This is a genomic window from Pseudonocardia sp. (assembly GCF_025965585.1).
Lineage (GTDB): Bacteria > Actinomycetota > Actinomycetes > Mycobacteriales > Pseudonocardiaceae > Pseudonocardia.
This window is the reverse complement of sequence record NZ_JAOPWR010000120.1, coordinates 1-56990: the sequence shown is the minus strand read 5'-3', so window position 1 is coordinate 56990 and position 56990 is coordinate 1. Positions and strand designations below refer to the sequence as shown.

At 72.8% G+C, this 56990-nt stretch carries 53 protein-coding genes and 1 pseudogene; 35 read left to right on the top strand and 19 right to left on the bottom strand.

Annotated features, from left to right (window positions below):
- Window positions 1–50: 50 nt before the first annotated feature.
- The 5 genes from JWR81_RS07685 to JWR81_RS07665 all read right to left on the bottom strand — a co-directional run bounded on the left by JWR81_RS07685 (window position 51) and on the right by JWR81_RS07665 (window position 3649).
- Window positions 51–827 carry an energy-coupling factor ABC transporter ATP-binding protein gene (locus JWR81_RS07685; RefSeq protein WP_297648675.1) on the bottom strand — a complete coding sequence of 259 codons (777 nt, stop codon included), beginning with the start codon at window positions 825–827 and terminating at the stop codon, window positions 51–53.
- Window positions 824–1588 (bottom strand): cobalt ECF transporter T component CbiQ, encoded by a 765-nt coding sequence (gene cbiQ / locus JWR81_RS07680; RefSeq protein ID WP_297648672.1) that lies wholly within the window; start codon window positions 1586–1588, stop codon window positions 824–826. Before cbiQ ends, JWR81_RS07685 begins: the two co-directional genes overlap by 4 nt.
- Complete coding sequence (locus tag JWR81_RS07675; RefSeq protein ID WP_297648669.1) at window positions 1589–1951, bottom strand: PDGLE domain-containing protein; 363 nt, start codon at window positions 1949–1951, stop codon at window positions 1589–1591.
- The gene (locus tag JWR81_RS07670) at window positions 1948–2679 is read right to left on the bottom strand and encodes an energy-coupling factor ABC transporter permease (protein WP_297648666.1); all 732 of its coding nucleotides are present in this window, start codon (window positions 2677–2679) and stop codon (window positions 1948–1950) included. Before JWR81_RS07670 ends, JWR81_RS07675 begins: the two co-directional genes overlap by 4 nt.
- A 130-nt stretch (window positions 2680–2809) precedes the next feature.
- Window positions 2810–3649, bottom strand: a complete 840-nt coding sequence (locus JWR81_RS07665; protein ID WP_297648663.1) for a glycosyltransferase — start codon at window positions 3647–3649, stop codon at window positions 2810–2812.
- Window positions 3650–3969: 320 nt separating this feature from the next.
- On the opposite strand from JWR81_RS07665, the gene JWR81_RS07660 reads away from it, so the two are divergent.
- From JWR81_RS07660 to JWR81_RS07640, 5 genes are all read left to right on the top strand, one after another.
- Window positions 3970–4905, top strand: coding sequence for a glycosyltransferase family 2 protein (locus JWR81_RS07660; RefSeq protein ID WP_297648660.1), 936 nt, complete (start codon window positions 3970–3972; stop codon window positions 4903–4905).
- 117 nt (window positions 4906–5022) lie between these two features.
- Complete coding sequence (locus tag JWR81_RS07655) at window positions 5023–5400, top strand: hypothetical protein (protein ID WP_297648657.1); 378 nt, start codon at window positions 5023–5025, stop codon at window positions 5398–5400.
- Window positions 5401–5560: 160 nt separating this feature from the next.
- Complete coding sequence (locus JWR81_RS07650) at window positions 5561–6883, top strand: hypothetical protein (RefSeq protein WP_297648654.1); 1323 nt, start codon at window positions 5561–5563, stop codon at window positions 6881–6883.
- Window positions 6880–8811, top strand: coding sequence for a hypothetical protein (locus JWR81_RS07645; protein ID WP_297648651.1), 1932 nt, complete (start codon window positions 6880–6882; stop codon window positions 8809–8811). Before JWR81_RS07650 ends, JWR81_RS07645 begins: the two co-directional genes overlap by 4 nt.
- Window positions 8808–9110, top strand: coding sequence for a hypothetical protein (locus tag JWR81_RS07640; RefSeq protein WP_297648648.1), 303 nt, complete (start codon window positions 8808–8810; stop codon window positions 9108–9110). The genes JWR81_RS07645 and JWR81_RS07640 overlap by 4 nt, the downstream gene beginning before the upstream one ends.
- A gap of 37 nt (window positions 9111–9147) precedes the next feature.
- Here the strand turns inward: JWR81_RS07640 and JWR81_RS07635 are convergent, their stop codons facing one another.
- Window positions 9148–10647, bottom strand: a complete 1500-nt coding sequence (locus tag JWR81_RS07635) for an NAD-dependent succinate-semialdehyde dehydrogenase (RefSeq protein ID WP_297648645.1) — start codon at window positions 10645–10647, stop codon at window positions 9148–9150.
- A gap of 197 nt (window positions 10648–10844) precedes the next feature.
- On the opposite strand from JWR81_RS07635, the gene JWR81_RS07630 reads away from it, so the two are divergent.
- The 4 genes from JWR81_RS07630 to JWR81_RS07615 all read left to right on the top strand — a co-directional run bounded on the left by JWR81_RS07630 (window position 10845) and on the right by JWR81_RS07615 (window position 16186).
- Complete coding sequence (locus JWR81_RS07630; protein ID WP_297648642.1) at window positions 10845–12323, top strand: DHA2 family efflux MFS transporter permease subunit; 1479 nt, start codon at window positions 10845–10847, stop codon at window positions 12321–12323.
- Window positions 12324–12410: 87 nt separating this feature from the next.
- Window positions 12411–13589 carry an acyl-CoA dehydrogenase family protein gene (locus JWR81_RS07625; protein ID WP_297648639.1) on the top strand — a complete coding sequence of 393 codons (1179 nt, stop codon included), beginning with the start codon at window positions 12411–12413 and terminating at the stop codon, window positions 13587–13589.
- The gene (locus JWR81_RS07620) at window positions 13589–14602 is read left to right on the top strand and encodes an acyl-CoA dehydrogenase family protein (protein WP_297648636.1); all 1014 of its coding nucleotides are present in this window, start codon (window positions 13589–13591) and stop codon (window positions 14600–14602) included. The genes JWR81_RS07625 and JWR81_RS07620 overlap by 1 nt, the downstream gene beginning before the upstream one ends.
- Before the next feature lie 12 nt (window positions 14603–14614).
- Window positions 14615–16186, top strand: a complete 1572-nt coding sequence (locus tag JWR81_RS07615) for a serine/threonine-protein kinase (protein ID WP_297648631.1) — start codon at window positions 14615–14617, stop codon at window positions 16184–16186.
- On the opposite strand, the gene JWR81_RS07610 is transcribed toward JWR81_RS07615, so the two are convergent.
- From JWR81_RS07610 to JWR81_RS07600, 3 genes are all read right to left on the bottom strand, one after another.
- Window positions 16171–16887 (bottom strand): bifunctional 2-polyprenyl-6-hydroxyphenol methylase/3-demethylubiquinol 3-O-methyltransferase UbiG, encoded by a 717-nt coding sequence (locus JWR81_RS07610; RefSeq protein WP_297648628.1) that lies wholly within the window; start codon window positions 16885–16887, stop codon window positions 16171–16173. The genes JWR81_RS07615 and JWR81_RS07610 overlap by 16 nt on opposite strands.
- 61 nt (window positions 16888–16948) lie before the next feature.
- Window positions 16949–17419 carry a pyridoxamine 5'-phosphate oxidase family protein gene (locus JWR81_RS07605; RefSeq protein ID WP_297648625.1) on the bottom strand — a complete coding sequence of 157 codons (471 nt, stop codon included), beginning with the start codon at window positions 17417–17419 and terminating at the stop codon, window positions 16949–16951.
- Between the two features lie 68 nt (window positions 17420–17487).
- Window positions 17488–18654 (bottom strand): cobalamin-independent methionine synthase II family protein, encoded by a 1167-nt coding sequence (locus JWR81_RS07600; RefSeq protein ID WP_297648622.1) that lies wholly within the window; start codon window positions 18652–18654, stop codon window positions 17488–17490.
- Window positions 18655–18789: 135 nt separating this feature from the next.
- Here JWR81_RS07600 and JWR81_RS07595 point away from each other — a divergent pair, with 135 nt between their 5' ends.
- A complete protein-coding gene (locus JWR81_RS07595) occupies window positions 18790–19686 on the top strand; it encodes an SGNH/GDSL hydrolase family protein (protein WP_297648619.1) in 897 nt (298 codons plus the stop codon).
- 68 nt (window positions 19687–19754) lie between these two features.
- Here JWR81_RS07595 and JWR81_RS07590 read toward each other — a convergent pair whose 3' ends face one another.
- Together JWR81_RS07590 and JWR81_RS07585 are read right to left on the bottom strand one after the other, a co-directional pair.
- The gene (locus JWR81_RS07590) at window positions 19755–21353 is read right to left on the bottom strand and encodes a bifunctional 3'-5' exonuclease/DNA polymerase (protein WP_297648616.1); all 1599 of its coding nucleotides are present in this window, start codon (window positions 21351–21353) and stop codon (window positions 19755–19757) included.
- A 117-nt stretch (window positions 21354–21470) separates the two neighbouring features.
- Window positions 21471–22913: pseudogene (locus tag JWR81_RS07585) on the bottom strand (FAD-dependent oxidoreductase); the annotation flags it as partial.
- Between the two features lie 187 nt (window positions 22914–23100).
- Between JWR81_RS07585 and JWR81_RS07580 the strand changes: the two are divergent.
- Window positions 23101–23952: an LLM class F420-dependent oxidoreductase gene (locus JWR81_RS07580; RefSeq protein WP_297648613.1), complete on the top strand. Its 852-nt coding sequence runs from the start codon at window positions 23101–23103 to the stop codon at window positions 23950–23952.
- 60 nt (window positions 23953–24012) lie between these two features.
- Here JWR81_RS07580 and JWR81_RS07575 read toward each other — a convergent pair whose 3' ends face one another.
- On the bottom strand, window positions 24013–25482 hold the full coding sequence (locus tag JWR81_RS07575; protein ID WP_297648610.1) for an MFS transporter: 1470 nt from the start codon (window positions 25480–25482) through the stop codon (window positions 24013–24015).
- 260 nt (window positions 25483–25742) lie between these two features.
- On the opposite strand from JWR81_RS07575, the gene JWR81_RS07570 reads away from it, so the two are divergent.
- From JWR81_RS07570 to JWR81_RS07520, 11 genes are all read left to right on the top strand, one after another.
- Window positions 25743–26459, top strand: a complete 717-nt coding sequence (locus tag JWR81_RS07570; RefSeq protein ID WP_297648708.1) for an enoyl-CoA hydratase — start codon at window positions 25743–25745, stop codon at window positions 26457–26459.
- A gap of 109 nt (window positions 26460–26568) precedes the next feature.
- Window positions 26569–27150 (top strand): L,D-transpeptidase, encoded by a 582-nt coding sequence (locus JWR81_RS07565; protein WP_297648607.1) that lies wholly within the window; start codon window positions 26569–26571, stop codon window positions 27148–27150.
- A 74-nt stretch (window positions 27151–27224) separates the two neighbouring features.
- Window positions 27225–27566, top strand: coding sequence for a BlaI/MecI/CopY family transcriptional regulator (locus JWR81_RS07560; RefSeq protein WP_297648605.1), 342 nt, complete (start codon window positions 27225–27227; stop codon window positions 27564–27566).
- Between the two features lie 14 nt (window positions 27567–27580).
- Window positions 27581–28486, top strand: a complete 906-nt coding sequence (locus JWR81_RS07555; RefSeq protein ID WP_297648602.1) for a M56 family metallopeptidase — start codon at window positions 27581–27583, stop codon at window positions 28484–28486.
- 146 nt (window positions 28487–28632) lie between these two features.
- Complete coding sequence (locus JWR81_RS07550; RefSeq protein WP_297648598.1) at window positions 28633–29445, top strand: FAD:protein FMN transferase; 813 nt, start codon at window positions 28633–28635, stop codon at window positions 29443–29445.
- Window positions 29446–29593: 148 nt separating this feature from the next.
- Window positions 29594–30994, top strand: coding sequence for a sigma 54-interacting transcriptional regulator (locus JWR81_RS07545; RefSeq protein ID WP_297648595.1), 1401 nt, complete (start codon window positions 29594–29596; stop codon window positions 30992–30994).
- Complete coding sequence (locus JWR81_RS07540; protein ID WP_297648592.1) at window positions 30987–32933, top strand: VWA domain-containing protein; 1947 nt, start codon at window positions 30987–30989, stop codon at window positions 32931–32933. Before JWR81_RS07545 ends, JWR81_RS07540 begins: the two co-directional genes overlap by 8 nt.
- A 321-nt stretch (window positions 32934–33254) precedes the next feature.
- On the top strand, window positions 33255–34382 hold the full coding sequence (locus tag JWR81_RS07535) for an NAD(P)/FAD-dependent oxidoreductase (protein ID WP_297648587.1): 1128 nt from the start codon (window positions 33255–33257) through the stop codon (window positions 34380–34382).
- 238 nt (window positions 34383–34620) lie between these two features.
- On the top strand, window positions 34621–35859 hold the full coding sequence (mshC, locus tag JWR81_RS07530; protein WP_297648584.1) for a cysteine--1-D-myo-inosityl 2-amino-2-deoxy-alpha-D-glucopyranoside ligase: 1239 nt from the start codon (window positions 34621–34623) through the stop codon (window positions 35857–35859).
- Between the two features lie 5 nt (window positions 35860–35864).
- Window positions 35865–36230 (top strand): DUF2237 domain-containing protein, encoded by a 366-nt coding sequence (locus tag JWR81_RS07525; RefSeq protein ID WP_297648581.1) that lies wholly within the window; start codon window positions 35865–35867, stop codon window positions 36228–36230.
- A gap of 13 nt (window positions 36231–36243) precedes the next feature.
- On the top strand, window positions 36244–36651 hold the full coding sequence (locus JWR81_RS07520; protein ID WP_297648578.1) for a hypothetical protein: 408 nt from the start codon (window positions 36244–36246) through the stop codon (window positions 36649–36651).
- Between the two features lie 221 nt (window positions 36652–36872).
- On the opposite strand, the gene JWR81_RS07515 is transcribed toward JWR81_RS07520, so the two are convergent.
- A complete protein-coding gene (locus tag JWR81_RS07515) occupies window positions 36873–37700 on the bottom strand; it encodes a PAC2 family protein (protein WP_297648705.1) in 828 nt (275 codons plus the stop codon).
- 205 nt (window positions 37701–37905) lie between these two features.
- Between JWR81_RS07515 and metH the strand changes: the two genes are divergently transcribed.
- From metH to hisG, 4 genes are all read left to right on the top strand, one after another.
- On the top strand, window positions 37906–41442 hold the full coding sequence (gene metH, locus JWR81_RS07510) for a methionine synthase (protein ID WP_297648577.1): 3537 nt from the start codon (window positions 37906–37908) through the stop codon (window positions 41440–41442).
- The gene (locus tag JWR81_RS07505) at window positions 41432–42154 is read left to right on the top strand and encodes an HAD family phosphatase (protein WP_297648574.1); all 723 of its coding nucleotides are present in this window, start codon (window positions 41432–41434) and stop codon (window positions 42152–42154) included. The genes metH and JWR81_RS07505 overlap by 11 nt, the downstream gene beginning before the upstream one ends.
- A gap of 241 nt (window positions 42155–42395) precedes the next feature.
- Window positions 42396–42659 (top strand): phosphoribosyl-ATP diphosphatase, encoded by a 264-nt coding sequence (locus JWR81_RS07500; protein ID WP_297648571.1) that lies wholly within the window; start codon window positions 42396–42398, stop codon window positions 42657–42659.
- Between the two features lie 58 nt (window positions 42660–42717).
- The gene (gene hisG / locus JWR81_RS07495; protein ID WP_297648568.1) at window positions 42718–43611 is read left to right on the top strand and encodes an ATP phosphoribosyltransferase; all 894 of its coding nucleotides are present in this window, start codon (window positions 42718–42720) and stop codon (window positions 43609–43611) included.
- Window positions 43612–43689: 78 nt separating this feature from the next.
- Here hisG and JWR81_RS07490 read toward each other — a convergent pair whose 3' ends face one another.
- Together JWR81_RS07490 and JWR81_RS07485 are read right to left on the bottom strand one after the other, a co-directional pair.
- A complete protein-coding gene (locus tag JWR81_RS07490) occupies window positions 43690–44496 on the bottom strand; it encodes a thioesterase family protein (RefSeq protein WP_297648565.1) in 807 nt (268 codons plus the stop codon).
- A 22-nt stretch (window positions 44497–44518) separates the two neighbouring features.
- Window positions 44519–45406 carry a RecB family exonuclease gene (locus tag JWR81_RS07485; protein WP_297648555.1) on the bottom strand — a complete coding sequence of 296 codons (888 nt, stop codon included), beginning with the start codon at window positions 45404–45406 and terminating at the stop codon, window positions 44519–44521.
- Between the two features lie 178 nt (window positions 45407–45584).
- On the opposite strand from JWR81_RS07485, the gene JWR81_RS07480 reads away from it, so the two are divergent.
- The 3 genes from JWR81_RS07480 to JWR81_RS07470 all read left to right on the top strand — a co-directional run bounded on the left by JWR81_RS07480 (window position 45585) and on the right by JWR81_RS07470 (window position 49107).
- The gene (locus JWR81_RS07480; protein ID WP_297648552.1) at window positions 45585–46625 is read left to right on the top strand and encodes a tRNA (adenine-N1)-methyltransferase; all 1041 of its coding nucleotides are present in this window, start codon (window positions 45585–45587) and stop codon (window positions 46623–46625) included.
- Between the two features lie 212 nt (window positions 46626–46837).
- Complete coding sequence (gene arc, locus JWR81_RS07475; protein WP_297648703.1) at window positions 46838–48598, top strand: proteasome ATPase; 1761 nt, start codon at window positions 46838–46840, stop codon at window positions 48596–48598.
- Between the two features lie 107 nt (window positions 48599–48705).
- On the top strand, window positions 48706–49107 hold the full coding sequence (locus JWR81_RS07470) for a VOC family protein (protein WP_297648549.1): 402 nt from the start codon (window positions 48706–48708) through the stop codon (window positions 49105–49107).
- Here the strand turns inward: JWR81_RS07470 and JWR81_RS07465 are convergent.
- A complete protein-coding gene (locus JWR81_RS07465; RefSeq protein WP_297648546.1) occupies window positions 49044–49856 on the bottom strand; it encodes a helix-turn-helix domain-containing protein in 813 nt (270 codons plus the stop codon). The two genes, JWR81_RS07470 and JWR81_RS07465, sit on opposite strands and share 64 nt — an antisense overlap.
- Before the next feature lie 321 nt (window positions 49857–50177).
- Complete coding sequence (locus tag JWR81_RS07460) at window positions 50178–50735, bottom strand: YceI family protein (protein ID WP_297648542.1); 558 nt, start codon at window positions 50733–50735, stop codon at window positions 50178–50180.
- 91 nt (window positions 50736–50826) lie between these two features.
- Here JWR81_RS07460 and JWR81_RS07455 point away from each other — a divergent pair, with 91 nt between their 5' ends.
- On the top strand, window positions 50827–51342 hold the full coding sequence (locus JWR81_RS07455) for a MarR family transcriptional regulator (RefSeq protein WP_297648539.1): 516 nt from the start codon (window positions 50827–50829) through the stop codon (window positions 51340–51342).
- 6 nt (window positions 51343–51348) lie between these two features.
- Here the strand turns inward: JWR81_RS07455 and JWR81_RS07450 are convergent, their stop codons facing one another.
- Window positions 51349–51969, bottom strand: a complete 621-nt coding sequence (locus JWR81_RS07450; RefSeq protein ID WP_297648535.1) for a pyridoxamine 5'-phosphate oxidase family protein — start codon at window positions 51967–51969, stop codon at window positions 51349–51351.
- Between the two features lie 85 nt (window positions 51970–52054).
- On the opposite strand from JWR81_RS07450, the gene JWR81_RS07445 reads away from it, so the two are divergent.
- Window positions 52055–52543 (top strand): CGNR zinc finger domain-containing protein, encoded by a 489-nt coding sequence (locus JWR81_RS07445; protein ID WP_297648533.1) that lies wholly within the window; start codon window positions 52055–52057, stop codon window positions 52541–52543.
- On the opposite strand, the gene JWR81_RS07440 is transcribed toward JWR81_RS07445, so the two are convergent.
- On the bottom strand, window positions 52519–53079 hold the full coding sequence (locus JWR81_RS07440; protein ID WP_297648530.1) for an NUDIX domain-containing protein: 561 nt from the start codon (window positions 53077–53079) through the stop codon (window positions 52519–52521). The genes JWR81_RS07445 and JWR81_RS07440 overlap by 25 nt on opposite strands.
- A gap of 79 nt (window positions 53080–53158) precedes the next feature.
- On the opposite strand from JWR81_RS07440, the gene dop reads away from it, so the two are divergent.
- From dop to prcA, 4 genes are all read left to right on the top strand, one after another.
- Window positions 53159–54658: a depupylase/deamidase Dop gene (dop, locus tag JWR81_RS07435; protein WP_297648700.1), complete on the top strand. Its 1500-nt coding sequence runs from the start codon at window positions 53159–53161 to the stop codon at window positions 54656–54658.
- A 139-nt stretch (window positions 54659–54797) separates the two neighbouring features.
- Window positions 54798–54995: a ubiquitin-like protein Pup gene (locus JWR81_RS07430; protein ID WP_093077575.1), complete on the top strand. Its 198-nt coding sequence runs from the start codon at window positions 54798–54800 to the stop codon at window positions 54993–54995.
- 133 nt (window positions 54996–55128) lie between these two features.
- Entirely contained in the window at window positions 55129–55983 is an 855-nt protein-coding gene (prcB, locus tag JWR81_RS07425) for a proteasome subunit beta (RefSeq protein ID WP_297648699.1), read from the top strand.
- Window positions 55984–56026: 43 nt separating this feature from the next.
- Window positions 56027–56848, top strand: a complete 822-nt coding sequence (prcA, locus tag JWR81_RS07420) for a proteasome subunit alpha (protein WP_297648524.1) — start codon at window positions 56027–56029, stop codon at window positions 56846–56848.
- Window positions 56849–56990 lie beyond the last annotated feature (142 nt).

The window sequence follows — 56990 nt, the reverse complement described above, 5'->3', positions numbered from 1 at the left end:
TCCAGTAGTTCCCGACGAGGGAGGGTGCCGCACGTCCGTCGTGGTGAGCCTCAGGTGAGGGTGAAGCCGTAGGGGAGCTCCAGGCGGTGCCTCCGGAGCAGGTCCGCGTCGGACAGGAGCTCCCGGGTCGGGCCGTCGGCCACCACCCCGCCGTCGTCGATCACCACGCTGCGCGGGCACAGCTGCAGCGCGTAGGGCAGGTCGTGGGTGACCATGAGAATGGTCGTGCCCAGCCCGAGCAGCACGTCGGCCAGCTCGCGGCGGGCCACCGGGTCCAGGTGCGACGACGGCTCGTCGAGCACGAGGATCTCCGGCTCGCAGGCCAGCACGGTGGCCAGGGCCACGCGCCTGCGCTGGCCGCCCGAGAGGTGCAGCGGCGAGCGGTCGCGGTGCTCGGACATGCCGACGGTGGCGAGCGCGGCGTCCACGCGGGCCCGCAGCTCGTCGCCGCTCACGCCGAAGTTCGCCGGCCCGAACGCCACGTCCTCACCCACCGAGGGCATGAACAGCTGGTCGTCGGGGTCCTGGAACACGATCCCGACCCGGCGGCGGATCTCCTTCAGGTGGGCCTTCTCCACGGGCAGACCACCCACGGAGACGGTGCCGTGGCCCGCGGTGAGGATGCCGTTGAGGTGCAGGGACAGCGTGGTCTTGCCCGCACCGTTGGGGCCGAGCAGGGCCACGCGCTCGCCGCGCTCGATGCGCAGGTCGACGCCGAACAGCGCCTGGTGGCCGTCGGGGTAGGCGAACGCCAGGTCCTCCACGAGCAGCGACGGCGGCACCGCCGCGGCGGCGGTGGCGGTGGCGGGCCCGGGGGCGGCGGTCATGTGGTCATCCATCCGGTCACGGCCAGTGCGAGGGCCACCGCGGCGGGCGCGAGCCCGATCCGCCAGTGGCGGGCGGTGGTGACGTCGTCGGTGAGGCGGGGCATCTCGCCGGCCCAGCCGCGCGACAGCATCGCGAGGTGCACGCGCTCGCCGCGCTCGTAGGAGCGGACGAACAGCGCACCGACGCCGCGGGCGGTGGCCCCGATCTGCCAGAGGAACCGGGGGTCGTGCCCGCGCGAGATGCGCGCCAGCCGCATGCGCCGGGCCTCACCCGCGATGACGTCGATGTAGCGGAGCATGAGCGTGGCGATCGTGATCACCAGTGCGGGAACGCGCAGCCGCTGCATCCCGACGAGGACGTCGCGCAGGGGCGTGGTGGCCGCGAGCGTCAGTGACGTCAGCACGCCGAGCGTGCCCTTGACGAGGATGTTCCACGCCCCGAGCAGGCCCGGCTCCGACAGCGAGAGCCCCAGCCACTCGATCCGCGGCTCCCCGCCGGTGAACGGCAGCAGCACCGCGAGCACGACGAACGGGGCCTCGATGACCGAGCGCCGCAGGATCCAGCCCGGGGGGATCCCCGCCGCGGCCCGGACGGCGGCGAGCAGCACGAGGTAGCCCGCGAACACGCCGAACGCCTCGCGTGGGGTCGTCACCACGCAGACCACGCCGAGGAACGCGGCGATGATCTTGACCTCGGGTGGGAGCCGGTGGACGGCCGAGCGGCCGGGCAGGAACAACGGGTGGGAGTGCCCCGCGCCCACCTACTCCTCGCTCCGGCCGGCGGAGCCCCGGCGGCGCAGCACCCGGAACAGGCCACCGGCGACCACCACGCACACCACCACACCGAGGATCCCGGCGAGGCCGGTGGTGCCCTCGCCGCCGCCGACCGCGTAGTCGGCCAGCGGGCCGGCGGCGGTGGGGCTGTCCTGCGCGTTCTGCGCGATGCACGTGCCGCCCTCGGGCTCGCCACCGGCGTTCAGCACGCAGCCGTTGAGCGTGACGCTGTCCAGGCCGTCCGGGTCGGAGCTGGCGAAGTAGGAGAGGCCACCCGCGATGAGCAGGGCCACGGCGAGCAGTCCGGCGAGGAAGCCGAGGGCCCGCTTGTCGGCCGACGAGCGCGTCATCTCGCACCTCCGTCGGCGACGGCGCCCGGGCCACCGCGGCGCGGCACCAGCGGAACCCCGCTGCCGCGCAGCAGGTGGACGAGATCGGGCCGGGTCGCGGCGACCGCGCCGACGGTGGCGGCGGTGATGACGCCCTCGCCGATGCCGATGAGCGCGTGCAACCCGGCCATCAGCAGGAACACGGTGTCCAGCGACGCCCCGGCGGCGCCGCCGATCGCGTACTGGAGCACGAAGCCCAGCGAGGCGCTGACCGTCCCGAGCATCGCGGCGACGAACGCGGTGGCGAGGAGGCCGCCCCGCCTGCGCCGCGCGAACGAACGCAGGGCCATGGCCACGCCGTACCCGACGAAGACGCTGACCAGCGCCATGTTCGTGATGTTGGTGCCGAGCGCGGTGATGCCGCCGTCGGCGAAGAGCAGCGCCTGGACGACCAGGACGATCGCGATGCAGAGCGACCCGACCCAGGGCCCGACGAGGATCGCGACGAGCGCACCGCCCAGAAGGTGGCCGCTGGCCCCGGGCAGGATCGGGAAGTTGATCATCTGAACGGCGAACACGAACGCGGTGACGAGCCCGGCCATCGGTGCGGTGCGGTCGTCGAGGTCCCTGCGCGCCCGGTTGGCGGTCACGGCCAGGCCCACCACGGCGATCACGCCGAACAGGGCGGCGGTGGGGACGTTCACCAGCCCGTCACTCATGTGCATGGCGACCACGGTGCCCGTGTCCATGCCGACCTCCTCGCGCGCGAACCGGCCACCCGTGCGGATGACCGCGATCAGGCTAGACGCCGTTTCGGGGCATTCGCAAAGATTGTGCAGTAAGCGGCATCCGGGCGGTGCGTCCGAACCGTCCGAAGGGTCAGGCGGGCACCCGCTTGGCCCCCGACACCGCAGACAGCACCCGCCGGCGCGTGCGGTTCACCGGGGAGAGCAGCCTGCCCACGGTGCGGTCGATGCCGCGCACCTGGAACAGCGTGGAGTCGCCGAGCTCGTCCATGAGGGCCGCACGCTGGTCCGCGCGGCGCTCGGCGTCGTCACCGGACGCCGGTCGGCCGATGACGCGCACGGCGGCGAGGGGCTCGGGGAGGCCGAGGAACTCCCCGTACTGCAGCAGGCGCATCCACAGGTCCAGGTCGAGGATGTGGGAGCGGTCGGCCCGCCAGCCGCCCGCGGCGAAGAAGTCCTCGCGGCGGAACAGGACGTCCGCGGGCTCGCCGATGGGGTTGCCACCCTGGCGCACCACGCGCCGGGCGACCTCGACCCCCGTGCGCATGCCCGTGAGGCCGGAGAGCCCGCGCCGCGGGACGCGCACGCGGCTCTCCTCGTCGATGAGGTGCCTGCGGGAGGCGACGACCGCGAGGCCCGGGTCCGCGTCCATGGCGGCCACCTGGAACTCCAGGCAGCGGGGGTGCAGCAGGTCGTCGGCGCAGAGCAGCTTGACCAGCGGCGCCCGGCTCAGCTGCACCGCGCGGTTCCAGCACTCGGCCTCGGGGAGCACCGTGGCGGTGCGCTCCACGCGGATGCGCGGGTCGCCCGCGGCGCGCGCCACCATGCCGCTGCGGTCGGGGCTCGCGTTGTCGAGCACCACGATCTCGAAGTCGCGGTAGGTCTGGTCGAGGACGCTCCCGATGGTCTCCGCGAGCACGTCCTCACCGCGGTGGACGGGGATGCAGACGGAAACGTCGGCGAGCGGCAGCACGCGCCGACGGTACCGCGACCCGCATCCGCGCTCCGGGAACACCTGCGCCCGTCACTCACCCCGTGCACGCGTCCGGGACCGCGTGTCGGCCCAATCCGGGGTATCCGTAGAGTGCATGCGGCAGACGCAAGAATGTTACGACCGAATGTACTACTCCGACTGCTCCGAATGGGGCTCACTTGTCGCAAAGATGTTACGTAACGCGACGGGGTGCCGCGGAGATAAGTCCAGTGATGACGAGTGTCCTGGGCGATGACCACGGGCAGCGACCGATACTCGGGCGCGAGCAGACCGCAGGTGCGGCAGGGGGGAGAACGGTGATGCAGCGCAGCGGAAACCCACGCGTATCCGTGGTGGTGCCGACCCGCAACGAGGCGCGCAACCTGGAGGTCGTCCTACCGGCGATCGCCGCGGTGCGACCGGCGGTCCACGAGATCATCGTCGTCGACGGCCACTCGGTCGACGGCACGATCGAGACCGCCCAGCGCGTCCTTCCGTGGGTCAAGGTCATCACGCAGACGCGCAAGGGCAAAGGCAACGCGATGGCCTGTGGTTTCGCCGCGGCCACGGGCGACGTGATCGTCATGTTCGACGCCGACGGATCGGCCGATCCGGCCGAGATCCCGGCGTTCGTACGTGCGCTCGTCGCCGGCGCCGATTTCGCCAAGGGCAGCCGTTTCGTGCGCGGGGGAGGCAGCGACGACATCACGCTGCTGCGCAAGAGCGGCAACGCCGGGCTGAACGGCGTCGCGAACGCGCTCTTCGGCACGTCGTACACCGACCTCTGCTACGGCTACAACGCGTTCTGGGCCGACGTCCTGCCGACGCTCGAACTCCCGGCGATCGACCTGCCCGCGCCGGCCGAGGGCATGCTGTGGGGTGACGGTTTCGAGATCGAGACCGTGCTCAACTGCCGCGTCGCCGCGGCGGGCATGAAGATCACCGAGGTGCCCTCCATGGAGCGCGAGCGGATCTTCGGACAGACCAACCTCCGCACGTTCGCCGACGGCACCCGCGTGCTGCGGACCCTGGCGGCCGAGCGGCGTCGTGCCGTGCGCCGCCGGGCCGAGCGTGTGCAGGTCGAGGTGCAGTCCCGGGCGCTGACCCCGCCCGGTGGCATCCCCGTCGTGGCGCCCACGCCCGAGCCGGCCCCGGCGCGTCCGGCCGAGGTCACCCGGCGTCCGGCGCCCTCGCGCGTCACCGGCACCCGCGACGGCGCCCGGATCCGGCTCGCCCTGGAAGAGGAGGCCTCCTGATCGGGTGGCCCCCGATCGGAGACCGGCCGCCGGAGGCGGCCCACTACACTTCGACGGCATCCTGGTGCGCCGGAACGATCGGCGGATGACACCGACGGAGACGAACGGAGTACGAGCGTGAGCGTGACCTCCACGGCGGTGCTGACCCGTGCTCGGGTGGCCCGGCGGGTGGTGGCGCTGCTCCTCGTCGTGGCCGGAGTCCTCGCATGTGCCCTCAGCCTTCTCGGCGTCACCGGCGGGTTCCTCGGCGACTTCCGCTTCTACGTCACGCTGGCGTTCCTCATCCTGGGCCCGGGCTGGGCCGCTGCGGGCTTCCTGCGCCGCGCGCCCGCCGCGCACGTGTGGCTGCTCACGATCGGAGTCGGCGTCGCCACCACGTTGTTGGTCTCCCAGGTGATGGTCAGCGCCGGCATCTGGCGGCCCGCCGTCGCGCTGTACGCGATGACCGTGATCAGCATCCCGTTCCTGCTGCGGCACGCGGTGGTGGCCCAGTGAGGATCGGCCCAATGAGGATCGGCCCAATGAGGATCGGCTCATTCAGGATCGGCGCCGTGACCATCAATGCGGTGACCATCGATGCGGTGACCATCGACGTGGTGACCATCCCCGCTCGGGTGGTGGGCCCGGCCTCGTGACGTCACGCGCCCCGTCCTCAGTGGACCTCCCGGCGGCCGCCGCCCGTGCCGCCGTCCTCGACCCCGTCCCGTCGCGGGCGGGGATGAGCGACGGTCTCGCCCTCGCCCTGAGCTCGGTGCTCGGCTCGCTCGCCGGCTTCGTCAGCTGGCTGATCGCGGCCCGGCTCATGACGACGGCCGAGGTGGGTGACGCGCAGCTCGTCGTCTCCGCCCTGATCCTGGTGGGCGGCGCGGCCCAGCTGAACCTCGACGTCGGGATCATGCGCTGGATCCCGCAGGCCGGTGGCAGCACCGGCAGGCTCGTGTGGCGCAGCCTCCTCGTGATCATGCCGCTGTCCGCGCTGATCGGGCTGGTGTACGCGCTGGTGGCGCCGCGCATCGCCGATGTCACCGCCGGTCCGGGGGCGCCGTTCGCGCTGGGGCTGCTGCTGTTCGTGCTCGCCTGCGCCGGGTGGGGCGTCTTCGCCGTCCACGACTCGATCCTCGTGTCGCTGCACAGGCCATGGTGGGCCGTGTGGCGCAACGGGCTCTTCGCCGTCGCCCGGATCACGCTGCTCGTGGTGCTCGGCGGCGTCGCCGGGCTCGGTGCGTTCGGCATCGTCCTGTCGTGGGTCGGGCCCATCGTGGTGTGGGTCGGCGTCGGGTCGCTCGTGATCGCCGGGCTCACCCGCCGGGCCGCCGGCCACGCGGGGGTCCTGCCCCGGCGCGCCGAGGTGGTCGGGTTCCTCGGGCCCACCGCGGTCGGCCACCTGGGTGCGGCGCTGTTGTTCAACCAGGTCCCGTTGCTGGTCAACCTGCGCTTCGGCCCGGAGACCGGGGCCGTGTTCTTCATCGCCTGGCAGGCGGTGATGGTGGTGGACCTCGCCGCCACCTACTTCATGGCGCCGCTCGCCGTCGGTGTCGCGCGCGAGCCCCACCGCACCGCGGAGCTGGCCGCGGCGGCCCGTCGCAGGTTGCTGCTGCTGTTCCTGCCCGCCCTCGCGCTCGGTGCGGCGCTCGCGCATCCGCTGCTGCTGATCTTCGGCGGCGCCTACGCGCAAGCCGACGACGTGCTGCGGCTACTGCTGCTCGGGCTCGCGTTCAGGCTGGTCGTGGTGCACGAGCTCGGGGTGCGCCAGGCCGTCGGCAAGGCGATCGGCTTCGCCCGGCTGCAGCTCGTGAGCACGTTGCTCGTGCTCGTGGCGGCCGCCGTCACCCCGGTGGGCGGCGGGGGCGTGCCCGCGCTGCTGCCCGTGGCGATCGGCTACGTGGTCGTTCAGGTTCTGTGCGTGGCGGCGGTGGTCGTCCCGTCCCTGTTCTCCCCGGCGCGACGCCGGGCCGATGCGGAGGTGCTCGCGCCGTGACATCGACGCACACCCGGGGCGACGGTGATCGCCGCCAGGGCGGGGTCGACCCGGCGGCCTCGATGCGCCCCGGTGTCGACATCGACCCGCCCACCACGGCGCTGCCGATCCAGGTCGCGCCCGCCACGCCGCCGACCCCGCCCGCGCCGCCGGCGGCCCAGGCGTCGGTGGGCGTCTTCCGCTGGCTGTCGCCGCTTCTCGCGCTGCTGGCCGTGGCCATGCTGCCCATCGCCGCGGCCACCACCAACCTCGAGTCGCTCGACGGGTGGGGGCTGGCGAAGGTCCTCGGCCCGGCCGCCTGGGCGGCGCTGCTGCTCGCGGTCTCCGCATGCGTGGCCGAGCTGCGGTCGCCGCGCCCCCGGATCCCGATGCTCGGCACGGCCACGGGCGTGCTGATCCTCTGCTCCACCGGCATGCCGTCCGTGGTCGAGCCGGTGGCGCGGTTCTCCACCGCGTGGCTGCTCGCCGGCTTCACCGACTCCATCGCCCAGACCGGGGCGGCCCCCAGCGGCATCGACGCCCGGTTCTACTGGCCCGCGTTCTTCGCGCAATGGGCGTTCTTCCGCGACGCCGGCGGCGCCACCCAGCTCGACACGGTGCTGCGCTGGTTCCCGCCCGCGGTCGTCACCGTCTGGACCATCGGCATCTACGCGCTCGCCCGCTCCATGCTCGGTGGCAGCCGTGCCCCGTGGGCGGCGGCGTGGCTGTTCGTCGGGCTGAACTGGATCGAGCAGGACTACTTCTCGCCACAGGCCACGGGCATCGTGCTCATGGTCACGGTGCTGACGTTCGCGCTCGGCCCGCTGGCCACCCGCCGGACCGATCCCGCGGGTGTACCGGGCTGGCCACCACCGCACGAGGACGCCCCGCGGCTGGCGGTGTTCCGGCGCTGGATGGTGTCGGCGCTGACGCCGCCCAACCGGCCCACGCTGCCACCGCGCCAGCTGCTGCTCATCTACTTCTGTGCCTCGCTGTGCCTGCTGGCCGCCGCGCCGGAGCACCAGATCACGCCGTTCGCGATCGTGGGCCAGCTCGTGCTGCTCGCCGTCGTCGGCCGGTTCCGGGGCCGCGGCCTCATCCTGGTCGGCGTCGTGGCCATCACCGTGTTCATCCTCATCGAGGGTCGCGAGTTCTGGATCAACCAGCTGGGCCTGATCATCGGCAGCGGCGACCAGGGCGCGTTGCAGGCCGGCGTGGCCGACCGGCTGACCGGTGACACCGGGCAGGTCGTGGTGAAGTACCTGCGCGTGCTGGTGCCGGGCCTGACATGGCTGCTGGCCATCGTGGGCGCCTGGACCTACTGGAAGCGCCGTCGCGATCTCGTGCCGATCGGCCTCGCCGTCGTCCCCATGGTGTTCGCGGCCGTGCAGAGCTACGGCGGCGAGCTGATCCTGCGCATCGTGCTCTACGGCCTGCCCATCCTGTCCATCCTCGGCGCCGACGCGCTGCGCGCTCTCGTGCGCAACCGGGGCCGGTCCACGGAGATCGTGCTGGCCGTGGGCATGGCCGTGCTGTTCGGGGTGCTCGTCCTCATCCGCGGCGGCAACGACTCCTACCAGGTCGTGTTCCCGCAGGAGGTGGCGATGTACCGGCAGGTGTCGGCCGAGACCCCGAAGGGCGGCCAGATCGTGGCGCTCAGTGGCCTGGGCCCCACCGGCGTCGTCGGGCTGAACCTCCACGGCAGCGGCGTGCTGTTCGGTCAGTGCGTCAACCTCGCCGACGATCCGATCCGGTGCGCCCGCTCGACCAACGCGCCCGCGGCGATCGTGTCCTACACCTCGATCGAGAAGCAGGGCGTGTACCTCTACGGGAAGAACCCCGGCTGGTCGCTCGCGGTGCTGCAGCAGCTCGTGGCGTCGGGGCGGTACGTGATCACCTACCAGGACGGCTTCAACTGGGCCGTGAAGCAGGTCGGAACCCCGGCATGACCATCAACCCGGCCCACGACATCTGGGTGTGGGGCGCCGCGGCGCTCTTCCTGGTGCTGATGGGCTCGCGCGCCTGGGTGGTGGAGACGAGCCGCACGCGCCTGGGGCGGACCTCCGCCAAGGCCAAGGCGCTCTCGGGTGCCATCGTCGTCTCGCTCGCCGGGCTGGTGGTGCTGCTCGGGCTGCAGGGCGGCGACCTGCTGGTGACCTCGATCGTCAACGGCACCGACCCGTCGGCCGCCTACTACGGCACGGCGCACGCCGCCCCGGCCGCGCCGGCCCCGACCACCGGCGGCTGACCCCATGCTCGGGCAGGGGCCGCCGCCGGACGGTCGCTCAGCCGCCGAACGCGATGGCCACGTACTTCGTCTCGAGGAACTCCTCGATGCCGATGCGGCCGCCCTCGCGGCCCAGGCCCGACTCCTTGACCCCGCCGAACGGGGCCGCCGGGTTGGACACCAGGCCGGTGTTGAGCCCGATCATCCCGGACTCGAGCTGCTCCGACACGCGCAGGGCGCGGGTGATGTTCTCCGTGAACAGGTAGCTGACCAGCCCGAACTCGGTGTCGTTGGCCGCGGCGACCGCGTCGTCGTCGGCGTCGAAGACGGTGATCGCGGCGACCGGGCCGAAGATCTCCTCGCGCGACAGGCGCGCCTCCAGCGGCACGCCGGTGAGGACCGTGGGCCGGTAGAACCAGCCCGGCCCGGCCACCGCGTCGCCGCCGACGACCACCGTGGCGCCCTTCGCGACGGCGTCGCCGACGAGGTCGGTGACCTTCTCCCGGCCCTTCGCGTCGACCAGCGGACCGACCTGGACACCGTCGTCGGTGCCGCGGCCGACGGTGAGCGCCCCCATACGGACCGCGAGCCTCTCGGCGAAGGCGTCGGCGACGGAGCGGTGCACGAGGAACCGGTTGGCCGCGGTGCAGGCCTCGCCCATGTTGCGCATCTTGGCCTGCATCGCGCCCTCGACGGCCTTGTCCAGGTCGGCGTCGTCGAACACGAGGAACGGGGCGTTGCCGCCGAGCTCCATCGATGTGCGCAGCACCTTGTCGGCGCACTGCTCCAGCAGCTTCTTGCCCACCGGCGTCGAGCCCGTGAACGACAGCTTGCGCGCCCGCCCGTCGCGGATGAGGGGCTCCATCACGCCGCCGGCGTCGGAGGTGGTGACGATGTTGAGCACGCCGTCGGGCAGGCCGGCCTCGGCCAGGATCGCGGCCAGCGCGTGCATCGACAGCGGGGTGAGCTCGGAGGGCTTGAGCACCATCGCGCAGCCCGCGGCCACGGCCGGACCGATCTTGCGGGTACCCATGGCCATCGGGAAGTTCCACGGCGTGATGAGCAGGCAGACACCGACGGGCTGCTTGTGCACCAGGAAGCGGCTGTTGCCGGCCGGGGCCACGGCGTACCCGCCGTCGATGCGCACGGCCTCCTCCGCGAACCAGCGGAAGAACTCGGCGGCGTAGGTGATCTCGCCCTTCGCCTCGGCGAGCGGCTTCCCCATCTCCAGCGTCATCACCAGCGCGAGGTCCTCGATCCGCTCCATGATGATCTCGTACGCGCGCCGCAGGATCTCCCCGCGCTCGCGCGGCGCCATCGCGGCGAAGGACGCCTGGGCGGCGGAGGCGGCGGCGAGGGCGTCCATCCCGTCCTCGGGGGACGCGTCGGCCACCTCGCAGAGCGCCTTGCCGGTGGAGGGGTCCTCGACCGTCAGTGTGCGGCCTCCTGCGGCGGGGCGCCACGAGCCACCGATGAACAGACCGGTGGGCACGGCATCGACGACCCGGGCCTCGTCGCCGGGGCTGTGATCGGCTGAGTTCGTCGCGGAGTTCGTCATGGTCGCGATGGTGCCATCCGGCGCGCTTCGTGGCAGCAGCGGCGAGAAGCGTGTTCCGCGTCATCCCGTGTTTCGCGGACCGATTAACCATGACGGTTCCGTCGGTCTCATCCCATAGCCTGATTTCAGCCTGATTTCGTGCCTGTCCGTGCCCGATCGGCCGGCCGGCGCGCCACCAGCGACACAGAGGAACCACCGTGACCGACAGCACCGAAGTTCGTCTCGGGGAGACGGGCGCCGCGGACGTACCCGCCGCGATGAGCGCCCGTGACCGCACGGTCATCGGGGTGCTGCTCGTGTCCACGTTCGTCGTCATCCTCAACGAGACGATCATGAGCGTGGCGCTGCCGGTGCTGCTCACCGACCTGCGCATCGCCGCGAGCGTCGGACAGTGGCTCACGGCGGGCTTCCTGCTCACGATGTCGGTGGTCATCCCGATCACCGGCTACCTGATCCGCCGCATCTCCACGCGCGTCCTCTACGGCGCGGCGATGGGACTGTTCAGCCTCGGCACCCTGGTGGCGGCGCTGGCCCCGGGCTTCGGGGTGCTGCTCGTCGCCCGCGTGGTGCAGGCCTGCGGCACGGCGATCATGCTGCCGCTGCTCATGACCACCGTGATGACGCTCGTGCCCCCGGCCCGCCGCGGCGCGATCATGGGCAACATCTCGATCGTCATCTCGGTGGCCCCCGCGATCGGCCCCACCGTGTCCGGCGTCGTGCTCAGCCTGCTCGGCTGGCGCTTCATGTTCTGGCTGGTGCTCCCGATCGCCGTGGTCACCCTCGTGCTCGGGATGCGGCGCATCGTCGACGTCGGCGAGCCGGTCGACACCCCGATCGACATCCCGTCGGTGCTGCTGTCGGTGTTCGGCTTCGGCGGCCTCGTCTACGGGCTGAGCAGCATCGGCCAGGAGTCGGGCGCCACCTCCGCCGTCGTCACCTGGGCACCGTTCGTGGTCGGCGTCCTCGGGCTCGCGGCGTTCGTCGCGCGCCAGATCGTGCTGCAGCGCACCGACCGCGCCCTGCTCGACCTGCGCACGTTCCGGGCCCGCACGTTCACCACGGCCACCGTGCTCATGATGCTGATGATGGCCACCCTGCTGGGCACCATCGTGCTGCTGCCCATCTACATGCAGACGGTGCTGGGCCTCGGCCCGTTGGACACCGGCCTCCTTCTGCTCCCGGGAGGGCTGCTGATGGGCCTGCTGGGGCCGGTGGTCGGCCGGCTGTACGACCGGGTCGGGGCGCGGGCGCTGCTGGTGCCCGGTGCCATCGCCACGAGCCTGGCGCTGTGGTCCACCACGCTGTTCACCGCTACCAGCTCCGTCTGGCTCGTGCTGGGCTTCCACCTGCTGCTCAGCGCCGGGCTGGCGTTCGTGTTCACCCCGCTGTTCACCGCAGGCCTGGGTGCGGTGCCGCCGCACCTCTACTCGTACGGCAGTGCGATCTTCGGCACCACGCAGCAGCTCGCGGGTGCCGCCGGCGTGGCCTTGCTCGTCAGCGTGCTGAGCCTGCGGTCCGCCGCGCTGGCCGGCGCGGGCGCCTCGGTGGCGGAGCAGACCGCGGGTGGCGTTCACACCGCGTTCCTGGTGGCGGCCGTCCTGTCGCTGGTCGCGGTGGCCGGCGCGTTCCTGGTCCGGACGCCGGCGCAGGAGGGTGTTCCGGCGCCCGTCCACTGACCGGCGAGCGGCTCCCCGTCCGGCGGGAGCGCCGCTCGTCGTCGGGGCAGGGGTGCCCTCGCGCCCGGGATGTCGCAGGATGGGGTCGTGACGCAGACACTCTCGCGGTTGCCCGCCCTCGTCCCGCCCCCGGTCGACCTGCCGCCGCGCGCGGCGCAGCTGCGGGCCGAGGTGCGGGCGTTCCTCGACGAGGAGCGTGCCGCGGCAGCCTGGTCGCCCCGTGCTGACGTCTGGCTCTCCGGCTGGGACGAGCGGTTCACCAAGGAGCTGGGCCGCCGCGGCTGGCTGGGCATGACCATCCCCGTCGAGTACGGCGGCAAGGGCGCCACCCCGCTCGACCGGTACGTCGTCACCGAGGAGCTGCTCGCGGCCGGTGCGCCGGTGGCCGCGCACTGGGTGGCCGACCGCCAGATCGGCCCCACGCTGATGCGCTTCGGCACCGAGGTGCAGCGGCAGAAGTTCCTGCCGGGCATCGCCAGGGGCGAGGTCTACTTCGGAATCGGCATGAGCGAACCCGACTCGGGATCGGACCTCGCGAGCGTTCGGACGAAGGCCGAGAAGGTCGACGGCGGCTGGGAGCTCACCGGCACCAAGGTCTGGACGTCCGGCGCCCACCACGCCCACGCGTTCTTCGCCCTGGCCCGCTCGGCGCCGAGGGACGACCAGAACCGCCACGCCGGGCTGAGCCAGTTCATCGTCGACCTGCACGCCCCGGGTGTGCAGATCCGCCCGATCCCGCTGCTGACGGGCGCCCACCACTTCAACGAGGTGGTGTTCGACCACGTCTTCATCCCCGACGACATGGTGCTGGGCGAGATCGGGTCGGGATGGCACCAGGTCACCAGCGAGCTCGCGTTCGAGCGCAGCGGCCCGGAGCGCTTCCTCTCCACGTACCCGCTGCTCACGGCCCTGGTCGGCGAGCTGGCCGCCGGTCCCGTCGACGCCGGCACCCGTCGCGAGCTGGGTGCGCTCGTGAGCCGCGTGTGGGCGTTGCGCCGGATGTCGCTGGCCATCGCCGGGGCGCTGGAGTCGGGGGAGGCGCCCGAGCTGGCCGCGGCCGTCGTCAAGGACCTGGGCACGCGGTACGAGAACGAGGTGGTGGACGCCGCCCGGCTGCTCGTCGACACTCCACCGGATCCCGGCGCGCCGGACGGGTTCGCCCGGCTGCTCGCCGACGCGATCCAGCACGCCCCGGGGTTCACCCTGCGCGGCGGGACCAACGAGGTGCTGCGCGGCATCGTCGCGCGCGGGATGGGACTGCGCTGATGACCGCCGCACTGAACACCGAGCTCATCGAGCTGGCGGAGAGTGTCTTCGCCGACGCCGCGTCGTCCGACACCGGGTTCGACGGCAAGCTCTGGAAGACCCTCGAGGAGACCGGACTCGCCCGGCTCACGCTGCCCGCCGGCTCGGGCGGCAGCGAGGCCTCGTTCGCCGATGCCGCGATCGTGCTGTCCGCGGCGGGGGCGCACGCCGCGCGGGTGCCCCTCGTCGAGACCGACCTGCAGGCCGGCTGGCTGCTCACCAGCGCGGGCATCCCGATCCCCGACGGCCCGCTCACCGTGGCCACCGGGGACCTCGACATCGCCCGCACCCATGAGCGCGCCTCGGGCACGCTGCGACGGGTGCCGTGGGCGCGGTCGGCGAGCGTCGTGATGCTCGTGGGCGACAGCGTCCTGCTGTTCGACCGGGCCGGCCTCACCGTCACCGACGGCACGAACGTGGCCGAGGAGCCGCGGGACACCGTCACCGTCGACGGGGCGGTCACGGCGGCGTCGGTCGGCGACCACGCCGGTACCGAGCTGCGGCTGCGGGGCGCCCTGGGCCGAGCGTGCCTGCTCGCCGGGGCGGCGCGGGGCGCGCTGGCCGCGTCCGTGCGGTACGCGGGGGAGCGGGTGCAGTTCGGGCGTCCGATCGGGCGGTTCCAGGCGATCCAGCAGCAGCTCGCGCTGGCCGCGTCGGAGGTGGCGGCCGCGTCCGCAGCGGCTGATGCCGCCGCCCGGGCGGCCGACGCCGACGGCGTGGTGGCGGCGCAGTTCGCGATCGCCGCGGCCAAGGCCCGCACGTCGGAGGCCGCCGGTGCGGTGGCCCGGATCGCCCACCAGGTGCACGGCGCCATCGGCTTCACGCGCGAGCACGACCTGCGGCTCGTCACCACCCGGCTGTGGGCCTGGCGCGACGAGGACGGCTCCGAGGCCGAGTGGAACGACGTGGTCGGCGAGATGGCCCTGGCGGCCGGAACGGCAGGCCTCTGGCCCATGATCACCGGAACCCCGTAGCCTGCACGAACGATGGACCCTGCATCGGATGATCTCACGGATGATCAGGCCACCCTCGGTCGCTACCGCGTCGAGGGCCGGCTCGGTGCCGGGGGCATGGGCACGGTCTTCCGCGCCGTCGACGAGTCGGGGCGGCGCGTCGCGCTGAAGGTGGTGCACGCCGAGCTGGCGGCCGATCCCGGCTTCCGCGAGCGGTTCCGACGCGAGGTCCAGCTGGCGGCCATCGCGCCCGCGTGGTTCACCTCCCCGGTCCTCGACGCCGATCCCGACGCGGAGCAGCCCTGGCTGGCCTCGGCATTCGTCGAGGGGCCGTCGCTGCAGTCCTATGTCACCGAGCAGGGGCCCCTCGGCGAGCAGGGCGTCGCCGCGCTCGCCGTCCGGATGGCCGACGGGCTGGTCGCCCTGCACGAGGCGGGGCTCGTGCACCGCGACCTCAAGCCGTCCAACGTCATGCTGGCCGACGACGGGCCGCGGCTGATCGACTTCGGGATCTCCCGGGCAGCCGACACCACCGCGCTCACCCAGACCGGCCACGTCATGGGCACGCCCGAGTACATGTCGCCGGAGCAGGCCGGGGGCTCCCGGGACATCGGGCCGGCGAGCGACATGTTCTCGTTCGGGTCGCTGATCGTGTTCGCCGCCTCGGGACGCTCGCCGTTCGCGGCCGACTCCGCCGCGGGGTCGCTGTACCGCATCGTCTACTCCGAGCCCGACCTCGGACCGCTCACGGGGCGCGTGCGCGAGGCCGTGCACGCCTGCCTGACGAAGGACTCGGCCGGCCGCCCCACGGCGTCGCAGGTGCGCGGGTTGCTGCAGGCCGACGCCGCCCAGCCGCCCGATCCCGCGCAGCCCGATCCCACGGTGGTGCTGCCCGTGGCACCGCCCGGGGCGAACGGTGTGCCGACCGCCGCGGTCCCGGCCGCCTACCCGCAACCCCATCCGGCCTCCGCCTCACAGACGGTGATCGGGCCGCCTGCCGGCCCACCCCCGATGCCGTCGGTGCGACCCGGCCCCGCGCGGCGCCCGTGGCTCATCCCGGCCGCGGTCGTCGTGGCCCTCGTCCTGCTGGCCGGGGTCGCGCTGACCGCGGTACTGCTGTCGCGCGGGAGCGCCACCACCGTCGCCGACCCCCCGCCCGCACCGGCCGCCCCCACCGACCCCGGCACGGGCCCGAGCGCGTCGTCCGATCCCGCCGCGGGCGTCGACGTCGTCGACGCGCAGACCGACGGCCGCTTCGGCACCGGCGGTGCCCGTTTCGCCACGCCGAGCCGCAACATCGACTGCTCGATGACCGCCGACGTGGTGCGCTGCGACGTCATCACCCGCACCTGGCGGCTCCCGCCGAAGCCGGCCGGCTGTTCTGGGGCCTACGGCGACGGCGCGGTGCTGCGCGGCTCCGGGCAGGGCGAGCTGTCGTGCGTGAGCGACACCGTCGCCGATCCCGCGCTGACGGTGCTGGACTACGGCACGGGCGTCCGGTTCGGCGGCGTCGTGTGCGTCAGCCGCGAGAGCGGCCTGCGCTGCGAGAACACCTCCACCGGGCACGGGTTCCGGGTGGCGCGCGCGTCCTACGACCTGTTCTGACCGACGACCGCCGCGGTGCGGCGGGCCCTCAGCACGGCGTCGTGAATGGTGAGGCTACGGCCCTCGGGGTCGACCGCCGTCCGGGCGCGCTCCTCCTCCACGAGCACGGTCCACGCGCCCGGCTCCAGCACGGCGGCCACGTCGGAGGCGGTGAAGAGCCAGTCGGGCAGCCGCATCCGGTCCATGTCGGTGTCGAGGTCCGACGGGTGGTGCCCCACCACGAGCAGCGTGCCGCCGGGTGCCACCGCGGCCGCCAGCCGCTCGTGCAGCGGGATGCGCTGCACGCTGGGGAGGTGCATGAAGTGCGCCGTCACCAGGTCGAAGGCACCGGCCGGGGGGACCCACTCCGTGGCGTCGGCCAGCCGGAAGGTGATGCGGTCGGCGACGTCAGCGGCCTCGGCGTGGGCGGCGGCCCGGCCGAGCGCCACCTCGGACAGCTCGGTGGCCGTCACCTGCCAGCCGCGGTGCGCCAGCCAGATCGCGTCGGCGCCCTCCCCGCAGCCGATCTCCAGCGCCGTGCCCGGGGTGAGATCCGAGACCTCGTCGACGAGCTGCGGGTTGGGGTTGCCGCTCCAGATCGCGTCGGCCTCGCTGTAGCGGGCGTCCCAGAACGCCGCGTCGAAGACGGGCGGGTGGTTCTCCTCGAAGTCCGAGGCCCGCATCAGGCCGTGTCCGTGTCCGTGGTCGTGTGTCGAGGTCATGCCGACGAGAGTGCACGCTGCGGCGCCGGATCGACAACTCCCGTTGCCACTCCGGCAAACGTCAGCGCGGGAGCTTGCGGAAGTCCCAGCTCGTGACCTTCTCGGGCACCAACCTCATCCACGCGTGCCGGCCGTCGTTGACGACCTGGCCGCCCGTGTAGCGGTCGGCGAAGGCCTGCTGCGGGCCTTCCAGCTCCGGCACGTCCTCGCCGGTACGCGGCACCTCGCCGACCACCTCGACCTTCCCGCGCAGCTCCACGCCGCGCAGCTCCATGTAGTCCTCGCCCGCGTCGACGACGACGGCGATGCGCGGGTCCTTCTGCAGGTCGATCCAGCGCTGGCTGCGCGACAGCGAGGTGAGCCACAGCGCGCCGTCGTGCCACACGTACCAGAGCGGCGTGGCGTGCGGCCCGTTCGTGCCGACCGTCGCCACGCGGCAGATGCGCTCCTCGGCGAGGAAGGCGTCGACCTCGTCGGGCGTCATGGCGATGGCGCGCGACCGGCGCTGGGGTTTCCTCGACTGCTCCGTCATGCCTCGGACGCTAACCGTTCGTGCGCGGAAACCGTGGCCGGGGCGACGGTTTCCGCGCACGAGGTGCGTCACCGCCAGAGGCGCTCGCTGGCGATGCGCGCACCCTCGGACAGCGCGCGGAACTTCTCCCAGACGACCGTGGGATGCACCTCGGGGTGGAACGACGCGCGGGAGGAGAAACCGCAGTCGGCGCCCGCGATGACGTTCTCCTTGCCGACGATCCCCGCGTAGAGCTCGAGGGTGTCGGCGATCAGCTCGGGGTGTTCGACATAGTTGCTCGCGTGCCCGAGCAGCCCCGGGATGAGGATCTTGCCCTCGGGCAGCGCGATGTCGCGCCAGATCTTCCACTCGTGCTGGTGGCGCGGGTTGGCCACCTCGAACGAGTACGCACCCGCGTTGATCTTCAGCATGAGCGGGGCGATGTCGCGGAAGTCGAGGTCGTGGATGCGCGGGCCGTGGTTGAGCCCGTAGCAGGTGTGCAGCCGGATCTTCTCCGGCGGGATGCCGCGCAGGGCGTGGTTGAGGATCTCCACGTGCTGTTCGGCGTCGGCGCGGCGCTGCTCGGGGGTGGTGTCCGGGTTCTCCGAGAGGTACTCGATCAGCCACGGGTCGTCGACCTGCAGGAGGAACCCGGCGTCGACGATGGCGAGGTACTCCTCGCGCAGCGCCTCGGCCACCGCGGCGAGGTAGTCGTGGTAGTTCGCGTAGTACTCGTTGCGGCCGAACCCGCTGGGGCTCGTGGAGGGCAGGAAGGCCTCGGTGACGGCGCCGTCGGGCTGGCCGGCCAGCGCGGCGCGCAGGTTGTCGACGTCGATCTGCAGCTGCTCGTGGCCGTTGTAGCTGATCGGGCCCGTGCAGACCATGGTCATCATGGGGCTGACCTGGTCCTTGTACTTGCCCAGGTAGCCCTCGTAGTAGCCGGGGAAGGCGTCGATCTCGACCTGCCACGACGGCGGCATCAGGCGCTCGCCCTGGCTGGCGTCGAAACCGGCCAGGCGGTCCTTCACGTAGGTCAGGAAGCTGACCTTGCTCATCTCACCGTCGGTGACGACGTCGAGGCCGGCGTGCACCTGTTCGGTGACGACGTCCGACACCGCGGTGGTGACGCGCTTCGCGTAGCCGTCCGCGTCGTAGGGGCGGCCGTGCTCCTTCTCCCGCATGATCTCGAGCAGGTCGTGCGGCCTTCCGAGGCTGCCGACGTGGGTGGACAGGATCCGCTCCGTGCTCCGCTGCATGGTTCCGGGACGGTAGGAGCAGTGCGGCCACGAGGGATAGATCACTGTTCCTCCCCGGCGAACGCCACCGCATCCCGGCCTCACTGTCCCTCTACCGGTCAGTATCGGGTGCGCGGAGTGGTCGTTGAGCGGCATGTGACGCGCTCCCGCACGGCCCGGTGGGCCATCTCCCTGCTGACCCCGCTCGCAGCCATGGCGCTGGCCGCGACCCCGGCCGCCGCGGCCACCGACGACGAGCCCGCCTTCGGCAGCTACGTCGCGCTGGGCGACTCGTACGCGGCGGGGCCGCTCATCCCGTTGCAGATCGGGCTGCCGCCGGGCTGCCTGCGCTCGAACCAGAACTACCCGTCCAAGGTGGCCCGTGTGCTGGGCATCACCGACTTCCGGGACGTCAGCTGCAGCGGCGCCACCACCGACGACCTCGTGGGATCGCAGTCGGTGTCGCTCGGCGTCAACGCGCCGCAGCTGGACACGCTCGGCCCCGACACCGCGCTCGTCACGATGACGATGGGCGGCAACGACATCGGCTTCGCGTCGATCATCGAGGAGTGCGCGAAGCGGTCGCCGCTGCATCCCCTCGGCACGGCCTGCAAGGACTTCTACCCCTCCGGCGGCAGCGACCCGCTGTCCGCGCGCGTCGACGCCACCGCCCCGAAGATCGCCGCGGCCCTGGGCGCGATCGAGAAGCGCTCCCCCCACGCGAAGGTGGTGCTGGTGGGGTACCCGACGATCCTGCCCGACACCGGCCCCGGCTGCTTCCCCGTCGTCCCGTTCTCGGCGGGCGACGTCGCCTACCTGCGAGGGGTGGAGAAGGAGCTGAACGCGATGCTCGCCGAACAGGCGGACGAGGCCGGCGTGCAGTACGTCGACACCTACGCCCCGACGGTCGGCCACGACGTCTGCACGCTGCCGGGCACCAAGTGGATCGAGGGCCTGGTCCCGACCTCGCCCGCAGCTCCCGTGCACCCCAACGAGCTGGGCATGACGGCGATCGCGAAGGCCGTGACCACCGACCTGGCCTTATCGCGCTGAGCGGGGAACCTGCCCGTCACGCCGACCCCGGTGCCCGTCGGCGACGCCGCCCGGTTCGTGATCGGTGTTCAGTGCTCGTCGTAGCCGTCCACGACCCGGGCCTGCATCGGGAAGCGGACGGGCGTGGCGCCGAACAGCCGGCGCCCGGCCGTGGTCGCGGCGGCCTGCACGGCGTCGGCGGTGGCGGCGGCCGCCTCGGCGGGCACGTGCAGCACCACCTCGTCGTGCTGGAAGAACACGAGCCGGGCCGGACTGCCGGCGCCGCGCAGGTCCGACCGCAGGTCGGCGAGCAGCACCAGCGCCCACTCGGCGGCCGTGGCCTGCACGACGAAGTTGCGCGTGAACCGTCCGCGGGCACGGGCGGCGGCAGGCTCCTCGTGGCCGGGCCGGGCCGGCGGGCAGGTGCGGCCCAGGTGGGAGCGCACGAGCCGGCCCTCCTCGCCGGCGCGCGCCGCGTCGTCGACGAAGGCCATGGCCGCGGGGAAGCGCTTGCGGAGCCGGCCCATGAGCTGGGCGGCCGAGCCGGACCCCGCCCCGTACATCGCCGAGAGCAGGGCGAGCTTGGCCTTCGCGCGGTCGTCGCCGAACTCGCGGGCGGCGAGCGCGGCGTACAGGTCGTCCTCGTCCGGGGCGAGCGCGTGGTCGCCCGACAGAGCCGCGAGCACGCGCGGCTCCAGCTGGGACGCGTCGGCGACGACGAGCTTCCAGCCGGGATCGGCTCGCACCGCCGCCCGGACGGCCTTGGGGATTTGCAGCGCCCCGCCGCCGCGGGTGGCCCAGCGGCCCGACACGACGCCGCCCACCACGTACTCGGGATGGAAGCGGCCCCTTCCATGACCATCAGGGCGCACCCACGTGCGCAGCCAGGCCCAACCGTGCGCGGTGTGCAGCCGGGCCAGCTCCTTGTAGGCGAGCAGCGGGGCGACGGCCGGGTGGTCGACCCCCTTGAGCTCCCACGACCGCGTGGTCTCCAGCTCGACCCCGACGCGGCCGAAGGCGCGCAGCACCTCGGCGGGGGAGTCGACGTTGACGCGCCGCCCGAACGCCGCGTCGACCTCCGCGGCCAGCACCGCGAGCTTCGGTGGGCGCCCGCCGAGCACCGGCCGCGGACCGAGCGCCTCGGTGAGCAACGCGTCGTGGACGTCGGCGCGCCACGGCAGCCCGGTGGCGCGCATCTCCTCCGCGACGAGGCCCCCGGCCGACTCGGCGGCCACGAGCAGGCGCATCCGCGGGTCGGTCAGGCGTGCCTGCTGCGCGGCGTGCACCGCGACGACGTCGGCGAGCTCGTCACCGACCGGGCCGCTCTCGAACAGCGCGGGTGGCCCGTCGTCGTCGCGCAGGGGGTCCGCGGCGGGGGTGCGACCCTCCAGCCGGGCCACGGCCGCGGCGAGGCCGTGCGGCTGCCCGAAGTGCCCGTCGGCGGCGACGAGCAGGCCCTCGGTCAGCTCGACGTCGTGCGCCCGCGCCACCTCGACCCCCGCGTCGAGCAGGCGGCGGTAGGTGCGCGGCCGCGCGATCACCCACCGCGGCGCGTGCTCCTTCTCCAGCCGCGCGACGGCGAAGAGGTCCGGGAGCACCTCGACGTCCCCCAGCGGCACCCCGTGCTCGTCGAGCCTGCGGACCCGCGGCGGAGCATCCCGGGAACCGGGGTCGAGCGCGATCCTCACCGCTGGGACCCACCCCGACCGCGGGTCGCCGTGCACGTGCCCCACCCGACCCGGCGAACGGCACTCTCGTCGGGACCTGTGCGACGGACGTGCCGGTAGCCGGCCCAGGTGGGCACGTCAGCTCCGGCGGCGGGACGGGAGGAGCCCTGCCAGCAGGCCACGCTGCGGGATGCCCATGATCGGCTCCGGGCCCGCGCCCACCTCGGCGAGGACGTCGTTCGCGGCGAGGACACCGGTGGCCGAGGCGCGCTCCATGAGGCCGGTCAGGAACGGGGTGTCGACGTGGTCGCCCGCGATCCGGATGCCGCGCGCGTCGCCCGTGACCGTGGGGCGGGTGCCGGCGCTGCCCGGCGGGAACGTGGGCGCGGTGGCCTCCATCCGCTGCTGCAGGTGCACGACCTGCGCGCCGGCCGTCTCGGGCCACAGCGCCGCGAGCTCGACGCGCATCCGGGCCGTGGCCTCGTCGACTCCCGCGGCGGTGCAGGCGTAGGAGTGCAGCTCGACCACCGATCCGCCGGTGCGCGCCGCCCACTCCGCCGACGGGCGCTCCAGCCGCGAGTAGACGGTGACCGAGTCGAGCGTGGGTTCGCGGCTGACCGCGTTGAACGTGGCGCGCTCGGCGGCGACGTCGCGGTCGAGCCACAGCCGGGTGACGGCGAACGGGGGCGCCACGTGCACTGCGGCGGACCTGCGTGCCAGCCGGGGCGCGACGGCCTCGACCTCGGGGGAGAGGGCGACGAGGTCGCGCAGCGCGCCCGGGTCAGTGGCCAGCACCAGATGCCGGGTGACGAGCGACGGCCCGTCGTCGGGCTCGACGCGCCAGCCGTGCCCGTCGGGGGCGATCGAGAGCGCCCGGGTGGACGTGCGGACCTGCGCCCCGTGCTTCTCCAGGTATGCGGCGAACGGCGCCCAGATGCAGGTCAGGTAGTCGGTGTCGGGGCAGTCGAAGCCGATGCCCTCGGGGTTGCCGAGGAAGTAGTAGTGGAACATCGCCACCAGCTCGCCGGCCGAGAGCGCCCCCGGCTGCGCGAAGAACGACCGCGCGAACGCCTCGAACAGCATCGCCTGCGCACGGTCGGACATGCCCAGCGCGGCCAGGAAGTCGGCGGCGGGCATCGCGTCGAACGCGGCGGTGGTGGCGTCGCGGTCGTAGGCCAGCAGCTGCGCGGCGAGCGCCTGGTCGGAGCCCAGCACGTCACGGAGCCCCAGGCTGGGCGAGCGGGCGAACAGCGCCAGCAGGTTGAGCGGCGGCGCCCCGGGCAGGCCGGTGAGGTCCTCCGGCGGCCAGTCGCGGGAGATCACCGGGTAGCCGCCGACGGGCTTGAGGAACCCCAGCTGCGGATCGGCGCGCCGCAGGATCGCGCGCCACGTGTAGTAGTGCCGGAAGAACGCGTGGAACCCGTGCTCGACAACCTGCTCGGTGCCGTCGGGCAGCGTGTGGGGCCAGGCGCCCAGCCGCCCGCCGAGGGTGGGCGCGGCCTCCAGCAGCGTGACGTCGACGCCGCGTTCGGCCAGCACCACCGCCGCGCTGACCCCGGCGATGCCGCCGCCCACGACCACGGCCCCGGTGCCGGGAGGGGCCTCGCGGGGCAGCCGCGGGTCTGCGGGCACGAGCACACGGGGCCGCATCCGCAGGGGAGCGGCGCGCGAGGTCAGGTCACGGCTCACGACGCCGACCCTATGCGGGCCCACCGACAGCGGCGCGCGAGCCGGAATGCGCGGCGACGGCGCCCGCGTTGCTCGGTTCATGACGGTCGAACTCGGGAAGTACGGCATCTGGCGGCACGCGAGCGCGCTCACGCCCGACGTGGCACGCGAGATCGAGGCGCTGGGCTTCGGCGCCGTCTGGATCGGCGGCTCTCCCCCCGGAGACCTGCGGCTCGCCGAGTCGCTGCTCGACGCCACCGACCACATCGCCGTTGCCACGGGCATCGTCAACATGTGGACCACTCCCGCCGAGGAGGTGGCGCCCTCCTACCACCGCATCGAGAAGGCCCACCCCGGCCGGTTCCTGCTCGGTGTCGGCATCGGGCACCCGGAGGCGGTGAAGGAGTACCGCAGCCCCTTACAGACGATCGTGGCGTACCTCGACGCGCTCGACGCGGCGCGCGTGCCCAAGGACGGCCGGGTGCTGGCCGCGCTGGGCCCGAAGGTGCTGAAGATCGCCGCCGCGCGCACCGCGGGCGCGCACCCGTACCTGACGACGCCCGAGCACACCAGGTGGGCCCGTGAGCTCGTCGGGCCCGGCGTCCTGCTCGCCCCGGAGCAGAAGGTGGTGCTGGAGACCGACCCGGAGAAGGCCCGCGCGATCGGGCGCCCGCCCGTGGACCGGCCCTACCTGCACCTGCGCAACTACGTCGCCAACCTCGAGCGCCTCGGCTGGACCGACGAGGACTTCGCCGACGGCGGCAGCGACGCACTGATCGACGCCCTCGCCGTGCACGGCGACGCCGCGGCGCTGGCGGCCGGTCTGAACGCCCACCTCGAGGCGGGCGCCGACCACGTCTGCGCGCAGGTCCTGACCGCCGACAACGCGGACCCGCTGCCCGCGATGCGCGAGATCGCGAAGGCCCTGGGCCTCTCACCCGTGCGGCGATGATCCGTGCGGCGAGCGGCACCCCCGTCCGGCGAGGGTCTCGTTCGCCGGGTCGGGGCGCCCTCAGGCGTTCGGGTGGACCTGGGGGCTCGTCACGTCGCAGTGCAGGCACTCCTCGATCCTCATCCGCTCCGGGGCGGGGGTCCGCGGGCGGCGGATGAACACGAACGACACCAGCGACGCCAGCACCAGCAGCCCGGCGCTGATGAACATCGACGTGCGGAAGCCCGCGGCGAACGCGTCCGGCCGGGTGTAGTCCTCCCCGGCGATCCCCGCGACCCCCGGCACGACGGCCACCGACAGCAGCCCGGCCGCCCGCGCCACCGCGTTGTTGACGCCCGACGCCGACCCGGCGAACCGGTCGGGGGCGGCGTCGAGCACGGTGGCCGTCAGCGGCGAGACGGTGACGGTCAGGCCGGCGCCGAACACCAGCACCGCGGGCAGCACGTCGGTGACCCACGAGGCGCCCGGACCGATCCGCAGCATCAGCAGCAGCCCACACGCGCTGACCAGCGGGCCGATCGTCATCGGCAGCCGCGGGCCGATCCGCGCGGCCAGCGCCCCCGCGCGGGCGGAGAACAGCAGCATCAGCACCGTCACCGGCAACAGGGAGGTCCCCGCCTCGAGCGGGCTGAACCCCGCCACCGTCTGCAGTTGCAGCACGAGCAGGACGAACACGACGCCGAGCGCGCCGTAGATCAGCAGCGTGGCGGCGTTGGCGGCGCTGAACACCGGGTTGCGGAACAACGCGGGTGGCACCAGGGGGTGCGACGAGCGCCGTTCGACGAGGACGAACCCCGCCAGCGCCACCACGCCGACCGCCAGGGCCGCGAGCAGGTCGGGCGCGGGGCCGCGGGACCCCAGCCCGGTGAGCCCGTAGGTCAGGGCGCCGAGGCCCAGTGCGGCCAGCACGGTGCCCGCGACGTCCAGGCCGGGTGCCGACTCGACGTCGCGGCTCTCGGGCACGTGCTTGACCGCCACCGCCACGACCACCGCGGCGATCGGCAGGTTGATGAGGAACACCGCCCGCCACGTCCACTCCACGAGGAAGCCGCCGAGGAACGGGCCGATCGCCCCGGCGATGCCGCCCAGCCCGGACCACGCGCCGATCGCGGCGGAACGGTCGGGCCCGTGGAACGACGCGGAGATCAGCGCGAGGCTGCCCGGCGTCAGCAGTGCCCCGCCAACGCCCTGCAGCGCACGGGCGGCGATGAGGATCTCGATGTTCGGGGCGAGCCCGCACAGCAGCGACGCCAGCGCGAACCACACGACGCCGATGACGAAGACCCGGCGCCGGCCGAGGTGATCGGCCAGCGAACCGCCCAGCAGGATCAGCGAGGCGAGGGTGAGCGTGTAGCCGTTGACCGTCCACTGCAGGTCGGCGAACCCGGCGCCCAGGTCGTCGCCGATCCGTACCAGCGCCACGTTGACGACCGTGCCGTCGATCATCACCATCCCGGAGCCCAGCACGGTGGTGAGGAGCACCCACCGCCCCGCCGCCGTGCCCATCCGCAGCTCGCCGGCTTCGGCCACGTCAATACCCCCTCGCGTCCGCCACGGGTGAGCCCGCGACCGGGGCACTGTAGGCCCGCGCAATCGGCCGGTGAAGCATCCGAGCCCGACGGCTGCCCTCCTCCCGTCGGCCGCGCACCCGCGTCGCCGGCGGCAGCCACGCGACGTCCAACGACGCCTGCGCGGAGCGGTCCTCGTCGCCCCGGGGTTGACCCGTAACCTCGGCGATCATCACGCCGCCCGGGCCGGGCGGCCCGCGGAGGGAGCAGCAGTTGATCAACGTGTCGGTGACGGACGGCGTCGGGCTGATCGAGCTCGACCGCCCGGAGCGGCGCAACGCCCTCAACGTCGCGCTGTGCGGGGCGATCGTCGACGCCGTCGGATCGGTGCTGGCCGACGGGGCGCGCGCCGTCGTCATCACGGGGTCGGGCTCGAGCTTCTGCTCCGGCGCCGACTTCGGCGAGGTCTACACCGACGGCTTCCGCGATGCCCTCTACGCCGCGCTGCACGCCGTCACCGACGCGCCGGTGCCGGTGATCGCCGCCGTCAACGGGCCCGCGATCGGGGCCGGCACCCAGCTGGCCATCGCCTGCGACCTGCGGGTCGGGGCGCCGGAGGCCGTCTTCGGGGTGCCCACGGCCCGGATCGCGCTGGCCGTGGACCCGTGGACTGTGCACCGCCTCGCCCAGGTCGCCGGCGGCGGCACGGCGCGGTCGCTGCTGCTCGCGTGCGCCCAGGTGGACGTCGCGCTGGCCCACGCGCGCGGTCTCGTCGACCGGCTCGGCGACCGCGCCGTGGCACTCGAGCTGGCCGCCGAGATCGCGACGCTGGCACCCCTCACCCTCACGTACAACAAGCTGGCGCTGGACCGCACCGACCTCCCCGCCGACGATCCGGCGCTGGTCACGGCCTTTGAGGCGTGCTGGGAGAGCGCCGACCTGGTCGAGGGACAGCACGCCCGCGCCGAACGGCGCAGCCCGGTGTTCACCGGACGGTGACCGCGACCGGGCGGCGTGACCACAGCGGGTGAATGGGCAACGACGGCCCGTCACCTCTGGTTCACATCCTCGTTCTGGTCCGCGGGGGACGGAAAGAGGAGAGACGTTCGTGGGAGTACATGCCCGGGCTGCACGCCGTGCACCCCGTGCCGCGATGATCGCCGCGGCCGGTCTGACGCTGGCCGTGATCGCCGGAACGGTACTGGCAGGCGTCAGTGACGCCGCCGAGCCGTCCCCGGGAGCCTCGCCGGCCGCGGCCGCACCCGCCTCCCCGCCTCCTCCGCCGGGAGGGGAGGGCGGGACCAACCGGGCCGTCGATGTCCCGTCTGGCGCCCTCGTCACCGGCACGCCCTGCACCAGCTCGGCCCGGGCCTGCGTCGACCTCGACGCCCGGCTGGCCTGGCTGATCGACAAGGGGTCGGTGGTCCGCGGGCCCGTGTCGATCATGCCCGGCGACCCCCAGGACCCGACGCCGCGTGGCACGTTCCACGTCCAGTGGAAGGCCGAGCAGTACACGAGCCGCGAGTACCTCACGCAGATGCCGTACTCGGTGTTCTTCGCCGACGGGGGCATCGCCTTCCACGAGGGCCCGCAGGACACCTACTCCGGCGGGTGCGTGAAGCTCACCCACGACAACGCCGTCGCCTGGTTCAACTTCCTCCAGGTGGGCGACCAGGTGCAGGTTCGCTGAATGCAGGTTCGCTGAATGCAGGTTCATCATCGAAGTGGTGGCAGCAAGGGTTCTACTTCATGTAGAATCGCTTCGTGCCGACCCTGGGTGAGCTTGAACGCGCCGTGATGGAGACCCTGTGGTCGGCATCAGCACCCGTCACCGCCCGCGACGTGCAGGACGCGCTCGCCGGCCGGGACCTCGCCACCACCACGGTGCTCACCGTGCTGGGCAGGCTCGAGCGCAAGGGGCTCGTCAGCCGCGAGCGGGCGGGCCGGGCCCACCGGTACCGCCCCACCGCCAGCCGTGAGGACCACGTCGCCGAGCTGATGCGCGACGCGCTCGACGCCGCGCCCGACCGCGGGGCCGCGCTCGCCCGTTTCCTGGGGTCGATCCCCGCTGACGAGCGCGAATCCCTGCGGGACATGCTGGACTGAGACATCCTCATGTGATGGAGCTGTTCGCGCTGGGGCTGCTGGTGCTCGGCGTGGCACTCGCCGAGCCGGTCAGCCGTGTGCTCGCCCGTGCCGACTGGCCCGCCCGCGACCCCGTCGGCGGGCTGCTCGCGTGGCAGGCGGTCGGCCTCTCCGGCGGCTTGGCGCTGCTGGGTGCCGGCCTCGTCTACGGCGTCGCGCCGCTCGGGTCGTCCTTGGCCGAGGCCGTTCCCGCGCTCGTGCGCCCCCTGCTGGAGCTTCGGCTCCCGCGCGGGCTCGGGTTCTTCCACGTCGTCGCGCTCCTGCTGGCCGTCGCGCTGGCGTTGCGGCTGATCGGGGTGCTCGTCGTGGTCTGGTACCGCACCCTGCGGGTGCGTGCACGCCACCGTGACCTGCTCGACCTGCTCGGCACCCCCTGGCCGGCCGCGCCCGGAGCCCACGTGCTCGACCACCCCGTTCCGGTCGCGTACTGCCTGCCCGGCCTACGCTCGCGGCTCGTGCTCTCGGCCGGCGTGCTGGACGCGCTCGACGCCGAGGGGGTCCGGGCGGTGCTCGCCCACGAGCGGGCCCACCTGCGGGAACGCCACGACCTCGTCGTGCTGCCGTTCGTCGCGTGGGGGGCCACCGCGCCGTTCGTCCGCGGGATGGTGTGCGCCCAGGTCGCCGTGGCCGCGCTCATCGAGATGCGGGCCGACGACGTGGCCGCCTGCCGGGTGGCCCGCACGCAGCTGACGGGTGCGCTGCGGTCGATGGGCGGGACGGCCCCGGCCGCCGCGCTGAGCTCGTTCACCGCGGCGCTGGACCACCGGCTCAAGCGGATCACCGACCCGCCCGCGCCGCTGCCGTTCGCGCTGCAGCTGCTGGTGCGGCTGGCCGCGACCGGACTGGTGGCGCTGCCTACGGTGCTGCTTCTCCTGCCCTGACCGCGCGCCGGACAGGCGGCCGCGCCTCTTTGAGCGGGGCCACAGGTTGCTTTTCAGCGGGGCCACAGGTTGCTTCAGCGTCGTCACAGCATCGCCGTGTCATCCTCGCCGACGGACGACGGCACGCACGACCGGAGGCACCGACGATGACAGCTCCACCACTGCACACGGGACTCCGCACCGCCACGTTCGCCATCGACTGGTCGGCCTGGGACACGTGCGGCCGCCTCGTCGTCACCGATCCCGACGTGCACGCGCTCGCCCTCGAGGTGCTCAGCCGCGAGCTCGCCGTCGTCGGCCGGGCCTTCCGCACCCGCTTCGCTGCGCGACGGGCGTTCCGGGACGGAGGGTGGTCGCCCAGCATGCCCGACGGGCCTGCGCCGGCGCCGTTCCCGTACGGCCTGGCCTCGGCCTCCCCGGACGAGCCCGTCCACGTGGAGCTGCCGTCCGCCCGGTGCCGCGCCGCGGGCCCGCGCCGCCGCCGGCTGCGGATCGGGCTCGGACCGTCGCTGCGGGCCTGGACCGCGCAGCGCTGCGCCGAGGCGGTGGCCGAGGAGACACTGTGCGGCGTGCTCGTCGCGATCGGGGGCGACGTGGCCACCTCCGGTCTGGCCCCGGCCACCGGTTGGCGGGTGCGGCTGCCCGGCGGCGCCGACGCCGCACCGGCCGTGCTCGCGCTGGACGGTGGAGCCGTGTCGTGGGCCGACCTGTCCATGCCCGGCCGCACAGAGCCGCGCGAGCTCGTGGTGGCCCCGAACGGGCGGACCGTGCGGACGCACTGGCGCAGCGTCGCCGTGGTCGCGGCCACCGCGCCCGCCGCCAGCGCCGCGTGCACGGGCGCGCTGGTGTCCGGCCGGGCCGCGGTGCGGCGGCTGAACCGGCAGGGGCTGCCCGCTCGCCTCACCGACGGGGACGGCCGCGTGCGCGACGTGGGCTGGTGGCCGGGCTCGGAGCGCTAGCCCGGGCTCCGAGCCTCGTCGAGCTGCGCGAAGCAGGAGCGCACGCACCCACGACGACCGGACGGAACGGACAGCGCTGTTCCCGCGCCACGTTTCCGTGCCGTTTCCACGCGCGCCGGATGACCAGCGCGGGCGTAGCGTGGACGACGTGCCTCATGATCTTCCCGCTGATCTTCCCCGCACCCTGGGCGCGCTGCGCGCGTCCGGCCACGAGCTCCGCGGCGTCAAGGACGAGATCCGCCGCAACCTGATCACCGCGCTCCGCGAGGGACGCGACCCCTGGCCCGGCATCGTCGGGTTCGAGTCCACCGTGCTCCCGCAGTTCGAGCGGGCGCTCATCGCCGGCCACGACATCGTGCTGCTCGGCGAGCGCGGTCAGGGCAAGACCCGTCTGCTGCGTTCCATCACCGGCCTGCTCGACGAGTGGACGCCCGTCATCGAGGGCTCCGAGCTCGGCGAGCACCCCTACGACCCCATCACGCCGGCGTCGATCCGCCGAGCCGCCGAGCTCGGCGACGACCTGCCGGTCACCTGGAAGCACCGCGACGAGCGCTACACCGAGAAGCTCGCCACCCCCGACACGGCGGTGGCCGACCTCATCGGCGACATCGACCCCGTCAAGGTCTCCGAGGGCCGCTCGCTGGGCGACCCCGAGACCATCCACTACGGCCTCGTCCCGCGGTCGCACCGCGGTGTCGTCGCGATCAACGAGCTGCCCGACCTCGCCGAGCGCATCCAGGTCTCGCTGCTCAACGTCATGGAGGAGCGCGACATCCAGGTCCGCGGCTACACGCTGCGTCTGCCCCTGGACATCCTGCTCGTCGCGTCGGCGAACCCCGAGGACTACACCAACCGCGGCCGCATCATCACGCCGCTCAAGGACCGCTTCGGCGCCGAGGTCCGCACCCACTACCCGCTGGAGCTGCGCGACGAGATCGCGCTCGTCGAGCAGGAGGCGGACCTCGTGGCCGAGGTGCCGCGACACCTGCTGGAGGTCATCGCCCGGTTCACGCGCTCGCTGCGCGAGTCGTCGGCGGTCGACCAGGGCTCGGGCGTCTCGGCCCGGTTCGCCGTGGCCGCCGCCGAGACGGTGGCCGCCGCGGCCCTGCGCCGCGCTGTCATCACGGGAGAGGGCCGCGCGTACGCGCGGCCCGTCGACCTCGAGTCGGCGCCCGCCGTGCTGCGCGGCAAGCTGGAGTTCGCGTCCGGCGAGGAGGGCCGCGAGGCCGAGCACCTGGAGCACCTGCTGCGCCGGGCCACGGCCGACACCGCCCGCGCGCGGTTGCGCGGCATCGACCTCAACCCGCTGGCCGAGGCCGTCGCCGGCTCGCCGGTGCGCACGGGCGAGCGCGTCCCCGCCGTCGAGGTGGTGGCCGCGCTGCCCGCGATCGACGCGGTCACGCAGATCGCCAACAAGCTGGAGGCCGGCGGCACCGAGGACCCGGGCCCGATGGCGAGCGCGGCCGAGCTGGCGCTGGAGCTGCTGTTCCTGACCCGCCGCCTGGCCAAGGACGAGTCCGACGACGGAGACACGGTGTCGTATGGCTAGACGCAACAAGCGCTACGCCTACGGGCCCTACGCCGACGGGCCCGATCCGCTCGCGCCGCCGTTCGACCTGCGCGTCGCCATGGACGAGATCGGGCGCGACGTCATGGAGGGCGCCTCGCCGCGATCGGCGCTGCAGGAGCTGCTGCGCCGGGGCACGGAGAACCGGCGCGGCCTCGACGAGCTGACGCGCGAGGTGTGGCAGCGGCGCAGCCGGCTGCAGCGGGAGAACCGCCTCGACGGCACGCTGCAGGAGGTCCGCGAGCTGCTGGCGCGGGCGCTGGACGCCGAGCGTGACTCGCTGGGCCGCCAGGACACCGATGACGCCCGCTTCCGCGAGATGCAGCTCGACGCGCTGCCGTCCGACACGGGCGGCGCGGTCCGGGAGCTCAACGACTACGACTGGCAGTCCTCCGACGCCCGCGAGGCGTACGAGCAGATCCGCGACCTGCTCGGCCGGGAGATGCTGGACCAGCGCTTCGAGGGCATGAAGCAGGCGATGGAGAACGCCACGCCGGAGGACGTCGAGCGCATCCGCGAGATGCTCGACGACCTGAATCAGCTGCTGGCCGACCACGCCGCCGGGCAGGACACCGAGCAGCAGTTCTCCGAGTTCATGGACAAGCACGGGGAGTTCTTCCCGGAGAACCCCACGAGCACCGAGGAGCTCATCGACACGCTCGCGCAGCGGGCGGCGGCGGCCCAGCGGATGCTCAACTCGATGACGCCCGAGCAGCAGGCGCAGCTCATGGAGCTGTCCCAGCAGGCGTTCGGCGACCCGCGGCTGGCCCAGGCGATGGCGCAGCTCGACGCCCAGCTGCAGGGCCTGCGGCCCGGTGAGGACTGGGACGGGCAGGGCCGCTTCCGTGGCGAGAACCCGATGGGCATGGGCGAGGCCACGCGCGCGATGGAGGAGCTCGGGCAGCTCGACGCGCTGGCCGAGCAGCTGGCGCAGAGCTACCCGGGTGCCCGGATGGAGGACATCGACCTCGACGCGGTCGGCAAGCACCTGGGCGACCAGGCGCGTGTCGACGCGCGGGCGCTGGCCGAGCTGCAGCGCGAGCTGGAGCGCCAGGGCCTGTTCGACCGCGCCCCCGACGGTTCGTTGCAGCTCTCGCCGAAGGCGCTGCGGCGGCTGGGGGAGTCGGCGCTGCGCGACGTCGTCGACAAGATCGGGGCTCGCCGCGGCGAGCGCGACACCCACCGCTCCGGCGCGGCGGGGGAGGCCACCGGGGCCACTCGGCCGTGGGCGTTCGGCGACACCGAGGCGTGGAACGTGCCGCGCACCCTGCTCAACGCGCAGCTGCGGCAGGCGGGCGGCGACCCGCGGCGGCTCGACGTCACCGACGTGGAGATCGTCGAGACCGAGCAGAAGACCCGTGCGGTGGTGGCGCTGTGCGTCGACACGTCGTGGTCGATGGTGCAGGACGGGCGCTGGGTGCCGATGAAGCGCACGGCGCTGGCCCTGCACCAGCTGATCTCCACGCGGTTCCGCGGCGACGATCTCAAGCTCATCACGTTCGGCCGGCACGCCCGGTCGGTGGAGCTCGGCGAGCTGGTGGGGCTGGAGGGGGCGTGGGAGCAGGGCACCAACCTGCACCACGCGATGCTCCTGGCCGGCCAGCACCTGCGGCGCAGTCCGGACGCGCAGCCCGTGGTCCTCGTGGTCACCGACGGCGAGCCGACGGCCCACCTGGCGCCCGACGGCCACGCGATCTTCGACTACCCCACCAGCCCGGAGACCCTGCACGCCACGGTGGCGGAGATCGACCGGCTGATGGGTCTGAAGGCGGCGTTCACGTTCTTCGTGCTCGGCGACGACCCGCGGCTGGCGGTGTTCATGGACGGCCTCGCGAAGCGCTGCGGTGGCCGCGTGGTGGCCCCGACGCTGGACGGCCTGGGTGCCGAGGTCGTGGCGGACTACCTGAAAACCCGGCGCTGACACCGCTCACCGGCCGCTGGGTTCTCGCCGTGGACGGCGCGATCACCTGGCGGCCGGGTGACGGTCGCCGACGTCCCGTTGCTGCGCGTGGCTCGCCCAGCCGCAGGTGGCCCGGTGGTGGAACCACGAGACCACCACCGAGGCGGTCGAGCGCGACTTCGGCCCGACGGCGGAGCGCTGGGCTCGCGCGCGTGGGGGAGGGCGAGACGGAGCCCGAGAACCCGATCGACGCCCCCTGCACGTCGTCCATCGCGGGGACCGACCCGGGCTGAGACGTGACGAACATGTTCGCAACGAACATGTTCGTTGTAGGGTGCACCCATGGCCCACCACCCCATCGCGATCATCGGCGCCGGCCTCGGCGGCCTGACCCTGGCGCGCGTCCTGCACATGCACGGCATCGAGGCCGCGGTGTTCGACCTCGACGCCTCACCGACCGCCCGCGCGCAGGGCGGCATGCTCGACATCCACGAGGACTCCGGCCAGGTCGCACTGCGCGCTGCCGGCCTCCACGATGCGTTCGGCGCACTCGTCCTCCCCGGTGGACAGGCCATGCGGATCCTCGACCGGCACGCCGTGGTCCGCATGGACGAGGACGACGACGGCGACGGCACCCGCCCGGAGGTCGAGCGCGGCCGGCTCCGCGACCTGCTGCTCGATGCCCTGCCCCGGGGCGCCGTCCGCTGGGGCGCCAAGGTCACGGATACCCGGCCGCTCGGGGAGGGCCGACACGAGGTGACCCTGGCCGACGGCTCGACGTTCACCACCGATCTGCTCGTCGGCGCCGACGGGGCCTGGTCCCGGATCCGCGCCCTGGTCTCCGAGGCCCGCCCCGCCTACTCCGGCATGTCCTTCGTCGAGACGGACCTCCTCGACGCCGACGAGCTACACCCCGGCAGCGCCGCGGTCGTCGGCGGCGGGATGCTCGTCGCGCTCGGCGCGGGCAGGGGCTTCCTCGCCCACCGCGAGACCGACGGCAGCGTGCACGTCTACGTCGCGCTCCGGGTCACCGAGGACTGGAGCGCCGGCCTCGAGCCCGAGGCCGCCCGTACCGTGCTGCTCGACCACTTCACCGGCTGGGACGAGAGCCTGCGCGCCCTGATCGGCGACGCCGACACCCCGCTGGTCCCGCGGCCGATCCACGCCCTCCCGGTCGGCCACCGCTGGGACCGTGTCCCCGGCGTCACGCTGCTCGGCGACGCCGCGCACCTCATGTCACCGTTCGCCGGGGAGGGCGCCAACCTCGCCATGCTCGACGGGGCCGAGCTCGGGGAGGCCATCGCCGCCCACCCCGGCGACACCGAGGCCGCGCTCGCCGCGTACGAACAGGCGCTGTTCCCCCGCAGCGAGGCCTCGGCGGCCGAGTCGGCCGACAACCTCGTCCTCTCCTTCCGCGACGACGCGCCGCAAGGGCTGCTCGCCCAGTTCGCCTCCTACCGGGCCGGCTGACCGCGGTCAGGTATACGGGTGGGCGACGAAGAACGCCCAGAACGTGGCCGTCGCATGTGCGGCGCCGTGTCGGCCTGTCGGCGGGCCGGCCCCGCCCGTCCATGCCGTCGAGGAGCTGTCCGCCACCCGGAACGCGGGCGCGCACTGACGTCCCGCCCACGTTCCGCCGACCCCGGGCGGGTGGGAGTGACGACCTCGACACCCGGCCCGCCCGTCGTCACCGCGTAAGTTGTGAGTCATGCACACCTGGGCGCCCGTCGACGTTCCGAAGATCGCGGGCGAGGGTCCGCCACTGCGCCTCTACGACACCTCGACCGGCCGCGTCCGGCCGACGGCGCCCGGGCCCACGGCGCTCATGTACGTCTGTGGCATCACGCCCTACGACGCCACGCACCTCGGCCACGCCGCCACCTACCTGGCCTTCGACATCGTCAACCGGGTGTGGCGCGACCTCGGCCACGACGTGCACTACGTGCAGAACGTCACCGACATCGACGACCCCCTGCTCGAGCGCGCCGCCCGCGACCACGACGACTGGGTCGTGCTCGGCATGCGCGAGACCGCCCTGTTCCGCGAGGACATGGAGGCGCTGCGGGTGATCCCGCCGCAGCACTACGTCGGTGCCGTCGAGGCGATGGGGGAGATCTCCGAGCTCGTCGGCAAGCTGCTCGCGCAGGGAGCGGCGTACCGCGTCGACGACCCCGAGTACCCGGACGTCTACTTCGACACCTCGGTCACCGGCCACTTCGGGTACGAGTCGAACTACGACGAGGAGACGATGCTCAGGTTCTCCGCCGAGCGCGGCGGCGACCCGGAGCGTCCCGGCAAGCGGCACGCCCTCGACCCCCTGCTGTGGCGTATGGCCCGGCCCGACGAGCCGAGCTGGGAGTCCGACCTCGGCGCCGGCCGCCCGGGCTGGCACGTCGAGTGCGCCGCGATCGCGCTCAACCGCCTCGGCGCCCAGATCGACCTCAACGGCGGCGGCTCCGACCTGATCTTCCCGCACCACGAGGCCGGCGCCGCGCACGCCGAGGCGTTCACCGGTGTTCATCCGTTCGCCAAGCACTACGCCCACACCGGGATGATCGGGCTCGACGGCGAGAAGATGTCGAAGTCGCGCGGCAACCTGGTGTTCGTCTCCAAGCTCCGGGCGGAGGACGTGGACCCCAACGCGATCCGCGTCGCGCTGCTGTCGGACCACTACCGCAACGACCGCGCCTGGACCGACGCGCTGCTCACCGAGGCCCAGGCACGGCTCGCCCGCTGGCGGGAGGCCGTGTCGCTCACGGCCGCGCCGAACGCCGACGACCTCGTCGCGCGAGTGCGCACCCACCTCGCCGACGACCTCGACACGAAGGGCGCCATCGCCGCTGTCGACGCGTGGGCGGCCGAGGCCCTCGAGCGGCGTGGCACCGACCCCGGCGCTCCGCAGCTCGTCCGTGACGCGCTCGACGCGCTGCTCGGCGTGGCACTCTAGGCCGTATGGCCCGCAATGTGCTCGGCGGTGAGCTGCAGAGCTGCAGCACCGACCCGATGACCGGATTCACCCGCAACGGCTGCTGCGAGACCGACGCGCAGGACGTCGGCGTGCACACCGTCTGCACGCGGGTCACGGCGGAGTTCCTCGCGTTCAGCGCGGGAGCGGGCAACGACCTGTCGACGCCGCGGCCGGAGTACGGGTTCGCGGGGCTGCAGCCCGGCGACCAGTGGTGCCTGTGCGCGGACCGCTGGGTCGAGGCCCACGCCGCGGGCGCCGCGCCGCCGGTGGTGCTGGAGGCCACCCACGCCCGCACGCTGGAATGGGTGGACCTCGCCGACCTCCGCGAGCACGCGGTCGACCCACGGTGATCTCGGACCCACGGTGATCTCGGTCGAGCTCGCTCTCCGCCTGCGGGAGGCGGGCCTGCCGTGGACACCGGGTTCCGGCGACCGGTTCGTCGTCCCGCACCGCGACATGGACGCTGACGTGTTCGTCGTCAGCGAGCTGACCATCGAGATCCGCGAAGCCCCCACCGGCCGGCTGTTTGCGTTCAACGGCACCACCGAGTGGGCGCTCGACAGCATCGAGCAGGACGACGTCGTCTGGCTCCCGCACGAGGGGCAGCTGCGCGACGCGCTGGGGGAGCGTTTCCGGCGGCTGGAGCCCGTGGGTGACGGCTGGGCCGTGGAGATCGACACGACGGGCATCGCCACCCCGGAGGCCCGCCACGTCGACGTCGACGCCGAACGTGCCTACGCCCGCGCGGTGCTGGCGGTCCTGGCCGGCTGATGCGGGGTCCTCACCGCGGGGTGACGGCGGGGCGGGGGCATGAACAGCGCGAGCGGCAGCAGGTACGCCGTGACGGACAGCGACGCGGCACCGGCGGAGAGCCCGTACGTGTCACCGGGCTCCGGCAGCATCGCCACCGTGACGTCCCCGCCGAGCGGGCCCAGGAACGCGCCGGCGTGAAGACCAGCCCGAGCCGGAACCGGCGCGGGCGAGGGAGCCGCTCAGCCGGCCCCGCCGCCGCTGCCGCGACGGCGTAGGTAGCGCTCGAAGTCGGCGGCGATGGCGTCGCCGTCGGCCTCCTCCAACGGCGCGTCGGCCTCGTCGGCCTCGGCCTGCTCCTCGAGCTGGCGGACGTAGTCGCGCACCTCGTCGTCCGCCTCGGCCATCTCCGAGACGGTGCGCTCCCACTCCTCGGCGCGCTCGGGCAGCGCCCCGAGCGGCACCTCGACGTCGAGCACCTCCTCGACGCGGTGCAGCAGCGCGACGGCGGCCTTCGGCACGGGCGCCTGGGACACGTAGTGCGGCACCGACGCCCAGAACGACACGGCCGGGATGCCGGCCTCGATGCACGCGTTCTGGAAGACGCCGACGATGCCCGTGGGGCCCTGGTAGGTGGAGGGCTCGACGTCGAGCTCGCTGGCCGACGCCTTGTCGTACGAGGTGCCGCTGACGGGGGTGGGACGGGTGTGCGGTGTGTCGGTCAGCAGTGCGCCGAGGGTGATGACCTTGGTCACGCCGAGAGCCTCGACGTAGCCCAGCAGCTCCCGGCAGAACGTGCGCCAGCGCAGGTTCGGCTCGATCCCGTTGACGAGCACGACGTGCCGCTCGGTGCCCGGCAGCGTGGCCACCGACAGGCGCGTGGTCTGCCACTCGATGCGCCGCGTGACGCCTTCGGACTGCCGCACGTGTGGCCTCGTGACCTGGAAGTCGTAGTACTCCTCGGGATCGATCGAGAGGAGCGGCTCCGCGTCCCACATGAGCTCGAGATGCTCCAGAGCGGTGCTCGCCGCCTCGCCCGCGTCGTTCCAGCCCTCGAACGCGGCGATCATCACCGGGTCGACGAGGCGGGGGAGATCGGTCTCCGCCCCGGGTTCCCCATGAGCCGGTGGCGGAGTGCTATCGGTCATCGCTCCAGCCTACGGCCGTTGGCCTTCGCGCAACGGCTGCCACCCCCGCGACGACTACTCTGATGCCCGCAGTCGTTGGTCCACCCGAGAGGACACCGTGCAGCCGCACACGTTCGATACGACGTTCATGGACACTCTGGCCGACCGGGTGGTGATTGCCGACGGAGCCATGGGCACCATGCTCCAGGCCGCTGACCTGGTGCTGGACGACTTCGCGGGTCTCGAGGGGTGCAACGAGATCCTCAACGACACGCGCCCTGACGTGGTCCGTCAGATCCACCGCGCGTACTTCGAGGCCGGTGCCGACGCCGTCGAGACCAACACGTTCGGCGCGAACCTGCCCAACCTCGCCGACTACGACATCCCCGATCGGATCCGCGAGCTGGCGCTCAAGGGGGCGCAGCTCGCGCGCGAGGTCGCCGACGAGATGTCCACGCCGGGGCGCCCGCGCTACGTGCTGGGCTCGGTGGGCCCGGGCACGAAGCTGCCGACGCTGGGACACGCCACGTTCGTGAGCCTGCGCGACGCCTACACCGAGTGCGGCCGCGGCCTGCTCGCCGGCGGCGCCGACGCGATCGTCGTCGAGACGTGCCAGGACCTGTTGCAGGTCAAGGCGGCCGTGCTGGGCATGAAGCGGGCCATGGTCGACGAGGGCCGCCGCATCCCGATCATCACCCAGGTCGCCATGGAGACTACTGGCACGATGCTGCTGGGCTCGGAGATCGGCGCCGCGCTCACCGCGCTGGAGCCGCTGGGCGTCGACCTCATCGGGCTCAACTGCTCCACCGGCCCCGCCGAGATGAGCGAGCACCTGCGCACGCTCTCCAAGCACGCCCGCATCCCGCTCTCGGTGATGCCCAACGCCGGGCTGCCCGTGCTCGGCCCGAACGGCGCCGAGTACCCGCTCGACGCCGACGGGCTGGCCGAGGCGCTCGCCACCTTCGTCCGCGACTACGGCCTACGCCTGGTCGGCGGCTGCTGCGGCACCACCCCGGCCCACGTCAGCGCCGTCGCCGAGGCCGTGCGCTCGCTGACCCCGCCGGAGCGCCACCCGCGGCCCGAGGCCGGCCTGAGCTCGCTGTACGCGTCGGTGCCGTTCCGGCAGGACACCTCGGTGCTCATGATCGGGGAGCGCACCAACGCCAACGGCTCGAAGAAGTTCCGCGACGCCATGCTCGCCGAGGACTGGGAGGCGTGCGTCGGCATCGCCCGCGACCAGACCCGCGAGGGTGCCCACCTCATCGACCTCTGCATCGACTACGTGGGCCGCGACGGCGTGGCCGACATGGCCGAGCTGGCCGGTCGCCTGGCCACCGCGTCCACGCTGCCGGTGATGCTCGACTCCACCGAGCCCGAGGTCCTGAGGGCCGGCCTGGAGCGACTCGGCGGCCGCTCGATCATCAACTCGGTCAACTACGAGGACGGCGACGGCCCCGGCTCCCGCTTCCAGCGCGCGATGGAGCTGGCGCGAGAGCACGGCGCGGCCGTCGTGGCGCTGTGCATCGACGAGGAGGGCCAGGCCCGCACCGCCGAGTGGAAGGTCCGGGTGGCCGACCGGCTCATCCGCGACCTCACCACCGACCACGGCATGCACATCGAGGACATCGTCGTCGACACGCTGACCTTCCCGATCACCACCGGACAGGAGGAGGTGCGGCGCGACGCGCTGGAGACCATCGAGGCCATCCGCGAGCTCAAGCGCCGCTACCCCGACGTCCAGACCACGCTGGGCGTCTCCAATGTCTCCTTCGGCCTCAACGCGGCCGCCCGCCAGGTGCTGAACTCGGTGTTCCTGCACGAGTGCGTGAACGCCGGGCTGGACACCGCGATCGTGTCCGCGGCCAAGATCCTGCCGATGGCCAAGATCGACGATGAGCAGCGCTCGGTGGCGCTCGACCTCGTCTACGACCGGCGCCGTGAGGGCTACGACCCGCTCAACCGGTTCATGGAGCTGTTCGAGGGCGTCTCGGCGTCCTCGGCGCGCGCCACCCGGGCCGAGGAGCTGGCGGGGCTGCCGCTGTTCGAGCGGCTGGAGCGGCGCATCGTCGACGGCGAGCGTGAGGGCCTGGAGGCCGACCTCGACGAGGCGCTGGTCGTCCGGCCCGCCCTGGAGATCATCAACGACACGTTGCTGTCGGGCATGAAGACCGTCGGCGAGCTGTTCGGCTCCGGCCAGATGCAGCTGCCGTTCGTGCTGGCGTCGGCCGAGGTCATGAAGACCGCGGTGGCGTTCCTCGAGCCGCACATGGAGAAGGCCGAGGACGATCAGGGCAAGGGCACGATCGTGCTGGCCACGGTCAAGGGCGACGTGCACGACATCGGCAAGAACCTCGTGGACATCATCCTCACCAACAACGGCTACACCGTGGTCAACCTGGGCATCAAGCAGCCCATCTCCACGATCCTGTCGGCGGTCGAGGAGCACCGGGCTGACGCCGTCGGGATGTCCGGGCTGCTCGTGAAGTCCACGGTGGTGATGAAGGAGAACCTCCAGGAGATGAACGCCCGGGGGGTCGCCAAGAAGGTGCCGGTGCTGCTCGGCGGCGCGGCGTTGACGCGCTCCTACGTGGAGAACGATCTCCAGGAGGTCTACGAGGGCCGCGTCTCCTACGCCCGTGACGCCTTCGAGGGCCTGCGCGAGATGGACGCCACGATGGCGCGCCGCCGAGGCGAGGTCCCCGAGACGACGCCGGAGGAGGAGGCCGCGAAGGCCGAGCGCAAGGCGCGGCACGAGAAGTCGCAGCGCGTGGCGGCCAAGCGCAGGGCCGCCGAGGCCGCGGTGGCCGGGCCGATGCCCGAGCGCTCCGACGTCACCGTCGACAACCCGCTGCCCACGCCCCCGTTCTGGGGCACCCGCGTGGTCAAGGGCATCGCGCTGGCCGACTACTCGGGGATGATCGACGAGCGCGCGCTGTTCCTGGGCCAGTGGGGGCTGCGCGGTAGCAAGAAGGGCGACGGGCCCGGCTACGAGGAGCTGGTGGAGACCGAGGGCAGGCCGCGGCTGCGCTACTGGCTCGACCGGATGTCCACCGAGGGCGTGCTCGCCGGCGCGTCGCTCGTCTACGGGTACTTCCCGGCCGTGTCGGAGAAGGACGCGCTGGTGGTCCTCACCGAGCCCCGCCCGGACGCGCCGGAGCGGTTCCGCTTCGAGTTCCCGCGTCAGCGCCGCGACCGCAACCTCTGCCTGGCCGACTTCTGGCGCCCGCGTGAGCTGGCCGTCGAGCGCGGCGAGATCGACGTCCTGCCGCTGCACCTGGTGACGATGGGCCGGCCCATCGCCGACTACGCCAACGAGCTGTTCGCCAAGGACGCCTACCGCGACTACCTCGAGGTGCACGGCCTGGGCGTGCAGCTCACCGAGGCCCTGGCCGAGTACTGGCACCGCCGGGTGCGCGAGGAGCTGACGTTCGCCACCGGTGGTGCGGTGGCGGCGGAGGACCCCGAGAACGTCGAGGAGTTCTTCAAACTCGGCTACCGCGGCGCCCGCTACTCGCTGGGCTACGGCGCGTGCCCCAGCCTCGAGGACCGTAGGAAGATCGTCGAGCTGCTGGAGCCGGGCCGTATCGGCGTCGAGCTGTCGGAGGAGCTGCAGTTGCATCCCGAGCAGTCCACGGACGCGATGGTGGCCCACCACCCGGAGGCGAAGTACTTCAATGCCGGATGAGGCTCGCCGGCCGGGGCCGAGGACGAGCGCTGGTTCGCCGAAGGCAGTTCTGTGGGACATGGACGGCACGCTGCTCGACTCGGAGAAGATCTGGACCATCTCGCTCGCCGACACCGCACGGTGGCTCGGCGGCGAGCTGAGCACCCGGGCCCGCGAGGACATGGTCGGGTCGAACATGGCCCGCACCCTCGTGATCATGTTCGACGACCTCGGCCTCCCGCCGGACCCGGACCGGCACACCGCGACGGCGGAGTTCCTCACCGCCCGCACCGGCGAGCTGTTCCGCGAAGGGCTCGTCTGGCGTCCCGGCGCGCAGGAGGCCCTGCGCACCGTGCGGGAGGCGGGCTGGCCGATGGCGCTGGTCACCAACACCGAGCGCGCGCTGACCGAGATGGCGCTGGACGGCATCGGGCGCGAGCACTTCACCGCCACGGTGTGCGGCGACGAGGTGCCACGCGGCAAGCCCGACCCCGACCCGTACCTGCGGGCCGCCGAGCTGCTGGGCGTCGACGCCGCCGACTGCCTCGCGGTCGAGGACTCCCCGACGGGTGCGCTGGCCGCCGGCCGCGCTGGTGCGGCCGTGCTCGTGGTGCCCTGTGACGTTCCCGTCCCGCACGCTCCGGGGCGCTTCCATCGCGAGTCGCTGGTCGGCCTCACCCCGGCCGAGGTGCGTCTCGCCTACACCCGGGCACGGGCTGATCGCGCGGCCTAGCGTCCGAGTCTGCGAGGACGCCGTCAGCACAGCACCGGCGGTCGACCGGTGGCGAGCGCAGCGAGCCGCCGTGAGACCGTTTGTCCTGGACGGGGGCCCGCTGGCGGGATACGCAGCAGGGCGAGGACCGGTTCGGGGCGCCATTGGGCGCGTCGCCCGGACCGGACGGAGCACGACCACCGCCCGAATTGGCCTGGTCGCACACGACATATGACACTGAAGAAGTGATGGGAGACATACGGTGAAGACCTTCGACGGCCTGTTCGCCGAACTCACCGAGAAGGTGGCCACCCGGCCCGAGGGCTCGGGCACGGTCGCGGCGGTGGACGCCGGCGTGCACGCACAGGGCAAGAAGGTCCTCGAGGAGGCCGGCGAGGTGTGGCTCGCCGCCGAGCACGAGGCCGACGACGCCCTCGCCGAGGAGATCTCCCAGCTGCTCTACCGCGTCCAGGTCCTGATGCTGGGGCGCAACATCACACTCGAGGACGTCTACAAGTTCCTCTAGCGCCACCGCACGCCGCTGTACCGTCGACACGTTCGTCAGAGCACTACCGAGGAGAGAGATGCTCCGCATCGCACTGCCCAACAAGGGCACTCTGGCCGAGCCGGCCGCCACGATGATGCGGGAGGCGGGCTACCGCCAGCGCTCCGACTCGCGAGACCTCAGCATGTTCGACGAGGAGAACGAGATCGAGTTCTTCTACCTGCGGCCCAAGGACATCGCCACGTACGTCGGGTCCGGCGACCTGCACCTGGGCATCACCGGCGCCGATCTGATGGACGAGTCCGGCAGCCAGGTGAAGACGGTCATCCCGCTGGGCTTCGGGCAGTCGAAGTTCCGTTTCGCCGCACCGGTGCCGGTCGGCGCCGACGCGCGGGACTGGAAGCTCGAGGACCTCGAGGGCAAGAAGATCGCCACCTCCTACCCGCGCCTCGTCCGTGCCCACCTCGCCCGCAGCCGCGTCCGCGCCGACATCATCAAGCTGGACGGCGCCGTCGAGATCTCGGTGCAGCTCGGCCTCGCCGACGCCATCGCCGACGTCGTGTCGTCCGGTCGCACGCTGCGCCAGCACGGCCTCATCGCGTTCGGCGACCCCATCGCGGAGTCGGAGGCCACGCTCATCGAGCGCGAGCCGCGGCCCGACCGCGAGGAGACCGTCAAGACCAAGGCCGAGAAGGTCGTGTTCACCGAGCGGCTGCGCGGTGTCGTCTACGCCCGCCAGTACCTGATGGTCGACTACGACTGCCCCGAGCGCGTGCTCGAGCAGGCCAAGAAGATCGCGCCCGGCATGCAGTCACCCACGGTCTCGCGCCTCGACGAGGACGGCTGGTTCGGCGTCCGGACGATGGTGCGCAAGACGTGCGCCAACAAGATCATGGACGACCTGGCCACCCTAGGGGCCCGCGCGATCCTGACCTCGGAGATCCGCTCCTGCCGGGCGGTCGACGGCCGGTAGCGGCTCCGCGGCCCGTGCGCGGAGACCACGGGCCCGGCCACGGTTTCCGCGCACGACCCCGGTCACCGGGGACGGAGGTCAGCGCGGCCGGACGATCAGGCCCTGCGCACTGCGGCCGCAGTGCCCCCGTTCGTCGAACAGGTGGCCCGACACCGTGCCGAGGCCGGTGGGGCCCACGACGGTGTGGGCGTCCACGCCCATCCATTCGCCCGCCGGTGCGCGGTGCAGGTGCAGCGTCAGCTCGGTGTTGACGTAGAGCCACTCGCGGATGTCGAACGGTGCCGCCGCGCCGTTGCCGGAGTCGGCCACCACGGCGAGCCGTTGCAGCGGGCTGGGCTCCTCGCCCGCCACGAGCTGCACCTTCTGCCGGGCCCACGCCGTTCCCGGGCCGGGCTCGCCGAGCCAGCCGCGAACCCAACGCCACTCCAGTGTGTCCATGAACCCCGGGAGCCAGCCCGGCGGCCGCTCCGGCCGCTCCACGCCGTGCTCCGGCCCGGGGATCGGCGGCTCCTCGCCGCTCGCGACGGCCGCGGTGTCGCCCTGCGCGAGCCGCCACGCCCGCGCGCGCAGCACGGGGCGCCCGCCCGCGGACACCTCGGCGGCGAGCAGCTCGATGTTCTTCCCCGGCCGTTCCACGGCGGCCGTGACCGCGACCTCGCCCGCGGGCACCGGACCGAGGACCTCGACCGTGATGCGCGAGAGCTGCGTGCCGTCGCGGGGGTCGCAGCGCTCCAGCGCGCGGACGATCAGGGCCGTGGGCGGGCCGACGTGCTGCGCGTCGGCGAACCAGGGACCGGTGGTGGAGAACGTGGCGAAGAACCGGGATCCGTCCAGCCCGTCGAGGGGGAGGTAGTACGGCTCGAGCTCGGGTACGACGTCGGACACGCACCCGATCATGCACGAGGCCTCAGCCGGTGCGGTCGGCCACCGTCTCGGCGGCGGCGGAGTCCGGGTCGGCGGGCCATCCCGGGTACTCCGGGGGAGTGCCGTCCCACGCCGGGCACAGCGCCTTGTGGCTGCACCACTCGCACAGCTTCGTGCGGTTGGGCCGGAAGTCGCCGGTGCGGCCGGCCGTCAGGATCGCCTCCCAGATGGCCTCGAGGGTGCGCTCGAAGCGACGCAGCTCGTCCTCGGCGGGGGAGTAGGTGAGCGACTCGGCGTCGGCCAGGTAGAGCAACCGAAGCTGAGTGGGCGCCACGCCGCGCAGGTGCAGCAGGGCGAGCGCGTAGAACTTCATCTGGAACAGCGCCCGTGCCTCGGCCACCGGACGCGGCGACGCGCCGGTCTTGTAGTCGACCACCCGCAGCTGGCCGCCGGGCGCGACGTCCAGCCGGTCGATGTAGCCGCGCAGCAGCAGGCCCGACTCGAGCTCCGTCTCCACCAGCAGCTCGCGCGCCACCGGCTCCAGGAGCCGCGGATCCTCCAGCGCGAAGTAGGCCTCCAGCAGCTCACCCGCCGACTCCAGCCAGCCCGGCACCTCCGGGTCCTCCGGGCCGCTGAACAGCTCCGAGGCCAGCTCGGGCGCCTCGGCGCACAGGGCCTCCCAGGCGGGCGCGACGAGATCCCTGGCCGTGGTGGGCACGCGCTCGGCGGCGGGGAGCTCGTAGAGCCGCTCCAGCACCGCGTGCACGAGCGTGCCGCGGACCTGGGCGCGGGTGTGACGCTCGGGCAGCCGGTCGACGGCACGGAAGCGGTAGAGGAGCGGGCACTGCTTGAAATCCCCGGCCCGCGACGGCGACAGCGCAGGCCGGCGCCGCGGGCGCTCGGCCGGGGCGGCCTCGACGGTGTCGGTCACGCTGCGGAGCGTAGGCGAGGGGTCCGACACTCCCGGGCACGCTCCCGTCGGGGCACGCCGGAGGAGACAGCCCCCGCGGTCCGAGGGTTGTGGCCCCAGGCCCGGGCGATCGCGTCGACACGGTGCACCCGACGGCCGCGTGGAGCGACGGTCCAGCCTGCCGTTAGCGTTGCGCCCCGTGCCTGAACCGTCTGCCGCCGCCCTCGACGATGCCGAGCGCGGCATGCCCTCTCACGACGGGTCCGCGGACGACGCGCCGGCCGCGGTGGGCCCGGACGACGCCGGTCGAACGGCCCCGGCCACCCCGGATGACGAGCCCGCCGCCGCACCCACCGAGGAGGCGCCTGCCGACGAGGCGGTCCCCGAGCGTGCCGCGCCCGCCCTCCGCGCCCGCGGCGGGCCGTTCCGCGCGGGGGACCGCGTGCAGCTCACCGACCCCAAGGGCCGCCACTACACCGTGACGCTCGAGGCCGGCGCCGAGTACCACACCCACCGCGGTGGACTGCGCCACGACGACCTCATCGGCAAGCCCGAGGGCAGCCTCGTCGTCTCCCCGTCGGGCACGCCCTACCTGGCGCTGCGGCCGCGCCTGGCCGACTACGTGCTGTCGATGCCGCGCGGCGCGCAGGTGATCTATCCCAAGGACGCCGCCCAGATCCTCATGTGGGGCGACGTCTTCCCAGGCGCACGCGTGCTGGAGGCGGGCGCGGGGTCCGGGGCGCTGACGTGCTCGCTGCTGCAGGCCGTCGGCCCCACGGGGAGCGTGCTGTCCTACGAGATCCGGGATGACCACGCCGAACACGCCGAGCGCAACGTGCGGGGTTTCTTCGGTGACGCCCCACCCAACTGGACCTTGCGGGTGGCTGATCTTCATACTCACGACGGCGCCGCGGAACCGGTCGATCGGGTCGTACTGGACATGCTGGCCCCGTGGGAGCAGCTCGACGTCGTGGCGAAGGCGCTCATCCCCGGCGGCGTGCTCGTCGGGTACGTGGCCACCACCACGCAGCTCTCGCGGGTGGTCGAGGACCTCCGCACGCAGCAGTGCTGGACCGAGCCGCAGGCGTGGGAATGCCTGGTCAGGCCGTGGCACGTGGTTGGTCTCGCCGTGCGTCCCGACCACCGCATGCAGGGGCACACAGCGTTCCTGGTGACGGCGCGCAGGCTGGCCGACGGCGTCGTCCCACCACGCCCGCAGCGCAGACCGACCAGTCGCTAGGTCCGTCCCCGCGGAGCACGTGTCGAGCCACGGTCACAGTTCCGGACGATCGCTGCGAGTCAAGGTGCCGACCGGTTGAGGGGTGGATCACCGGATCGCCGCACCACTCTTCCGGCCGTTCGCAGGTACCGTATGGAATCGGATTACGGAGGGAGGATGCCGTGAACCCCTACGACGGTCCCGGTACACGTGATTCTGGTGGCCATGGCGAGATCGATCCCGCAGAGGCCGCCGCACAGATCCGCTTCCTCGAGGAGGAAGTGGCGCTTCTCCGGCGCAAGCTCACCGAGTCCCCGCGTCATGCGCGGGTTCTCGAGCAGCGCCTGGCGGAGTCCGCGAGCAGGCTCGCCCAGCTCTCGGCCCGCAACGAGAAGCTGACCGAGACGCTCAAGGAGGCACGGGGCCAGCTGGTGGCCCTGCGCGAGGAGGTCGACCGCCTGGCGCAGCCGCCGAGCGGTTACGGCGTCTTCCTGGCCCGCTTCCCCGACGAGACGGTGGACGTCTTCACCTCGGGGCGCCGCATGCGCGTCGCGGTGTCGCCCGCCGTCGAGACGGAGACGCTGCAGAGCGGCCAGACGGTGCGCCTCAACGAGGCACTGACGGTGGTCGAGGCGCTCGACTTCGAGCGCATCGGCGAGGTCTGCGGCCTGCGCGAGGTGCTCTCCGAGCCCACGGCGGACGGCCTGGCCGGCCGCGCTCTGGTGGTCGGGCACGCCGACGAGGAACGGGTGGTGTGGCTCGCCGCGCCGCTGTTCGACGGGTCGGACCCCGATCTCGTGTCGCTCAAGCCCGGCGACTCACTGCTCGTCGACACCAAGGCCGGCTACGCCTACGAGCGCGTGCCCAAGGCCGAGGTCGAGGACCTGGTGCTGGAGGAGGTGCCCGACGTCGACTACTCCGACATCGGTGGCCTGTTCCGGCAGATCGAGCAGATCCGCGACGCCGTGGAGCTGCCCTTCCTGCACGCCGAGCTGTTCAAGGAGTACGAGCTGCGGCCGCCGAAGGGTGTGCTGCTCTACGGTCCTCCCGGTTGCGGCAAGACGCTCATCGCCAAGGCGGTGGCCAACTCACTGGCCAAGAAGATCGCCGCCGTCCGTGGTGACGACCCGAGCGAAGGACGCGCGTTCTTCCTCAACATCAAGGGCCCCGAGCTGCTCAACAAGTTCGTCGGTGAGACCGAGCGGCACATCCGCCTGATCTTCCAGCGGGCTCGTGAGAAGGCCTCGGCCGGCACGCCGGTCATCGTGTTCTTCGACGAGATGGACTCGATCTTCCGCACCCGCGGGTCGGGCGTGTCCTCCGACGTCGAGACCACGATCGTGCCGCAGCTCCTGGCGGAGATCGACGGTGTCGAGGGCCTGGAGAACGTCATCGTCATCGGCGCCTCCAACCGCGAGGACATGATCGACCCCGCGATCCTGCGGCCGGGCCGGCTCGACGTGAAGATCAAGATCGAGCGTCCGGACGCCGAGGCGGCGCAGGACATCTTCTCGAAGTACCTCACCGACACCCTCCCCATCCACGTCGACGACATCGCCGAGTTCGGTGGCAACCGCAAGGCGTGCGTCGACGCGATGATCGAGCGGATCGTCGAGCGGATGTACGACGAGACGGAGGAGAACCGGTTCCTGGAGGTCACCTACGCCAACGGTGACAAGGAGACCTTGTACTTCAAGGACTTCAACTCCGGCGCCATGATCCAGAACATCGTCGACCGGTCGAAGAAGTCGGCGATCAAGGCGGTGCTCGAGTCGGGCCAGCCCGGCCTGCGCGTACAGCACCTCCTCGACGCCATCGTCGACGAGTTCGCCGAGAACGAGGACCTGCCGAACACCACCAACCCGGACGACTGGGCGCGCATCTCCGGCAAGAAGGGCGAGCGGATCGTCTACATCCGCACGCTCGTCACCGGGAAGAACGCCGAGGCCGGACGGGCGATCGACACGGCCTCCAACACGGGCCAGTACCTGTAGCACCCGCGTCGACGGGGCCGGCCGCGCACTGCGCGACCGGCCCCGTCGTCGTTCGCGTGTCCGATCCGTTCACGACCGCGGGGCGCCGGCCGCTCTAGCGTTCCCTCGTGGACATCGAGGCACGGCTGGACGTGGTCGGGATCGTGGTGGCGGACATGGGGAAGGCGCTGTCCTTCTACCGCAGACTCGGGCTGGACGCCCCCGCGTCGGCGGACGGAGAGCCGCACGTGGAGGTGGCGGTGGCCGGTGGGCTGCGCGTCGCGTTCGACACCGAGGACACCATCCGGTCGTTCCACCCCGGCTGGAGCCCGCCCGCGGGCGGCGGCCGGACGAACCTGGCGTTCGCCGTGGACACCGCGGCCGACGTCGACGCGATCTACGCCGAGCTGACGGGCGCGGGCCACCACGGGGAGCTGGCGCCGTTCGACGCGTTCTGGGGCCAGCGCTACGCGGTGGTGCTCGATCCCGACGGCAACGGCGTGGACGTGTTCGCCCCGCTCGCCAGCTGACGCGGCGCGACCCCGGCCAGCGCCCGGACCTCCCGCGACAGATGGGGCTGGTCGGCGTAGCCGGCGAGGGCCGCCACCTCGGCCGGGGCCATGCCGGCGTGCAGCAGCGCGGACGCCCGGCGGAAGCGCAGCACGCGGCGCAGCATCGCGGGCCCGTAGCCGAACGCCGCGAGGCACTGGCGGTGCAGCGTGCGGGTGGTGCAGCCGAGAGCGTCGGCGGTGGCGGCCGCCCCGGCCCCGCTGCCGATTCGGGAGGCGAGCTCGCGCGTGAACGGGTCGGGCGGTGCGATGCCCGGCAGCGCGAGCGCCGTGGCGGCGACGCCGGCCAGGATCGCCCTGGCGTCCTCGCCGTCGCACCCTGGGCCCGGCTCGCGCGCGCCGGGATCCCGGCTCGCGCGGCCTCCGGCCCCGACTCGCGGGGTGGCGGGGCGCGCCGCACGCGGGTAGACCTCGGCCAAGGGGACGCGCTGGTCGCGCAGGGCAGAGGCCGGGACACCGAGCAGGCCGGGCAGGGCGCCCGGGACGAACCGCAGGCCCGCCACCGGCACGCCGGCGTCCAGCCGGACCGGGTGCGGGGCCGTGTCGGGCCCGGCGATCAGCATCTCGTCGCCGATCCGGAGCAGGTCCATACAGCCGTCGGGCAGGACGTCCCGGACCTGGGGGGCCGCACCGGACCCGAGCGTGGACACCCAACCGCACTCGACGAGCCCCCGCAGCGCGGGCGGCGGGGCGAGCTCCCGGTAGGCCACGGCGTCGACGGTAGCGGCTCTGCGGGGGCACTCAGAGGGGGAGGGGCAGGACGTCGACGCGCAGGGCGACCGACGCCGGCCCGTGGCTCCAGCACCACGACGAGGCCCATGCCGGCCGCCGACGTCGTCAGGCCGTCGAAGGCGAGAGTGCACGCGGCCGGGCGAGGCGGGGCGGGTGGTACGGGGGAGCGGCTCCCGAACGATCGAGGGCTGCCCCGGCGCCCACCCCGGACATGCAGCGGCCCCCGACCGAGGGGAGGTCGGGGGCCGCTGGCAGTCCGCGCCCCGGGAACGGGCGCGGCCGGGGTTCGGAGCTTGCGATCAGGCGGCGCGGAGAACGCCCTCGATCTCGAGGCTGATCTGCACCTTCTCGCTGACGACCACGCCGCCACCGTCGAGGGGCATCGAGATGTCGACGCCGAAGTCGCTGCGGTTGATCTGCGCGAGGCCGGAGAAGCCGACGCGCGTGCCGCCGTAGGCGTCCGGGCCGAAGCCGTTGACCTCGAGGGTCAGCGGGATGTTCCTGGTGACGCCCTTGATGGTGATGTCGCCGTCGACGATGATGTCGTCCCCGTCGACGCGGACGCCGGTGGACTGGAACGTCCAGGTCGGGTGGTTCTCGACGTCGAAGAAGTCGGCCGACTTGATGTGCCCGTCACGCTGGTCGTTGTTGGTGTCGATCGAGGTGGCGTCGATCGATGCGGTGACCGTCGAAGCGGTGATGTCGGCACCGGTGGTGATCTCGCCGCTGAACGAGGCGAAACGGCCGCGTACCTTGCTCACCATCATGTGCCGCACGGTGAAGGAGACGTCGGAGTGCACCGGGTCGATGTCCCAGGTCCCTGCGATGTAACCGGGGATCTGCGTCGCCGTGGTCATGAGAACCTCCGTGAATTTCGTTGAACTCTCAGCTGTTGAGAGGGACGCTATCGTAAACGTGTTGAGAGTTCAACTATTCCAGGGAGGTGCGGTGAACGACACGCGATGGTTGGACACCGACGAGCAGCAGACGTGGCGCAGCTTCCTGACGGCGAGCCGACTGCTCTTCGAGCGCATCGAGCGTCAGCTCCAGCAGGAGGCGGGCATCCCGCACGCCTACTACGAGATCCTCGTGCGGCTGTCCGAGGCGCCCGAGCGGACGCTGCGGATGAGCCAGCTGGCATCCACGTCGCTGTCGTCGCGGAGCAGGCTCAGCCACGCCGTCGCACGGATGGAGCAGGACGGCTGGGTGCGCCGTGAGCCGTGTCATACGGACAAGCGCGGGCAGAACGCCGTGCTCACCGACGAGGGCTTCGCACGCCTGCAGGCCGCGGCGCCCGGACACGTGGAGGAGGTGCGCAACCTGCTGTTCGACGCGCTGACGCCCGAGCAGCAGCGCTCCCTCCGCGAGATCAGCGACGTGCTCGCCGGCGCGCTGTCGGACGCGCCGATGTGGCCGGCCGTGGCCGACGGCTGCCCGGCGGACGAGTGCGCGTCGGACGGCTGACCCGGCTCAGCTCGCGGCGCGCAGCCGCGCGTTCTCGGCGCGGAGCGCCGCCAGCTCGTCCTGCAGCGGCCGCACCGACCGCGCCACCTCCTCGGCGGTGAACCGCGGGGTGATGTGCTGCGGACAGTTCCAGGCGAAGGCCTCGACGGTGACGAGCATTACCCGCTCCACCTTGCCGCGCTCCCCGGCGGCGGTCAGTCCGCGTGCGAACTCCGGGTCGTCGGCCGCGTCCACGATGCGCGCGGTGCCGAGCACCTTGATGCGGCTGGGTTGCGCGAGGTCCATGAAGATCATCGCCACCCGGGCGTCACCGGACGGGTCGAGGTTGCCCGTGGTGATGTACTGCCGGTTGCCACGCAGGTCGGCCCAGGCGATCGTGTGCTCGTCCAGCACCCGGACGAACCCGGGGGGCCCGCCGCGGAACTGGACGTAGGGCCATCCGGTGGCGGTGACGGTGGCGAGGTGGAACCCGTCGCGGGCGGCGAGGAAGGCGGCCTCGTCCGGGCCCAGCCGGGCCTGCGCCTCGACGGCGGCGAGCAGCCGGTCGCCCACCCCGGAGCTTCCGTAGTGCGCCTGGGCGGACCGGACCTCCGGGCTGAAGGTCAGCTCCGCGAACCGCTGCGCCATGACCACTCCTCACCGTTCATCCGCACTTTCATGGTGAGAACATTACCTCACCGGTAAGGCGATGAACAGTGGTTAGATGTGAACCGTGCAGCAACGACCTCTCGTCGGTGAGCCCCTCGCGCTCGATCTCGTCGACACCCGGTGGGACGGCGGTGACCAGCTCGCCGACCCCGACGGCGTCACGGCGTGGCTGGCCGAGCACGGCTACAACACCGGCTCGGCGGCAGCGCTGCGCGAGGCACGCGCCGCGCTGCGGGCCGCCCTGGAGCAGGGAGACCGCGAGCCGCTCAACGCCGTGCTCGCCCGCGGTGCCCGCACCCCCGTGCTGCGGGCCGACGGCCCGGGGGAGGAGGTCCGCGTCGACCCCGAGTGGCGCGCGGCCTGGGACGCGGCCGTCGACTACCTGGCCCTGCTGGGGGGCCGGCCCGACAGGATCCGGCGCTGCGCCCGCCCCACCTGCGTGCTGTGGTTCCACGACATCTCCCGCAACGGCACGCGGCGGTGGTGCTCCATGGAGGTGTGCGGCAACCGGGCCAAGGCGGGCCGGTACTACGCGCGATCGCGCCGGTCGTAGGTGGCGCGATCGGGGGCGGCGCGGTCGTGGGCGGCGAACCAGCGCCCGATACCCGCCCGTCCGTCGGCGGCGAAGGGCCAGCGCACCGGGTCGTCGAGGAGGGCGCGCAGCGCGTCGAGGGTGACCCAGCCGCCCCAGACCACCTCTTCCGGTTGGTGGCGGACCGGCCCGTCCCAGGCCACCTCGTAGCCGAACACGTGGTAGCGCAGGCGGCCGTCGTCGAAGGTGAAGCGGTCGGTCGGGGTGAGCGGGACATCACTGATGCCCAGCTCCTCCTCCAGCTCGCGGGCCGCGGCGTCGTCCGGCGTCTCGCCCGGACCGATGACGCCGCCCGCCCAGCAGTCGTAACAGTGCGGGAACACGAGCTTCTCCGGCGAGCGGCGGTGCAGGTAGACGCGCTCACCGTCGCCGCTGCGGACGAGGACGCCGGTGGCGCCGTGCCAGATCCCGTCCCGGTAGACCCCGCCCCGGGGTGCGGCACCCGTCATCCGTCCGGCCGCGTCGAACACGGCGACCTGCTCGTCCTCCGCCCGCATCAGGCCATCATCCCCGCACGGCGGTTAGGCTCCTGAGCATGAGTGCGTTCGAGGTTCACCGGTGACCGCGCGCCGGATCATGGGCACGGAGATCGAGTACGGCATCTCGGTGCCGGGCGACCCCACCGCCAACCCGGTGATCACCTCCACCCAGGTGGTGCTGGCCTACGCCGCGGCCGCCGACATCCCGCGCTCGCGGCGCGCCCGCTGGGACTACGAGGTGGAGTCGCCGTTGCGCGACGCCCGCGGGTTCGACCTCTCGGCGCCCACGATGCAGCAGTCGCACGACTCCGAGCTGGACGACCTGGGCGCGGCCAACGTCATCCTGACCAACGGGGCCCGGCTCTACGTCGACCACGCGCACCCCGAGTTCTCCACTCCCGAGGTCACCACGCCGCGCGACATCGTGATCTGGGACAAGGCGGGGGAGCGGGTGATGGAGGAGGCCGCGATGCGGTCGGCCAGCGTTCCCGGCGCGCCGCGCATCCAGCTCTACAAGAACAACGTCGACGGCAAGGGCGCCAGCTACGGCTCCCACGAGAACTACCTGATGGCCCGCCAGACCACGTTCCCGTCGATCGTGGCGGGGCTCACCCCGTTCTTCGTCACGCGCCAGGTGGTGTGCGGCGCGGGCCGCGTCGGGCTCGGAGCGGCCGGTGACGAGACGGGCTACCAGCTCTCCCAGCGCGCCGACTACATCGAGGTCGAGGTCGGCCTGGAGACCACGCTCAAGCGCGGCATCATCAACACCCGCGACGAGCCGCACGCCGACGCCGACAAGTACCGCCGTCTGCACGTCATCATCGGCGACGCCAACATGAGCGAGTACTCCACACTGCTCAAGGTGGGTACGGCGGCGCTCGTCCTGGACATGATCGAGAAGGGCGTCCGGTTCGACGAGCTGCGCCTCGCCGAGCCGGTCCGCTCCGTGCACCGGATCAGCCACGACCCGTCGCTGAAGCTCACGGTCGACATGGCCGACGGCCGGAAGATGACCGGTCTGGACATCCAGCAGGCCTACTTCGAGAAGGCACAGAAGCACGTCGAGAACACGATGGGTGCCGACGTCGACGACGCCACCGCGGAGGTCCTGCAGATCTGGGGCGAGGTGCTCGACGACCTGGCGCGCGACCCCATGAGCACCGCCGACCGGCTCGACTGGACGGCGAAGCTGCGCCTGCTCGAGGGCTACCGCGAGCGCGACGGCCTGGCGTGGGACGCCCCGCGGCTGCACTTGGTCGACCTGCAGTACGCCGACGTCCGCATGGGCAAGGGTCTCTACAACCGCCTCGCCACGCGCGGGTCGATCAAGCGCCTCGTCACGGAGGAGGAGGTGACCGCCGCGATGCACGAGCCGCCGGAGGACACCCGCGCCTACTTCCGCGGCCGGTGCCTGGAGCGCTACCCGTCCGAGGTCGCCGCCGCGTCGTGGGACTCGGTGATCTTCGATCTGGGCCGCGAGTCGCTGGTGCGGATCCCGACGCTGGAGCCGCTGCGCGGCACCCGCAAGCACGTCGGTGACCTGATCGACAACTCTCGTACCGCCGAGGAGCTGGTGGAGGCCCTCACCCGGGGCTGATCACGCGACTCGCCCATCGGACAGGCTCGATCAGCGGGCGTGTCGGCATTTCGCTGGGTAGTGTTCATCGGTACCGGACTCCGGTTAGCCGCGCGGGCGCCGCGCGGTCGTCGGAGCCAGGCGCGAGGAGGAGACACCCATGTCGCAGGAGCAGACGAAGCGTCAGGGCGGCGGAGGCGGCGACGACGACGAGGGCGCCGACGCCTCGGCGGCGGGCCAGGAGCGTCGCGAGAAGCTCGGCGAGGACGTCGACACGATTCTCGACGAGATCGACGACGTGCTCGAGGAGAACGCCGAGGACTTCGTCCGGGCCTACGTCCAGAAGGGCGGCGAGTAGCCTCCCCTCGCCGGCCGCGGCCGGCGCCCCGTTCACCTGCAGCACCGCACCACCCGCACCCGCTGTACCCGCTGTACCCGCACCTGCTGTACCCGCAGCGCAGTACCCGTACGTGGAGAGGCACGCCCTGACCATGCCGTTCTCGGAGTCCCGCCGTTCGCCCGCAGGTCTGGATGCGTACCTCGCTCCCGGCCCGTCCTCGTTCACCGACTTCGTCACCGCGCACGCGCCGCATCTGCTTCCCGGCCGCATCCCGGAGGGTCTCGCGCCGCGGGCCGACGCCGGTCTCGACGTGCCGCACGGCACCACGATCGTCGCGCTGGTCTTCAACGAGGGCGTGGTGATCGCCGGCGACCGGCGGGCCACCCAGGGCAACGTGATCGCTCAGCGCGACATCGAGAAGGTCTTCATCACCGACTCCTACTCGGCGGTCGGCATCGCGGGCTCGGCCGGCATCGCCATCCAGATGGTGCGGCTGTTCACCGTCGACCTCGAGCACTACGAGAAGACCGAGGGCGTCCCGCTCTCCCTGGACGGCAAGTCCAACAAGCTCGCCGGCATGGTGGCGCAGAACCTCGGCGCCGCGATGCAGGGCTTCGTCGTGGTGCCGCTGTTCGTCGGCTACGACACGGACGCCGAGCCGTCGAAAGCCGGCCGCATCGTCACCTACGACGCCACCGGCGGCCGCTACGACGAGTGGGGCGGCTACCACTCCGTCGGGTCGGGCTCGGTGTTCGCGAAGTCGTCGCTGAAGAAGCTCCACCGCACCGACGCCGACCTCCCCACCACGATCCGCAACGCCCTCGAGGCGTTGTACGACGCCGCCGATGACGACTCCGCCACCGGTGGCCCCGACCTGACGCGCCGCATCTACCCGGTGGTCGTCAGCATCACCGGCGTCGAGGGTGCGGTCCGCCACCCCGACGAGGAGATCGGGGCGGTCGTCCGCGACATCGTGGCGGCCCGCACCGAGAACCCCGTCGGCTGATCCACATGCTCCCCGTAGGCACGACAGTTCAGGAGCTCCTCCCGTGACGATGCCGTTCTACTCGTCGGTCGACCAGCTGCTGCGCGACCGCTCGGAGCTCGCCCGCAAGGGCATCTCCCGCGGTCGCAGCGTCGTGGTGCTGACTTACACCGGCGGTGTGCTGTTCGTCGCGGAGAACCGCTCCAAGGCGCTGCACAAGGTCTCCGAGATCTACGACCGCATCGGTTTCGCCGCGGTCGGCCGGTACAACGAGTTCGACAACCTGCGCACAGGCGGCATTCGCATGGCCGACGTCCGCGGCTACTCCTACGACCGCCGCGACGTCAGCGGCCGGATGCTCGCCAACGCCTACGCGCAGGCGCTGGGCACGGCGTTCGTCGAGCAGCAGAAGCCCTACGAGGTGGAGCTGTGCCTCGCGGAGGTGGGCGTCACCGCGGAGGCCGACCAGCTCTACCGCATCACCTACGACGGCTCCATCACCGACGAGCCGCAGTTCGTGGTCATGGGCGGCACCACCGAGCCGATCAGCGCCAAGCTCAAGGACACCTACCGTCCGGGCCTGGAGCTGGCCGAGGCGCTGGTCGTCGCCGTCGAGGGCCTGGAGACGGCCGCCACGCCCGGTGGCGCGGCCACCACGGGCAGCAACGGCGCCACCACCACGTCGCGGGTGCTGGGCGTCAGCGCCCTGGAGGTGGCGGTGCTCGACCGCGCCCGTCCCCGCCGCACGTTCCGTCGCATCTCCGGGCCGGCCCTGCGCGATCTCCTCCCGGCCGAGAACCGAGCCGTGGACGACCCGCCCCCCTCGTCCGAGGCCGTGGGTGGCGACGACGCCCCCGCCGGCGGTGGCGCGGTCGACGGCGCCTGACGTCCGGGGTCGTGGTCCACGCGCGCATCGCGTCACCGACGCGTGCGTCGCTTCGTGTCACGACGCGTGCGTCGCTTCGTGTCACGACGCGTGCGTCGCTTCGTGTCACGACGCGTGCGTCGCCTCGCGCGCGCCGGGAGGG

Excerpts from the sequence above, each read along its gene's own strand:
- JWR81_RS07605 (WP_297648625.1), bottom strand. The coding sequence starts at position 17,419 with ATGACGGAGCAGTCGAGGAAACCCCAGCGCCGGTCGCGCGCCATCGCC.
- JWR81_RS07620 (WP_297648636.1), top strand. The coding sequence starts at position 13,589 with ATGACCGCCGCACTGAACACCGAGCTCATCGAGCTGGCGGAGAGTGTC.
- JWR81_RS07525 (WP_297648581.1), top strand. The coding sequence starts at position 35,865 with ATGGCCCGCAATGTGCTCGGCGGTGAGCTGCAGAGCTGCAGCACCGAC.
- JWR81_RS07610 (WP_297648628.1), bottom strand. The coding sequence starts at position 16,887 with ATGACCTCGACACACGACCACGGACACGGACACGGCCTGATGCGGGCC.
- JWR81_RS07450 (WP_297648535.1), bottom strand. The coding sequence starts at position 51,969 with ATGGCGCAGCGGTTCGCGGAGCTGACCTTCAGCCCGGAGGTCCGGTCC.
- JWR81_RS07615 (WP_297648631.1), top strand. The coding sequence starts at position 14,615 with ATGGACCCTGCATCGGATGATCTCACGGATGATCAGGCCACCCTCGGT.
- JWR81_RS07640 (WP_297648648.1), top strand. The coding sequence starts at position 8,808 with ATGACCATCAACCCGGCCCACGACATCTGGGTGTGGGGCGCCGCGGCG.
- mshC (WP_297648584.1), top strand. The coding sequence starts at position 34,621 with ATGCACACCTGGGCGCCCGTCGACGTTCCGAAGATCGCGGGCGAGGGT.
- JWR81_RS07460 (WP_297648542.1), bottom strand. The coding sequence starts at position 50,735 with ATGACCACGGCGACGCAGATCCCCGGTTACATCGCAGGGACCTGGGAC.
- JWR81_RS07550 (WP_297648598.1), top strand. The coding sequence starts at position 28,633 with ATGACAGCTCCACCACTGCACACGGGACTCCGCACCGCCACGTTCGCC.
- JWR81_RS07540 (WP_297648592.1), top strand. The coding sequence starts at position 30,987 with ATGGCTAGACGCAACAAGCGCTACGCCTACGGGCCCTACGCCGACGGG.
- JWR81_RS07675 (WP_297648669.1), bottom strand. The coding sequence starts at position 1,951 with ATGACGCGCTCGTCGGCCGACAAGCGGGCCCTCGGCTTCCTCGCCGGA.
- JWR81_RS07515 (WP_297648705.1), bottom strand. The coding sequence starts at position 37,700 with ATGATCGCCGCGTTCGAGGGCTGGAACGACGCGGGCGAGGCGGCGAGC.
- metH (WP_297648577.1), top strand. The coding sequence starts at position 37,906 with ATGGACACTCTGGCCGACCGGGTGGTGATTGCCGACGGAGCCATGGGC.
- JWR81_RS07505 (WP_297648574.1), top strand. The coding sequence starts at position 41,432 with ATGCCGGATGAGGCTCGCCGGCCGGGGCCGAGGACGAGCGCTGGTTCG.
- JWR81_RS07535 (WP_297648587.1), top strand. The coding sequence starts at position 33,255 with ATGGCCCACCACCCCATCGCGATCATCGGCGCCGGCCTCGGCGGCCTG.
- JWR81_RS07580 (WP_297648613.1), top strand. The coding sequence starts at position 23,101 with ATGACGGTCGAACTCGGGAAGTACGGCATCTGGCGGCACGCGAGCGCG.
- JWR81_RS07430 (WP_093077575.1), top strand. The coding sequence starts at position 54,798 with ATGTCGCAGGAGCAGACGAAGCGTCAGGGCGGCGGAGGCGGCGACGAC.
- JWR81_RS07555 (WP_297648602.1), top strand. The coding sequence starts at position 27,581 with ATGGAGCTGTTCGCGCTGGGGCTGCTGGTGCTCGGCGTGGCACTCGCC.
- JWR81_RS07660 (WP_297648660.1), top strand. The coding sequence starts at position 3,970 with ATGCAGCGCAGCGGAAACCCACGCGTATCCGTGGTGGTGCCGACCCGC.
- JWR81_RS07685 (WP_297648675.1), bottom strand. The coding sequence starts at position 827 with ATGACCGCCGCCCCCGGGCCCGCCACCGCCACCGCCGCCGCGGCGGTG.
- hisG (WP_297648568.1), top strand. The coding sequence starts at position 42,718 with ATGCTCCGCATCGCACTGCCCAACAAGGGCACTCTGGCCGAGCCGGCC.
- JWR81_RS07440 (WP_297648530.1), bottom strand. The coding sequence starts at position 53,079 with ATGCGGGCGGAGGACGAGCAGGTCGCCGTGTTCGACGCGGCCGGACGG.
- JWR81_RS07635 (WP_297648645.1), bottom strand. The coding sequence starts at position 10,647 with ATGACGAACTCCGCGACGAACTCAGCCGATCACAGCCCCGGCGACGAG.
- JWR81_RS07600 (WP_297648622.1), bottom strand. The coding sequence starts at position 18,654 with ATGCAGCGGAGCACGGAGCGGATCCTGTCCACCCACGTCGGCAGCCTC.
- JWR81_RS07670 (WP_297648666.1), bottom strand. The coding sequence starts at position 2,679 with ATGGACACGGGCACCGTGGTCGCCATGCACATGAGTGACGGGCTGGTG.
- dop (WP_297648700.1), top strand. The coding sequence starts at position 53,159 with ATGGGCACGGAGATCGAGTACGGCATCTCGGTGCCGGGCGACCCCACC.
- prcB (WP_297648699.1), top strand. The coding sequence starts at position 55,129 with ATGCCGTTCTCGGAGTCCCGCCGTTCGCCCGCAGGTCTGGATGCGTAC.